This window comes from Sodalis praecaptivus (assembly GCF_000517425.1).
Lineage (GTDB): Bacteria > Pseudomonadota > Gammaproteobacteria > Enterobacterales > Enterobacteriaceae > Sodalis_A > Sodalis_A praecaptivus.
Map to the genome: position 1 here is coordinate 2645579 of NZ_CP006569.1, position 57671 is coordinate 2703249.

At 59.1% G+C, this 57671-nt stretch carries 47 protein-coding genes, 1 tRNA gene and 1 pseudogene (2 of these 49 running past the window's edge); 20 read left to right on the forward strand and 29 right to left on the reverse strand.

The features are described from left to right. Positions 1-203: the 5' end (the start) of an aliphatic sulfonates ABC transporter ATP-binding protein gene (ssuB, locus tag SANT_RS11655; RefSeq protein ID WP_025422473.1), read on the reverse strand. 574 nt of this gene lie to the left of the window's left edge; 203 of the gene's 777 nt are visible here — the first part of the coding sequence; it begins with the start codon at positions 201-203; its stop codon lies beyond the left edge, outside the window. Then, positions 200-1039, reverse strand: a complete 840-nt coding sequence (gene ssuC, locus SANT_RS11660; protein ID WP_025422474.1) for an aliphatic sulfonate ABC transporter permease SsuC — start codon at positions 1037-1039, stop codon at positions 200-202. The genes ssuB and ssuC overlap by 4 nt, the downstream gene beginning before the upstream one ends. Positions 1040-1555: 516 nt before the next feature. On the opposite strand from ssuC, the gene SANT_RS11670 reads away from it, so the two are divergent. Next, a complete protein-coding gene (locus SANT_RS11670) occupies positions 1556-2458 on the forward strand; it encodes a siderophore-interacting protein (RefSeq protein ID WP_025422476.1) in 903 nt (300 codons plus the stop codon). Here SANT_RS11670 and SANT_RS11675 read toward each other — a convergent pair. The 7 genes from SANT_RS11675 to hemB all read right to left on the reverse strand — a co-directional run bounded on the left by SANT_RS11675 (position 2446) and on the right by hemB (position 10746). Next, on the reverse strand, positions 2446-3693 hold the full coding sequence (locus SANT_RS11675; protein WP_025422477.1) for an acyltransferase family protein: 1248 nt from the start codon (positions 3691-3693) through the stop codon (positions 2446-2448). The two genes, SANT_RS11670 and SANT_RS11675, sit on opposite strands and share 13 nt — an antisense overlap. Before the next feature lie 212 nt (positions 3694-3905). Continuing rightward, on the reverse strand, positions 3906-4889 hold the full coding sequence (locus tag SANT_RS11680; protein ID WP_025422478.1) for a spore coat U domain-containing protein: 984 nt from the start codon (positions 4887-4889) through the stop codon (positions 3906-3908). Next, positions 4882-7275 carry a fimbria/pilus outer membrane usher protein gene (locus SANT_RS11685; protein WP_025422479.1) on the reverse strand — a complete coding sequence of 798 codons (2394 nt, stop codon included), beginning with the start codon at positions 7273-7275 and terminating at the stop codon, positions 4882-4884. The genes SANT_RS11680 and SANT_RS11685 overlap by 8 nt, the downstream gene beginning before the upstream one ends. A 167-nt stretch (positions 7276-7442) precedes the next feature. Next, on the reverse strand, positions 7443-8189 hold the full coding sequence (locus SANT_RS11695) for a molecular chaperone (RefSeq protein ID WP_051440164.1): 747 nt from the start codon (positions 8187-8189) through the stop codon (positions 7443-7445). Positions 8190-8267: 78 nt separating this feature from the next. Continuing rightward, the gene (locus SANT_RS11700; protein WP_237234614.1) at positions 8268-8729 is read right to left on the reverse strand and encodes a spore coat U domain-containing protein; all 462 of its coding nucleotides are present in this window, start codon (positions 8727-8729) and stop codon (positions 8268-8270) included. A gap of 84 nt (positions 8730-8813) precedes the next feature. Next, positions 8814-9389: a spore coat U domain-containing protein gene (locus SANT_RS11705; protein ID WP_025422482.1), complete on the reverse strand. Its 576-nt coding sequence runs from the start codon at positions 9387-9389 to the stop codon at positions 8814-8816. Between the two features lie 382 nt (positions 9390-9771). Further along, on the reverse strand, positions 9772-10746 hold the full coding sequence (gene hemB, locus SANT_RS11710) for a porphobilinogen synthase (protein WP_025422483.1): 975 nt from the start codon (positions 10744-10746) through the stop codon (positions 9772-9774). An 885-nt stretch (positions 10747-11631) separates the two neighbouring features. Here hemB and SANT_RS11715 point away from each other — a divergent pair. The 3 genes from SANT_RS11715 (at position 11632) to SANT_RS11725 (ending at position 15613) form a co-directional block, all read left to right on the forward strand. Next, entirely contained in the window at positions 11632-12417 is a 786-nt protein-coding gene (locus tag SANT_RS11715; protein WP_025422484.1) for an ABC transporter ATP-binding protein, read from the forward strand. Beyond that, complete coding sequence (locus SANT_RS11720) at positions 12401-13204, forward strand: ABC transporter permease (protein ID WP_025422485.1); 804 nt, start codon at positions 12401-12403, stop codon at positions 13202-13204. Before SANT_RS11715 ends, SANT_RS11720 begins: the two co-directional genes overlap by 17 nt. Positions 13205-13348: 144 nt before the next feature. After that, positions 13349-15613 (forward strand): putative bifunctional diguanylate cyclase/phosphodiesterase, encoded by a 2265-nt coding sequence (locus SANT_RS11725; protein WP_025422486.1) that lies wholly within the window; start codon positions 13349-13351, stop codon positions 15611-15613. Positions 15614-15635: 22 nt separating this feature from the next. On the opposite strand, the gene SANT_RS11730 is transcribed toward SANT_RS11725, so the two are convergent. The 7 genes from SANT_RS11730 to SANT_RS11760 form a co-directional block, all read right to left on the reverse strand. Next, on the reverse strand, positions 15636-17432 hold the full coding sequence (locus SANT_RS11730; RefSeq protein ID WP_025422487.1) for an EAL domain-containing protein: 1797 nt from the start codon (positions 17430-17432) through the stop codon (positions 15636-15638). A gap of 207 nt (positions 17433-17639) precedes the next feature. After that, positions 17640-18941, reverse strand: a complete 1302-nt coding sequence (gene gatZ / locus SANT_RS11735) for a tagatose-bisphosphate aldolase subunit GatZ (protein WP_025422488.1) — start codon at positions 18939-18941, stop codon at positions 17640-17642. Next, a complete protein-coding gene (locus SANT_RS11740) occupies positions 18938-19912 on the reverse strand; it encodes a sugar kinase (protein ID WP_025422489.1) in 975 nt (324 codons plus the stop codon). Before SANT_RS11740 ends, gatZ begins: the two co-directional genes overlap by 4 nt. A 38-nt stretch (positions 19913-19950) precedes the next feature. Beyond that, positions 19951-20940 (reverse strand): ABC transporter permease, encoded by a 990-nt coding sequence (locus SANT_RS24125; protein WP_025422490.1) that lies wholly within the window; start codon positions 20938-20940, stop codon positions 19951-19953. Further along, complete coding sequence (locus SANT_RS24130) at positions 20941-22431, reverse strand: sugar ABC transporter ATP-binding protein (RefSeq protein WP_025422491.1); 1491 nt, start codon at positions 22429-22431, stop codon at positions 20941-20943. A gap of 207 nt (positions 22432-22638) precedes the next feature. Next, positions 22639-23529, reverse strand: coding sequence for a substrate-binding domain-containing protein (locus SANT_RS11755; RefSeq protein WP_025422492.1), 891 nt, complete (start codon positions 23527-23529; stop codon positions 22639-22641). Positions 23530-24149: 620 nt separating this feature from the next. Beyond that, positions 24150-25004, reverse strand: a complete 855-nt coding sequence (locus SANT_RS11760) for a tagatose bisphosphate family class II aldolase (protein WP_025422493.1) — start codon at positions 25002-25004, stop codon at positions 24150-24152. A 544-nt stretch (positions 25005-25548) separates the two neighbouring features. Between SANT_RS11760 and SANT_RS11765 the strand changes: the two genes are divergently transcribed. The 9 genes from SANT_RS11765 (at position 25549) to SANT_RS11810 (ending at position 35282) form a co-directional block, all read left to right on the forward strand. After that, entirely contained in the window at positions 25549-26376 is an 828-nt protein-coding gene (locus tag SANT_RS11765) for a DeoR/GlpR family DNA-binding transcription regulator (RefSeq protein ID WP_025422494.1), read from the forward strand. Between the two features lie 10 nt (positions 26377-26386). Further along, the gene (locus SANT_RS11770; RefSeq protein WP_025422495.1) at positions 26387-27340 is read left to right on the forward strand and encodes a sugar kinase; all 954 of its coding nucleotides are present in this window, start codon (positions 26387-26389) and stop codon (positions 27338-27340) included. Between the two features lie 168 nt (positions 27341-27508). Further along, positions 27509-28744: a sugar transporter gene (locus SANT_RS11775; RefSeq protein WP_025422496.1), complete on the forward strand. Its 1236-nt coding sequence runs from the start codon at positions 27509-27511 to the stop codon at positions 28742-28744. A 321-nt stretch (positions 28745-29065) separates the two neighbouring features. Next, positions 29066-29782: an alpha/beta fold hydrolase gene (locus tag SANT_RS11780; protein ID WP_398460020.1), complete on the forward strand. Its 717-nt coding sequence runs from the start codon at positions 29066-29068 to the stop codon at positions 29780-29782. 42 nt (positions 29783-29824) lie between these two features. Continuing rightward, complete coding sequence (locus SANT_RS11785) at positions 29825-30505, forward strand: heavy metal response regulator transcription factor (RefSeq protein ID WP_025422498.1); 681 nt, start codon at positions 29825-29827, stop codon at positions 30503-30505. After that, positions 30502-31899 (forward strand): heavy metal sensor histidine kinase, encoded by a 1398-nt coding sequence (locus SANT_RS11790; RefSeq protein ID WP_025422499.1) that lies wholly within the window; start codon positions 30502-30504, stop codon positions 31897-31899. Before SANT_RS11785 ends, SANT_RS11790 begins: the two co-directional genes overlap by 4 nt. Positions 31900-32714: 815 nt before the next feature. Continuing rightward, the gene (locus SANT_RS11800; RefSeq protein WP_038669655.1) at positions 32715-33503 is read left to right on the forward strand and encodes a heme/hemin ABC transporter substrate-binding protein; all 789 of its coding nucleotides are present in this window, start codon (positions 32715-32717) and stop codon (positions 33501-33503) included. A 5-nt stretch (positions 33504-33508) separates the two neighbouring features. Beyond that, positions 33509-34507, forward strand: a complete 999-nt coding sequence (locus tag SANT_RS11805) for a FecCD family ABC transporter permease (RefSeq protein ID WP_025422502.1) — start codon at positions 33509-33511, stop codon at positions 34505-34507. Then, the gene (locus SANT_RS11810; protein WP_025422503.1) at positions 34500-35282 is read left to right on the forward strand and encodes a heme ABC transporter ATP-binding protein; all 783 of its coding nucleotides are present in this window, start codon (positions 34500-34502) and stop codon (positions 35280-35282) included. The genes SANT_RS11805 and SANT_RS11810 overlap by 8 nt, the downstream gene beginning before the upstream one ends. Positions 35283-35380: 98 nt before the next feature. On the opposite strand, the gene SANT_RS11815 is transcribed toward SANT_RS11810, so the two are convergent. The 3 genes from SANT_RS11815 to SANT_RS24135 all read right to left on the reverse strand — a co-directional run bounded on the left by SANT_RS11815 (position 35381) and on the right by SANT_RS24135 (position 39880). Next, positions 35381-36226: an oxidoreductase gene (locus SANT_RS11815; protein WP_025422504.1), complete on the reverse strand. Its 846-nt coding sequence runs from the start codon at positions 36224-36226 to the stop codon at positions 35381-35383. A gap of 647 nt (positions 36227-36873) precedes the next feature. Then, positions 36874-39057: a TonB-dependent copper receptor gene (locus SANT_RS11820; RefSeq protein WP_025422505.1), complete on the reverse strand. Its 2184-nt coding sequence runs from the start codon at positions 39055-39057 to the stop codon at positions 36874-36876. 607 nt (positions 39058-39664) lie between these two features. Next, the gene (locus SANT_RS24135) at positions 39665-39880 is read right to left on the reverse strand and encodes a hypothetical protein (protein ID WP_148296279.1); all 216 of its coding nucleotides are present in this window, start codon (positions 39878-39880) and stop codon (positions 39665-39667) included. A gap of 739 nt (positions 39881-40619) precedes the next feature. Between SANT_RS24135 and SANT_RS11825 the strand changes: the two genes are divergently transcribed. From SANT_RS11825 to SANT_RS11835, 3 genes are all read left to right on the forward strand, one after another. Further along, positions 40620-41432, forward strand: coding sequence for a winged helix-turn-helix domain-containing protein (locus SANT_RS11825; RefSeq protein ID WP_025422506.1), 813 nt, complete (start codon positions 40620-40622; stop codon positions 41430-41432). Then, positions 41429-41896 (forward strand): FidL-like protein, encoded by a 468-nt coding sequence (locus tag SANT_RS11830; protein WP_025422507.1) that lies wholly within the window; start codon positions 41429-41431, stop codon positions 41894-41896. The genes SANT_RS11825 and SANT_RS11830 overlap by 4 nt, the downstream gene beginning before the upstream one ends. A 166-nt stretch (positions 41897-42062) precedes the next feature. Then, positions 42063-43637, forward strand: a complete 1575-nt coding sequence (locus SANT_RS11835) for a sensor domain-containing diguanylate cyclase (RefSeq protein ID WP_158500158.1) — start codon at positions 42063-42065, stop codon at positions 43635-43637. 21 nt (positions 43638-43658) lie between these two features. Here SANT_RS11835 and SANT_RS11840 read toward each other — a convergent pair whose 3' ends face one another. The 6 genes from SANT_RS11840 to SANT_RS11865 form a co-directional block, all read right to left on the reverse strand. Then, the gene (locus SANT_RS11840) at positions 43659-44792 is read right to left on the reverse strand and encodes a glutathione-independent formaldehyde dehydrogenase (protein ID WP_025422509.1); all 1134 of its coding nucleotides are present in this window, start codon (positions 44790-44792) and stop codon (positions 43659-43661) included. A 601-nt stretch (positions 44793-45393) separates the two neighbouring features. Further along, positions 45394-46377, reverse strand: a complete 984-nt coding sequence (locus SANT_RS11845) for an MDR family oxidoreductase (protein WP_025422510.1) — start codon at positions 46375-46377, stop codon at positions 45394-45396. A 49-nt stretch (positions 46378-46426) separates the two neighbouring features. Continuing rightward, positions 46427-47014 carry a TetR/AcrR family transcriptional regulator gene (locus SANT_RS11850; protein WP_237234615.1) on the reverse strand — a complete coding sequence of 196 codons (588 nt, stop codon included), beginning with the start codon at positions 47012-47014 and terminating at the stop codon, positions 46427-46429. Positions 47015-47276: 262 nt separating this feature from the next. Beyond that, on the reverse strand, positions 47277-48884 hold the full coding sequence (locus tag SANT_RS11855) for a DHA2 family efflux MFS transporter permease subunit (RefSeq protein ID WP_025422512.1): 1608 nt from the start codon (positions 48882-48884) through the stop codon (positions 47277-47279). Continuing rightward, positions 48871-49995, reverse strand: a complete 1125-nt coding sequence (locus tag SANT_RS11860; RefSeq protein WP_025422513.1) for an HlyD family secretion protein — start codon at positions 49993-49995, stop codon at positions 48871-48873. Before SANT_RS11860 ends, SANT_RS11855 begins: the two co-directional genes overlap by 14 nt. Further along, positions 49992-50447: a MarR family winged helix-turn-helix transcriptional regulator gene (locus SANT_RS11865; RefSeq protein ID WP_025422514.1), complete on the reverse strand. Its 456-nt coding sequence runs from the start codon at positions 50445-50447 to the stop codon at positions 49992-49994. The genes SANT_RS11860 and SANT_RS11865 overlap by 4 nt, the downstream gene beginning before the upstream one ends. Before the next feature lie 186 nt (positions 50448-50633). Between SANT_RS11865 and SANT_RS11870 the strand changes: the two genes are divergently transcribed. From SANT_RS11870 to SANT_RS24885, 4 genes and pseudogenes are all read left to right on the forward strand, one after another. Continuing rightward, the gene (locus SANT_RS11870; protein ID WP_025422515.1) at positions 50634-52352 is read left to right on the forward strand and encodes an ABC transporter ATP-binding protein; all 1719 of its coding nucleotides are present in this window, start codon (positions 50634-50636) and stop codon (positions 52350-52352) included. A gap of 701 nt (positions 52353-53053) precedes the next feature. Further along, positions 53054-54388 (forward strand): anaerobic C4-dicarboxylate transporter, encoded by a 1335-nt coding sequence (locus tag SANT_RS11875; protein ID WP_025422516.1) that lies wholly within the window; start codon positions 53054-53056, stop codon positions 54386-54388. A gap of 140 nt (positions 54389-54528) precedes the next feature. Next, positions 54529-54604: transfer RNA gene (locus tag SANT_RS11880), tRNA-Asn, on the forward strand. Positions 54605-54783: 179 nt separating this feature from the next. Further along, positions 54784-54987, forward strand: a pseudogene (locus SANT_RS24885) (5'-nucleotidase); the annotation flags it as partial. Between the two features lie 44 nt (positions 54988-55031). On the opposite strand, the gene SANT_RS11890 reads toward SANT_RS24885, so the two are convergent. The 4 genes from SANT_RS11890 to SANT_RS11905 form a co-directional block, all read right to left on the reverse strand. Continuing rightward, complete coding sequence (locus SANT_RS11890; protein WP_025422518.1) at positions 55032-55571, reverse strand: DUF2058 domain-containing protein; 540 nt, start codon at positions 55569-55571, stop codon at positions 55032-55034. A 382-nt stretch (positions 55572-55953) separates the two neighbouring features. Beyond that, positions 55954-56367, reverse strand: a complete 414-nt coding sequence (locus tag SANT_RS11895; RefSeq protein ID WP_025422519.1) for an RbsD/FucU family protein — start codon at positions 56365-56367, stop codon at positions 55954-55956. Positions 56368-56430: 63 nt separating this feature from the next. Beyond that, positions 56431-57195 carry an SDR family NAD(P)-dependent oxidoreductase gene (locus tag SANT_RS11900; RefSeq protein WP_025422520.1) on the reverse strand — a complete coding sequence of 255 codons (765 nt, stop codon included), beginning with the start codon at positions 57193-57195 and terminating at the stop codon, positions 56431-56433. Positions 57196-57343: 148 nt separating this feature from the next. Beyond that, positions 57344-57671 carry the 3' end of a LacI family DNA-binding transcriptional regulator gene (locus SANT_RS11905; protein WP_025422521.1) on the reverse strand. The gene runs 731 nt beyond the window's last position, so the window shows 328 of its 1059 coding nt (coding positions 732-1059); its start codon lies beyond the right edge, outside the window; it ends in the stop codon at positions 57344-57346.

Sequence of the window (57671 nt, forward strand, 5' to 3'; positions counted from 1 at the left end):
GCGCCGCCATCGGGTTTTTCCAGCCCGGCCAGCAGGCGCAGCAACGTGCTTTTACCGCAGCCGCTGCGGCCCACTACCGCCACAAATTGGCCGGCCGGGATGGCGAGATCGATCTGATTAAGCACCTGGCGCGGGCCGTAATGCTTTTCCAGCCGGCTGATGTGCAGCGGCGTACCGCCGGTAATTCTTGCCGCGGAGGTCATACTGTCGTCTCCTTATGCTGATAGGCCGGATGCCAGCGCAGCCAAACGCGCTCCAGTAACAGGGTGCAGACGTCGGCCAGCTTGCCCAGCAGGGCATAGAGGATGATCGCGACCACCACCACATCGGTTTGCAGGAATTCACGGGCGTTCATCGCCAGGTAGCCGATACCCGAGCTGGCGGAAATGGTTTCCGCCACGATAAGCGTCAGCCACATCAGGCCAAGGGAAAAGCGCATCCCGACCATAATCGACGGCAGCGCCCCGGGTAAGATGACTTGGCGAAACAGGGAAAAACCCGACAGCCCATAACTGCGCGCCATCTCCAGCAGACCGCGGTCAATATTGCGAATACCGTGATAGGTATTCAGGTACATCGGAAACAGCGTACCGAGCGCCACCAGGAATATCTTGGCGGTTTCATCAATACCGAACCACAGGATGACCAGCGGAATCAGCGCCAGGTGGGGAACATTGCGCAGCATTTGCACCGACGTATCCAGCAGCCGCTCGCCGAGGCGGGACAGACCGGTAATGAACCCCAGAATCAGCCCGATCCCGCCGCCTATCGCAAAACCGATAAAGGCACGGGCGCTGCTGATGGCCAGGTTGGCCGCCAGCTCGCCGCTCTCGGTCAGACGCCAAAAGGTTTGGGCGATAGCCACCGGCGCCGGCAGGATGCGGCTGGATAACCATCCGGCCTGGGCCGCCCCTTGCCAGATAAGGATCAATACAATGGGCAGCGCCCAGGGCGCCAGCGCATGGGCGAGACGCCGTGGCGAGACGTGCCGCGGCCGGACGGCGTGCTTTTTTGCTGGATCGAGCGGGATAATCGCCATAGTGCTCCTTATTAAACTGGATTCCGTGGCGCGGCCTGGCGGGCAAAGCATGCCGCCACTGCGCACCGTTGCCGATATCGCCGACGAAGACCGTCATGGCAAACGCCATCACCGCACCCGGAATACGACCGCGTTAGGCTGCGGTCGATGCGCCGCTCGCGCGGGCTCGCAGCACCTCGAGATTACGGGGGCCAAACCGCCCGCTGAACTGGATAGCGATGCCGTTTGACCCCGGCAGGGACGACCTGCCGGCATTGATTCACTGGTACCATAGTCCGGGCGTTAAGGGGTGTGAAATTAATTTTTTCGCTAACGTAAGCTAAAAATAGGCTTAGCGTCAGCGGCGCCGGTGACCCGGTCGCAGCCCGCCCTTGCAGGCCGCGCCGGTGTCGGCGAGGATACGGGCTGACGTTAACATTGAATGAAATCGAGAATTATTTCTATTAGCTTTAAGAGATGGTAAAGTTGCGCGCTATCGGCAGTAATCCGTGCGACAGGCGATGTAAGGAGCGACAGGTGTCATCAGGGCCATCCAGTTATAAGATTTTTGATGTAACGCTGAAAGAACGATATGCGATTACCCCGTCATTGCAGCGCTGTGTATTTTACGGCGAAGACGTGACGGCAATGGCCCGCCATGCGCCGGATCAACGCATTAAGGTGGTGCTGCCGCTGGCCAGCGGCGAGCCCCCCGCCCTGGAGGATAACGGGGAATGGTACCCCTCCTGGCTAGCGCTGCCCGCCGAGCGGCGTCCGCCGCTGCGCACCTATACCTTGCGTAATGTCCGGCCTGAGCAGGGCGAGGTGGATATCGAATTTGTCATGCACGGCGATAACGGCCCGGCGTCGCGCTGGGTTAGCCAGGCCCGCGCCGGCGACCGCCTACAGCTTATCGCGCCCAATGCCGCATTCAATGGCCATAGCGGCGGGTTTGAATGGCTTCCCCCTGACGCGGTGCGCCAGGTGCTGCTGGTCGCCGATGAAACCGCGCTGCCTGCGGCGCTGGGGATACTGGAATCCTTGGCTCAACTGCCAACGCCACCGCAGGTGCAGGCGTTTTTTGAAGTACCGCTTAGCGCCGATTTCCACAACCTGGACCATTATGCCTTCGCCACCGTCCATTGGCTGGCGCGCGAGCACTCCCATCAGCCTTATGGTCAGGCGCTGCTGGCGGCGCTGCAAACTCGGCTGGTGATCCCCGCGGATGCGCCTCGTACCCAGGATGAGGCGGCGCAGGCTATCCTGCGGCCGGAGCTGGAGCAGATGTGGGAAAGCGCCGCGCCGGCCCATTCGGCGTTTTACGGCTGGATCGCCTGCGAATCGTCGGGGGTGAAAGCCATTCGCCGCTATTTGATTCATACCTGCGGCCTGCAGCGGGAGACCCTTAGCCTGATGGCCTATTGGTGTCACGGCCGCTGATCCCCGCTCACGGCGCTGAGCTCAATGGCATCCCTCTGGCGACCGGCGCGCGGGCGCGGCCCGCCGTGCGCCAGCTGCATAAACGGCGCCTCGACATTGATAAACGTCAGCGCGCTGAGGATAAACACCGCCACAAAGGCGATAGACAAGGCGATAAACGGCCCCCAGTGCGGATAAATCCAATGGAAACTGAGGGTCAACACCAGACCGTGCAGTAAATAGCTGCTGTAGCTTATGATCCCACCAAAGCGCAGCGACCGGCAGCGCAATGCACCAAACAGGTCATTGCCGCTGGCGGTGATAAGGAAAAAAACCGCAATCAGCAGCGCCGACAGCCCAGTGTAGGCAAAGTCAAACAGGAAGAAACTCAGGCCGACGCTGCCCAGCGCCACTGCCGCCAGCGCGTATTTCCACCCCGGCCTGCTCAGCAGCGCCGCCGTCTCGGCCTTGAACCCCGGGCTGGTGTGCAAGGTGGCGGTCAGCATGCCGCAAACGAAGGCAAACAAAATGCTGTATTGCAGCGCCGAGATCGCCTGCGCCCAGTGTAACCCCAGCAGCACCAGGACCACCGCACTTAGCACCACCAGCCCGCGCAGGCGTTGCCGAGCGAATAGCGCCAGCAACGGAAACAGCAGATAAAACTTCACCTCTACGGCTAACGTCCAGAACACGCCGCAGAGTATTAGCCAGCCGGGTTTACCGTCGGTGAGCGACATGCCGTTGATGAAGCCGAACGATAGCCAGGAGGCCAGCGAACGCAGCAGATAGCCGCCGTTCATGTTCGCGGTAAAACCGATAGCGCTGGACAGTAAATAGACCCCCGCCACCGCGACGAGGTACATTGGCAACAGACGGTAGACTCGCCGCCGATAAAAGGTGGCCGTCTCCCCGACGCCGTGCGTGAGCGCCTTGGTCCAAAAAAGATAACCGGTAATCATAAAAAAAATCGTCACGCCGAACGACCCCAACTGGGTGAGGATCCGCGGCACCAGCGCGTTAAAATCGGCAATATAGCCGGCGTTGATGCGCCAATCGGCATGCATGAACAGATTGGTCATCAAAATTCCGTGATGAATAATCACGCTGACCGCCGCCAGGCCGCGGAGACCATCGATGATGACAAATTTGCCGTTATCGTCCATCTGGGCGGCGAACGGCTTACGCATCAGCGGAGACAGCAGCAGGCAGGTGACAAACGGAATAACGCACAGGGAGAGGTAGAGTAAAGCAGGCATAAAAAACCCATCTGGAGCAAAAGCTATTCAGCTTAGAACATGCCCGGCGGCGCCGGCAAGGCGTTCAGCCCCCGATGCCCGTGCGAGCGGCATGGTCAAAGCCGTTCGCACGGGCATTATCGGCCTGCAAACGCCTGTATTGCGACAGAAAAAAAAGTTTTTTCAACTTCTGTAAACCCTTGGTTTCCAGATATTTCCACCCTTCCGCCACCTCAAAAAGACAAATCGATCACCACGCTATCGGTATAAACGCCCGCCGGCGGGGTATTTTGGGTTTTCACCACCCGGGCCACGTAGTTGAACATCCGGGTCAGTCCATCGCTGGTCACGCTAATGGCGGCGGCGCTGGCCACGCGCTCAACGCCGCTGCTGCCCCAGCGCGTACTGCCGTTGGCCTGGTAAATCTCATAACTGAGCAATTGGCTGCCGCTGGCCATGTTGCGTACCGTGCCCACCGCGTGCGCGCCATTGCTAAAACCCACCGTGTAACTGCTGCCCTTAGTACAGGTCACGCTAATGCTTTGCGCGACGTCATTAAAATTCGCCACCAGCGGCGCGCTGCCGAAGTTAAGGTTTGGCGCGGTTATGGCAATACAATCGTTGGTGACCATCAGCGTGACGCTCAGCGGAACCACCACCGTGCCGGACTGCATACCCGCGGGCAAGCAGGTACCGGCAACGCCGATACTGGTACAGATGTTATACTGCGTCAGCACGTTCAACGTGCCGCTGTAGGTGTCCGCCTTCAGGGAATAGCCGGGCAGCGTGCGCAGGTACAGCGGTAGGGTGAAATTGAGGTTGCCCATAATGCCCACCAAATTGATCAATTCTTGCGACCCGTAGGTGACGCTGCCGCCGCCGACGCTGAGCTCGGTGGCGCAATTGCTGGCGGTGCACAGCTGAACCGGAACGCTGTCGCTGCCGCTGCTATTTTTCAGTACCGCGCGCGTGCCGACCACCTGACTCGCGCCGCTCAGCTGCAGGCGAATGAAGTTGGAAGACAGTAATGAGGCAAGGCTGCCGGCGCCGCAGTTGACGTGAATTTCGCCGGTGGCGGTACTGGGCTGTGCGTTGAGGACAAACGACGTCACGCTGCCGAGACTGGCGCTGCTGGCGGGCAGCGAACAGGCGGCGCGGGCCGCGCCCCAGGCGAATAACGCCAGCAGCAGCCAAGGCTGCGAACGGGGTTTATTCATTCGACGCTCCTAATGCAGGTTCATTCAGCGGGCACCGCACGGGCCCGTAGGTTCTCAACGCGTACACCTCGCCGCCGGGCAGCGTGAGCCGCGCTTGACAACGTCGGCCGTCGGGCGTCTGCGCCGTGATGAAATTCTCTTCGCTAAGATTATCCAGCCACGCCTGGCCGTCCCAGCCGACAAACTCCGTCGGTTGCCCCGCGCGGGTCAGTTGTGTCGCGACAGGCAGCGGCTGGCCCTGTCCGTCGTGTAAAATCACCAAGGCGGCGCGGAGTTTCTTTACGCCGAAATTGACGGTATAGCCGCTCTGCCGGCGAATGGTCAGCCGCTGTTCCACCTGGGTAGCGGTGATGTCCGGCGGCAAATCGAGGGTGTTGATGGCGTATTTCCCCGGATAATAGGCGCTAACGCCCGGCACCAGCAGATAGCCTTTGGCGTTGGTCACCCCCGCCGGCTGATTTTCATAGCTGACTTCCACATTCGGATACCCGGTTTTCACCAGTGCGAAGCTGTTATTTAACCCATTGGCGGCCAGCACCTGTCCGTCCATGAGCACCAGCGCGCCGCTGAGATCGTTCCAGACGGTGTTTTCAGCGCCGTAGCCGTAAATGCCACCGTCAATCTCCATCAACGGATTACGCCAGCCTAACATGCCCTGGCGATAATCCTGGGCGCGCCGTTGGCGGGCGTAGGCCACATCCCAGCTAAGGCCGCCGTCGGACGGCATGGCGCTGGAGAGAGTGAGCCGCTGCGCCATGCCGCCGTTGGGCGATCGCTCCACGCCAACGCTGGCGTTGGAGAGCGCGCCGAAGGGTACGACAAGGGCCAGCGCCCCGCTCCACCCGGCCTGTAGCGGCGTATAGCTGCCGGCGACAAACAGACTGGCATCGCCCCACAACGATTTACTCCACGACAGATTCCACAGTTGCGTCCGCTCCCCTTGAGCGCTGCGGATGGCGACGTAGGCCGCGCCCAGGCTACCGTAGCGCGCCAGCGACAGGGTGAGATTATATTGTTCGCTGCGGCGGCTCAGGCTCCAGCGAGTATCGCGCAGCAGAGGATTATCGCCGTTATCGTAAATGGCCAGATTGCCAAAGCGGGCGTTGCGCAGAATATGCTGCGTACCCACGCTGAAAAAACGATTATTGTAACGGTAGCCGAAACCGTATTGATCCCCCTGTTGCCCCTGCCACAAACTGTGGCTCCAAGAGTGATTGACCACCCCCAGCGCACCGAGGCGCAGCTGGCTGCCGACGCCGCCCAGCGCGAGGCTGTCCGCCCCCTCGGCCTGTGTTTCAAGCGTAAGCCAGTCGGTTATCCCCCGACGATAACTGCCGCTGGCGACCACCTCGCCATAATCGGCGCTGCGCGTGCCGTAGCCTTTACGCAACGCACCGGCGGAGACAGAGAAGTCCGCCAGCCCCGGTTCGAGCATCGTACTGGAGACGTAAAACGGTAACGTCGTCACGACCTGCCGCCCGAGGGCGTCGGTGGTGACGATCACCGCATCGCCGGCGCCGTTGACGAACGGCAGATTATTCAGCGACCACGGACCGGGCTGCACCGATTCGCTGTTGGTTTTGAAACCGTTGACGAACATATCGACGGTGGTCGGCACCACCGCCGATCCGCTAAACGACGGCAGCGGATAGGTCACCCGATACGGTTGCAGGGCAAAATCCCGCGCGATCTGCACGCCGCCCAGCCGAACGCTGCTGCTCCAGGACACCGCGCCGGTAATCAAATCCCCCACGGTCCAACTTAGTGCATCATCTTCGTTCTGATTGGACCAGGCGGTGTCATAGCGAATATAGCCGTTACGGGTACTCGTCGTCCCGCTCAGACTGCGCTGCAGCACGCCGTCATGGCTGAAAAAGCCGTCATCGCCGAAAAGGCGCCATTCATTCCAGGCGGAGGTGCGCAGCGTGCCGTTGTAAAAACGGGCGGTATACACATCGTAATTGAGCACCATGCCGGTGCTGGTTTTGGCGGGATAGCGCGGCGCGTGACGCTTGTGGGAAAACGCCTGCGCCGGCAGCCAGGCCGGCGGCACGCTGAGTTGCAGCTGCTGGCGCTGGGCGTCGAAATGCACCTGGACTTCAGGCATCGCCGAGACGTCAACCCAATCGGCCGTTAACTTCTCCGCCGGCAGGCCCGCTTGGCGCAGATCCTGAGCGCGCAACATAAAATGCCCCTGGGCAAGGGTGACAGGTACAATCAGTCCGTTGTCGGCCTGATTGACGATAAGCCCCAGCGGGTATTGCTGTCGCCGGTTGGCTTCGGCCGCGCTGGGCGGCGGCGGCAGGACGTCAAGAAGCGGCGCGTCGGCACCGATAGCCGGCGGCAGGATAAACAGCGGGAGAAGACCGGGCCGACAGGCGCCCATTTTAGATCGAGGTAAGAGACCGAACCGGCAACAACGCTTTATCAGCCGCCGCGATAACACACCGAACCGGCAACAACGCCTTATCAGCCGCCGCGACAACAGATCGAACCGACAGCAGCGCTTTATCAGCCGTCGCGACAACAGACCGAACCGGCAGCAGCGCGTCATCACCGCGCTTGCTGCTGGCCACTGCGCCAGGGGCGATCGCGGTTATCCAACCGAAATTCTAATTGCTGGCCACGACCCACGTTTCCCTTGAGCGGCCAACGGTAGCTGGCGTGCGCCAGGACATAGCCGAAGAGTCCATCGCTCAGACGCTGTCGGTCTAAATGCGCTTGACTAAGCCGGGCATGCACCGGCCCCTGATTACTCACCTCTAGAAACGTCTGGCCGCCTTCTTCGACAACGCGCCAGCTCAGCAGAGGATCGCCGGCGTCGGCCGCGGCCCGCTCGCCGTAAACAAACAGCGGTAACGAATAGCGCATCTGAAAATTGACGCTGTGGTTTTTATCCGCGGGATCCAGATGCGGCGTGGGGATTTCATCCAATAATATTCGGAAGGCCTGCTCCTCGCCGGCCCTCGGCGGCTGGTGCTTAAGCAGACGCACCATCTGTTTTTGTCCCGGCTCCAGACGCAGCATCGGCGGACTGGCGATAACGCGCTGCTGGGCTTGATAGCTATCGCTGCCGTTGCGCTGTTGCCAACCGAACACCCTGACCTGGATGAGCGTGGTGCTGGCGCCGCGGTTTTCCACCCACAATTTCCCGGCTTTCTGCGCGGCGTTAATAACCGGATCCACCGGCCAGATAAGGACCGCATTTCCCGCCTGCGCCATTCCGCCTAACTGTAGGCCAAGAACCGTCAGCCACACCCTCAAGCGCCCCAGGGCGCGACCTCTACCTGCTCCTGTCATATCCACTGCCTCTTAACACTGCCGCCGGCTCCCTCGCCGGCAGTCACTCGCCTTCGCCCCGTCGGCGCGCGGCGCACGCTACCATGACATCGTGACCGTCAGGGTATCGGTATAGGTCCCCGCCGGTGACATACCCGATAAGTGCAGCGCACCATAAACCGGCAGAACAATATGATTGGCATCGCTATAGGTCAGCGGCACGTTTTGCCCCACCGGGATAGCGCCGGCGGACGTGAGACCCGCATCGCGATAAAGCTGATAGCCGATAAGGGTGGTGCCGCCGACGCGCTGTAAATTCCGCTGGTTGGTGTAATGGCTACCGCCATCAATGCGCAGGGTCAGGGTAGTGCCCGGCGTGCAGGCCAGCGTAAACGCCGTATTCTGCACCATGGCGGCGGTAAAACGCTGTCTGTCGCTGCCGGCGCGGCTACCGAAATCCAGCTTGCCGATGGCGGGGCCGCCGGTTATCAAACAGCCGTCGACCACGGTCGCCGTCACCTGAAAGCTTTGGTTGGGCAGCGCCGCTGCCTGAAAAGTCACCACACCGGCAAAAAGCAGCCCCAGGCCGCCGCGCTCCGTCGCCCCCTTAGTTACTCGCTCTCGCCCCGCTCCCTGGCGCAAAATTTAGTAGGTGACCTGGACGTTTATCACATCCGCATAGGTCCCGGCGGGAATATTGGTGCTGTTCCCGCCGCCGGTAATGCGGCCATAAATCGGATAAATTTCCCCGTTGACCGGATCCGAGGTCGCAGCGGCGGTCAAGTTGGTCCCGTTGGCGATAGCGGAGGTAAAGCCGGCGTCGTTATACAGGGTATACGCCACCGCCTGCGTCGGATCGGTCGTCAACGTCATGTAATGCGCGTTGGCGGTCACGGTGCCATAGGGGGTATTGGACGGCGCGGGATTGCTGCTGCCGGTGATTTGTACGATATAGGACGAGGGGCCATCGGAGCAGCGCACGCGGATACCGTCGCCGATGGCGCCGCTCATCGTCGCTTCCAGGGTATCGAACGTCGCGGCATGGGTACCAAAATCCAGGTTGCCGAAGTTGGCGTTGGTCGTGGCGGGATCGCCGTTGATCAAGCAGCCATTGGTCAGGGTAAGCGTCGCGTTAATCGTACCCGTGGCTTCCGCGGCCCGCGCGGAATAACAGCAGAAAACGCCGGCCAGACAGCCGACAGCCAAAAGCGTCTTAGTCATAATCATCCTCGGAAATGATGAACTGAACGATGCTTTTCGCCTGGTGGGAAATAAAGAAGACGCTCAACGCGCCGTTACGCGCAAAAAAACGGACGCAACCGTTTTAGGATAGTAATAATCAGTAGGTCATTGTCAAAGACACTGCTTTATTTAAGCAGAGTTTGTCCATTGAGCAAGATATGGGGCGTATTTTTTCATTTTGGCTAGCGCCGGCGCCGGACTTCCCTGCTGATGTCGCCGCCATCGGCCCTCCCCCTACGCCACCTGTTTTCGCCGTCATTGTTCGCGCCAGAGACGCCATGACGTTTATGGCACCGCATACCACCAACGTCTCCGTCGCGGTGCCTCCCCGTTAGCGCACGGCCGCGCCGGGCGACGTCAATCAAAAACCCTGTTCGGCAATATCCATGGCGAAATAACTGAGGATAATATCTGCCCCCGCGCGCTTAATGGCGCCTAGGGTTTCACGCACGATTTGCCGTTCGTCAATGGCGCCGGCAGCGGCGGCGAATTTTATCATCGCGTATTCGCCGCTCACCTGATATGCCGCAAGCGGCAAATGGGTTGCCTCGCGGATATCGCGGATAGTGTCCAAAAACGCGCCGGCCGGCTTCACCATCAGCGCATCGGCTCCCTCCTGCTCGTCCAGCAGCGACTCGCGAATCGCTTCACGGCGGTTCATCGGGTTCATTTGATAGCTTTTGCGGTTGCCCTTCAGGGCGGTACCGCCGGCTTCGCGGAACGGGCCATAAAATGCCGAGGCAAATTTGGTGGAATACGCCATGATCGCCGTGTCGGTGAAGCCGGCGCCGTCCAGGGCGGCGCGTATCGCCTGGACCTGTCCGTCCATCGCCGCCGAGGGGGCGATAAAATCCGCGCCGGCGCGCGCCGCCGCCACCGCCTGACGCCCCAAATTCACAAGCGTAGCGTCGTTGTCGACCCCGTTATCGTGCACGACGCCGCAATGACCGTGGGTGGTGTATTCGCAAAAGCAGGTGTCGGACATCACGATCATCTCCGGCACCGTCTCTTTACAAATGCGCGCCATCCGCGCGACCAACCCGTTTTCATGCCAGGTATCGCTGCCGGCCTCATCCAGATGATGGGAGATGCCGAAGGTCATCACGGATTGAATGCCGGCTTTGGCATAGCGCTCGATTTCAAAGGCCAAACGCGCTTCCGGTATTCTGACCACGCCCGGCATGGCGGACACCGGTACATAGTCGCTGACCTCCTCCTCGACGAATATCGGCAGCACCAGAGAGCTTAACTGCACCTCGGTTTCCTGGAACAACGAACGCAAAGCAGGGGTGCGGCGCAAACGGCGCGGGCGTGAAACGGGATAGACACTGGACATTTTTTCTCCTGCTGGTGGTAAAGCATTGATCGCGACGAAAGGGCCGGACAAGGGAGCCTGCGCGCGACAGTAAGCTCCGCTAGGACACAACCTGGCAATCGCATCAAAGGTAACGAAAAGTGAGGGCGTCGCTGTTGCCGATGATAATGCGCGGGCGCCGGGACGGCACCTCGCTTTACACGACACCTTCTGAGGGTTAACGTCCAGCGACGCGCCAATTTCTGATAGAATGTCAACCCAGCGACAAAAGCGGTAAACGCTAACGGTTCGTAGGCGCCTGCCGCGACAAAGGAAACGCCGTGCGACATTATAAGGCAACGCGGCGCAAGTGCAATCGCCACCCCGGGTAATGTGCGCCGCCGCGGCCGCTGAGACGCGACGTCCGGCTGAGCGCAAAGGCAATGAACCCTGCCCGGGGCCGCGCCGTGGACGTCTCTATGAGGTGGTTAGGTTGCAAAAACTGTCTGACCCCACGAAGGCTGAGCAGCGGGACGCCGTCCCGGGAGGCGCTATGAGGTCAATAGCCGGCGCGAACACCCTGCTTACCGTCCAGCGGCGCGCCGGCGGCGATTCCGTGTACTTTTCGGGCGGCTACGCCGTGCCATTTAATGCGCTAACCCCCGATCGCACTTTGCATTTTGGCGCGCTATTAACAAAAATGAAATGAGAGCGTATACCCCCAGCGCGCCAACCGGTTGACCAAGAGCGTGCAGGGACGTGCCAAACTGCTTCGGCGCTGAATGTCATGACCGGCCCTTAGCAGACTTTCGGCGCCGGACGGATTGCCGGCGCTAAGCATATCATTGGCGCCGGACGGATTGCCGGCGCCCAACGGACCTTCGGCGCGGGATCTTTTGGCCGGGGCTTAACATAAAGAGGCTGCTGATGTCCGCCGTGAAATTAGCGTTACGCCAGGTTTGCCGCAGTTTCGGCGCACTCACCGCGCTGGCGCCGACCGAACTGGACGTGCGGCAAGGGGAATTTATTTGCCTGGTCGGTCCCTCCGGCTGCGGCAAGAGTACATTGTTCAATGTCATTTCGGGCGTATTGGCCCCCGATAGCGGCCAAATCCTGATCGACGGCCGCGACGTGACCGGCAGCAGCGGCCACGTGGGCTATATGCTGCAAAAAGATTTGCTGTTGCCGTGGAAGACGGTCATCGACAATATTGTGCTGGGCGCGGTAATCAACGGCGGCGCCAGCCGGGCACAGCGGGCGCAGGGCGTGGCGCTGGCCAGACGCTACGGCCTGGGGGAGTTTATCAATCACTATCCCGCCGCGCTGTCCGGCGGCATGCGCCAGCGGGTAGCGCTGATGCGCACCCTGGCGATGGAGCACGATATTATGTTGCTCGATGAGCCGTTCGGCGCGTTGGATTCGCAAACCCGCCTCGCCATGCAGCAATGGCTGTTGCAAGTGTGGTCGGAACAGCGCCGGACGGTGGTGTTTATCACCCATGACATCGACGAAGCCATCATGCTTGCGGATAGGGTCGTGGTGATGACGCCGCGCCCGGGGCGCATCCGCGCCATCTTGCCGGTCCCGGTTCCCCGTCCGCGCACGCTCGCCACGCTGACCGACCCGCGCTTTATCGCGCTGAAAGGGCAGATCCTCTCTTTGATTTATCACGACGCGGCCACGGAGTCTAAAGCGCATGAGAACTCTGCCTAAAGGGCTGTTGGCGGTAGGCGGACCGCTCCTCGCCCTACTGCTGGTCATCGTCATCTGGGCCGCGGCGGTCCAGCTGTGGGCGATCCCGCCGTATGTACTGCCCTCCCCGGCGCTGACCTGGGCCCATATTCTGGCTGATTTGCCGGTGCTGCTGGCCGGTTTCCGGCAAACCTTTCTCACTTTTTTGCTGGGCTTCGTATTAGGCGCCGGTGCCGGCTTTGCCTTCGCGGTGATAATGGATGCCCTGCCCTGGGTAAGGAGCGTATTGTATCCGATTCTGATCGCCAGCCAGGCGGTACCGGTTATCGCCATTTCGGCGGCCCTGACTATCTGGCTGGGGTTCGGCCTGGCGCCCAAGTTGGTCATCGTCGCGCTGGTCGTCTTTTTCCCGGTGGTGGTCAATGTGCTCGACGGGCTACATTCCGTCGATCGGGATATGCTGAATTTGGTGCGGTCCATGGGCGGCAGCCGGCTCGGCATTTTCCGCCATGTCAAACTGCCGGCCACCTATACCCCGCTATTTTCCGCCCTGAAGCTCTCTGCGACTTTCAGCGTGACCGGCGCGGTGATAGGCGAATGGACTGCCTCCACCAGCGGCGGGCTGGGCGCCTATCTGTTGCAGGCCAACTCCCGACTAAACACGGCCGGCACTTTTGCCGCCATCGCCTTTCTGGCGCTGCTGGGCGTGGTCAGCTTCCTGATGGTACTGGCGCTGGAGCATCTGATGACGCCCTGGCGCCATAGCCCCCACGCGCGGTCCTGGTCGCGACGCTACTGGCGCGATTAACGGCCGGGTAACCCTGCGCCAGCTCAGGCCCGCGGCAGCCGCTGCGGGCGGACAAAACTTGCTTAAACGACCACCTTTTTCTAGCCTATTGAATGACACTACCACGACCGGCGCCCGCGGCGGCGCGACAGGAAACATTGACTGTTGAATAATCGTATGGCTTTACCCGAGGGATTCCGCCGCACTTTTTTCAAAAATGTTTCGTTCCCCTTACTGCTGGTGTTACTTCTGACGCTTTGCGCCGCGGCGGCCAGCCTGTGGCTTACCTCCCGGCAAATCAACGCAAATGTCGTGCGGCGTGAACAGGAAACGGTGCGCGCGTCCGTCGCCCAGCGCCTGCACGAACTGGCGGTCCAGCAGTACAGCATCACGGCCTGGCCGCCGCTGTACGCGCAACTCATCCGGCCCACATTGGACAGGCAATGGCTGGACGAAAATGTTGGCGGCTGGCTGTATACGGTATTTCACCATCAGCAGGTTTACCTGCTCAACGCCCGCCGACAGGGGATTTACGCCGCGATAGAGGGTTTGTCGGTCTCGCCCCAGGCGCCAGTGCCGTTGCTGGCGCAGGCGGCAAGGCTTATTGATGCCGCCTCCCGTCTGCCGGCGAATACTCCGCTGGCGGCGCGCGATAATCACGTCAGTCTGACGCCGACCCGTAAGCTTGAGCCCCGCGGCTTTGCCGCCTTTGCCCGTATTGCCGGCCAGCCCGTAGTGATAGCCGTAAGCCCGGTGCGACCGCCGGCAAGCGCTACCGGCCCGGTAAGTTATCTGCTCAGCGTGGTACCGCTGGACGCGGCTTTTATTAACGATTTGAGCAATCACCATCTGCTTAACCCTCTCAGCTTCAGCGACAATCCTCCGGGCCGGCGCGAGACCGCTCTGACGTTAGTGGACCCGCAGGGACAAACGGTCAGCTTCCTCCGCTGGCGGCCGCAACATCCTGGCGCCGAGGTGCTGCGCGCTATCTGGCCCGTGATTCCCCCGCTGGCAATCTTGCTGTTCGGCGTGATCGCCTGGATGATGCGCGCCATTTGGCGTTCGGCGCTGCGCCTGCGCCAAACCCTGATAGCGCTACAAGCGAGCGAGGCGCAAGCGCTCCATGTTGCCTATCACGATGTGCTGACCGGCTTGCCCAACCGGGCAATGCTTGACGACCGGCTGGCGCAAGCGCTGGCCTACACTTCCCGCCAGTCGGACTGCGTCGCGCTGCTGGCGCTGGATCTGGATCGGTTCAAGCAGGTCAACGACAGTCTGGGCCATCACGGCGGGGATGCGCTGATCAAAGCCGTGGCAACGCGGCTGTGCGGTTTGGTGCGCGAAGGCGATGTGGTGGCGCGCACCGGGGGCGATGAATTCCTGATTTTGCTACGCGACGTCAAAGGTCGCGAGGCGGTGCGGGCGCTCGGTCTGCGTATCATCGATGCCGTCAAACAGCCTTTCGCGCTCGGCGGACGCGATATCTTTATCGGGGTCAGCATTGGTGTTGCGCTGGCCCCGGCGGATGCGATTGAGAAAGAGGACTTGAAACGCAAGGCCGATATCGCCCTTTATGCCGCCAAGGCCCGCGGTCGCGACGGGTTCCAGTGGTTCCAGCAGTCGCTGGACGAGTCACTGCGCGCACGGGAAGCGCTGGCGGACGATCTTCGTGCCGCGCTCCAACACAAAGAGACCTTGACCCTCCATTTCCTGCCGCAGGTGGACATCACGGGCGAACAGATTGTCGGCTTTGAGGCACAATTGCGCTGGCAGCACCCCCAGCACCGTTATCTGACGTCGTCGCAACTCCTGAGGGTCGCCGAGGAGAGCGGACTCAGCATTGCCTTGGGGGAGTGGATGCTGACGCAGTCCTGCCGGGTGGCGCAACAATGGCCGGATCGGTTTATCGCGGTGAGCATCACGCCGGTGCAATTTTACAGCCCCGACTTCGTCGAGCGCGCCACGGCGATCCTTCAAGCACAGCAGTGCGATCCGTCACGCATCGAACTCGGCATCAACGAAAGTGTGTTGTTTAATCAAGATGCTTACTCTCTCGGCATCCTTCTGGCGCTGCGGGCCAGCGGGTTTACCATTACCGTGGAAAATTTTGGCGTCCGCTACGCCAGCATCCGGCACCTTAATCATTTCCCGGTGGACAAAATCAAAATCGACCCGTCGTTCATCCAACATATGGGACAAGACGACAATGCGGCGGCCATCGTGGAATCGGTGATACGCCTGGGCCACGCCATGGGCGTGTCGGTCACCGCCCGTGGCGTGGACAGTGAGGAAAAGCGCGCCGCGCTGGAGCAGGTGGGCTGCAATGAACTGCAAGGACCGTTGTTCTCCAAAGCGCTATCGGAAGCGAGCGTCGCGACGCTGCTGTCCGCCGCGGACAGCGCATCGTCACCGGTCGATGGCGGGAGATGACGCACGCTACCCGCCCGGGCGCTTAGATCGGGGCCGTCGCGTGAGGCTCGGCGCGCCACGGCTGCCCTACCGTCGCCATAAACTGACTGAACGCCGCCAGGGGCAGCGGCCGTGAGATATAAAACCCCTGCGCGCCATCAAACCCCAGTGCGGCCACTTCGTCATACGTCGCCTGGTCCTCGACGCCCTCGGCGATCACCTGATAGTGCAAATCATGCAGCATTTTGATCAGATAGGTCAGAATCACCCGGTTACGCGCATCCTCCGCCATATTACTTATCAGCGAACGGTCGATCTTAATAACGTCCGCGGGCATCGTAATCAGATAGCCGAGATTGCTATAACCGGCGCCGAAATCGTCAATGGCAATGCGATAACCTTCGCGTTTGAGCGCGTCAAGGTGGGTTAACGCCCGTTGATTATGCAAGATTTCCTGCGTTTCCAGGCATTCCAGCTCCAATAGGGCCGCCGACGCCGGGTACGCTTTTTTCAGCTCGCGCATCAGCCGCAGAAAACGCTCGCTAGAGAGATCCTGCACCGATACATTGACCGATACCGATAGCGACCGCCCCTCCTCGCGCCACAGCGCCATATGTTTCAGCACTTCACGCAGCACCCAGCGGGTGATGGCGGAGATCGACCCGGACTTCTCCGCCACAGGGATGAACTCCGCCGGCGAGATATCGCCAAACAGCGGGTGCCGCCAGCGGATCAGCGCCTCGGCGCTTTCAATCATCCCGGTACGCAAATTCAATTTCGGTTGGTAATAAACGGCAAATCCCGCGGCGGGGGAAATCCGCTTGGTCAAGTCCTGCACCAGGGTGGTTAAGCGCTGCTGCGAGAGATCATTATCCGGATGATAGCGCATCACCCCCTGCTTACTGCCTACCGCGTCGTGCAGCGCGCTCATGCATTCGCGCAGAATTTGCTGCGGCTGGCGTCGGGGTGAAGCGCTAAAGCTGGTCAAGCCGGTGTTCAGTTCAAAAGGCAGGGTAGAGAAACGCGCATGGCCCGTGTTGAGCGTTTTACGCAGACGGCGGATGGTGTCCAGCAGATCGGCGGTGTCCGCCTCGTCATACAACACCGCAAATCGGCCAAACGCTACGCTGTAAAGATGATAGCGCGACCCCAGCGCCGTACGCATTTGCTGGGCCATGGCCAGGATACGCGCCTCGACCGTCGCGATACCGAACGCTTTGGCGGTATCATTAAGGCGTACAATATCGGTGGCTTCAATCAGCGCCAGACCGTAATGCGGCTCGCGCGCCTCAAGCTCCGCCAGCTCATCAAACAGCCGCTGCCGATTGGGCAATAGGGTTACCGGGTCGATAAGCCCCAGCCGGTGGGTTTCCTGCATAAAAGCGGTGACCATCGCGCCGAGGGCTTCCAGCCGCTGGCGTTCTGGCAGGCTGAGGGCGCGCGGCTGATAATCGATAATACACAGGCTGCCGATGGCAATGTTATTTTTGGTCAGAAGCGGCGTGCCGGCGTAAAAGCGAATGTAAGGAAAGCCCTGTACCAGCGGATTTTGGCTGAAACGCGCATCCTGACGAGCATCGTCAACCACCTGCGTTTGTTGCGCGTCGACCACGAAACGGCAAAAGGAATCTTCGCGCGGGGTTTCATCCAGCGGGAAATTGTGTTTGGCATAGATGACCTGCTTCTCTTCCCCGACAAAGGTTATCAAACAGGTCGGGGCCGCCAGGATTTTACAGGTCAAGGCGGTAATCAACTTGAATATACCGGCTTGCTCGCCGCGCGCCAGCGCGTCAATCATTTTACGCCGCTCGCTCTCCTTGCCGCCCAAATGATCCAGCATCCCGCCTCCCGAGAAAGATAAATACGTTTTGACGCTGCGTTATTTCAGCTTAGCGTATTGAGTATATCTCGTCAGCGGTGATGCGCGTAATGTTGGCGCGCAGGCCCCTCTCCTTTATAAGTTTGCCCGGCGCCCGCTCATAAGGCCCGCGCCGGCCGGGGGGAAACGCTACTCCCCCGGCGGCGAGACGCGCTTTGGCGTCGAGCCTTAGCGCGACAGCGCATAGGTCTGCGGCGCCGCCACCGTCCGTGGCCGGCAGCCATAGGCGTAATCCCGCAGCACATCCTGGATCTTGTCCATAATCAGACTGTGCGGATCCGCACGGCACTCCCCCGCCAATACCCGCCGGTACTGTAGCGGAAAATATTGACTTAGCATGCCAAGCGGCAGACGGCAGGCGGTCAGTTGGCTTATTAGCTGGCGCAGCGCCGCTGCGATGCGGTCCTGCGGCCAATAATAGCGAATGCGATCGGACAGGCTGTAATGCAAATCCACCATCGCCTGGGAGTGGCGGGGATGGTAATACTGTTCCCAATACTTCGGCTCATCCAGCATCACGCTATCGATGACCTCCAGAATACGGCTTTGCCGCTCCGCCGGCACCAGCGCTTTTTCCATCAGCGCCAAACTGAAAATCGCCTCGCGCAGGGCGAACGTCAGCGCCGGCCCGACTTTCAGGATGGCGAAGTGATCCTGCACCAGTTGTGCTAACGCCTGCGGGGTCTGATAATCGGTGGAGTGAGCCTCGAACACCCAAGGCGTGCTGGCGATAAAGCGCGACAGCGCCTGGGCGGCCGCCGGGCGATAATGGATAATATTGCTGTGATCAAATTCCACGCCCGGCTGAACCACCAGGGCGATGATACGGTTCAGGGCCTGCTGCTGCCCTAGGCGACGAAAAGCGTCTTCATGCAGGGTCAGCGTTTCCAGCGCGCGGTCAGGCGTTGTCACATGCACTCTCCCGATAGTGTCGGTCTCGCCGCCGGGAACCGGGACTTCCGTACCAATCACATAGCATAGCGCTTGCCGTTGAGCGTCGCTGGCGCTGGCCTCCGCCGCGGCGCACAGCTGTGCCGACCGCAGCGCTACCGTTTCCGGCGGCAGCGGCACCGGATCGTCTAGACAGGGCATCGACGCATCCAAATGAATTTTACTGAATCCTGCCCGCACATAGTCAGCGACCAGTTGTGCAGCTTTCGCCATTGCGACCTCTGCCGTTTCATCGCGCCAGCAGTTAGGACCGAGATGATCCCCCCCCAGGATCAGGCGGGAAAGCGGAAAGCCTACCCGGCTGGCAATGGCCTGGACGAAATCGCGAAAGCCCGCCGGCGTCATGCCGGTATAACCGCCGAACTGATTGACCTGATTGGACGTGGCTTCAATCAAGACCTGGCGCTCGCCGTGTAGGTCAAAACGCAGCGCCGCCTCTACCACCAGCGGGTGGGCGGAACAAACGGCACAGATCCCTAGGTGTTCACCCTGTTTGTGTCGAGCAATTATGGTTTTCATTGACGTTCCTGAATACTGTGATTATCGGAAACCGGCGTTTGCCGCTGCAAAAACGCCTCGATTTGCGCCAGAGTAGAGGTCCCCTCCATGGGACCTTGGCGCGTCACCGCCAGCGCGCCGCAGACGTTGGCATAGCGCAGCGCCTGGCTGATGCTGAATCCGCGCTGGCGACAAGCAATAAAGGCGCCGCCAAAGCAATCGCCGGCGCCGGTGGGGTCCACCTCAATGACCGGGTAGCCGGGCACATGGAGCGTTTGTTCGGCGCTAAAATAGCTTGCGCCCTCGCGGCCCCGCTTTACGACCACTTCCCGGATGCCGTTTTGCAAAAACCAGTCGATGGCCCCCTGCGCGTCGCTGGCGGGCGACAACAGCACCACTTCGCTGGCGCTGGGGAGATAGCAATCGGTCAACTCCAGCATGAAATGCAGCGCATCGCGCATTTCGGGGATGTCCAGCATTTCTTTGCGGATATTGGGATCGAAAGAGAGCGTGCCACCGGCGGCTTTCACCTGCTCAGCCGCCTTTTTAACCGCATCCACCATCTGGAAGGAGAAGAGCGACGAGCCCATGATATGCAGATGTCGACAGGTCGCCGGCAGCATTTCCGCCACTTGCTCGGGGGAAATATGGCCGCAGGCGGAATGCTTGATGTTAAAGATGAAATCCCGTTCGCCGCCGGATTGATAAGCGACAAAAGCGCTGCCGGTGTTCTCCTGGGTCAGCATACGGATACCGCGGGTGTCGACACCGTCACGCGCCAGCCTGTCGACATTCAACCGGCCAAAGCCATCATCGCCGACGCAGCTGATAATGCCGCCGCGGACGCCGAGCTTACTGACCTGATCGATAAATATTGCCGGCGCGCCGCTGGGATAGGGACCGTGCCAAACGCCCGGATGGGTAAACCCCTGGCCGATATTCGCCGCCATCATTTCCACCAGGACTTCACCAATGGTATAGATACTGTTCATCACCCTGTTTCCTTTTGTGTGCTGTAAGCCCGCCCCGGTTAACCGCGTTTCTTTTTATTTCTGACGTCGACATAAACCGCCACCAGGATCACCATCCCCTTCACCACCATCTGGTAAAAATAGGGCACGTTCATCAAATTCATCCCGTTGTTGATGACCCCGATAATCAACGCGCCGATCATGGTGCCTACAACCGTGCCGTAGCCGCCGGTAAGACTGGTCCCACCCAGTACCGCCGCGGCGATGGCGTCCAACTCATAGCTGAGCGCCGCGTTGGGTTGGCCGGAGTACAGCCGCGACGCCAGAATCAGCCCGCTAATGCCCGCCATCAGTGCGGTTATCATGAACACTTTGATGCGCAATGCCGTCACATTGATACCGGAGTACAGCGCCGCTTCCCGGTTGCCGCCGGTGAGATAAATTTTGCGCCCGAACGTGGTACGGCCGAGCACGGCGTGGTTGACCAGCAGCAGCAACGCCAGGATCCAGATGGGCAGCGGGATCAGTAGCCATTCGCCGTTACCCAGCGCCAGGAAGCCGGGATCGCTTATCATGACCGGCATACCGTCGGTAACGATGTAGGCTACGCCGCGGAAGATGCCCATGGTGGCGACGGTAACGATAAAGGAGGGAATGCCCGCCACGGCGGTCAACGCGCCGTTGATGAGGCCCAACAGCAGCGCCGCGATAATCGCCATGGGCAATACCAGCAACAAGGGGACGCCAAACGATAGCCCCAGCGCGGCGAACGTACCCACCAGCGCGATGGTGGCGCCCACCGACAAGTCAATGTCCCCCAACAGCAGCACATAGGTCATGCCGTAAGCGGTAATGGCGATAATCGACACTTGCAGCACAATGTTGGTCAGATTATTGGCGGTAAAAAAACTGTCGCTCAACAGGCTGAACAACAGGACCAGGGCCACCAGGCCGCCCACAATGCCGCCATACTGTTTCGCGGCGCGGATAAAACCGGCGCCGGCGCCATCGCGCTGGTGACCGGGGGAAAGGAGAGCTTTGTCACTCATTTAGGCGACTCCTGTAGCGGCGGAAATGACCTGGGCCGGGGTTAAGTTCGCGGTGGGATAAATGTCCACGATGCGTTTGGCGCGCATGACCGCCAGGCGATCGCTGAGCGCCATGACCTCCGGCAGTTCGGAGGAGATAAACACGATAGCGGTGCCGTTGGCCGCCAATTGACGCACGGTCTGATAGATCTCGTATTTCGCGCCCACATCGACGCCCCGCGTCGGCTCATCGAGAATCAATACCCGTGGGGTTTTTTGCAACCATTTCGCCAGCACGATTTTTTGCTGATTGCCCCCGCTCAGCGTGCCGGTGCGCTGATAAGGGGAACTGACGCGGATCCTCATGCGCCTTATCGCCTCCCGGGTGGTCTGCCGCTCCCGGCGGCGGTTAATCAGCGGGCCGGCATGCTGAAAAGCGATATGCTGCAAATTAAGATTGACGTCATGGCTCAGTACCAGCCCCTCTTCTTTGCGATTTTCGGTGACGAACGCGATACCCTGCGCAATAGCCTGGCCGGGTGAGCGAATAGCCACCGGTTTACCCGCCATCACGATGTCGCCATCGCAGCGGGTCACGCCGAAAATCCCTTTCATCACATCGCTGCGACCGCTGCCCACCAGGCCGAAGAACCCCAGCACTTCCCCCGCCCGGACACTAAAGCTGATATCGGAAAATTGTCCCGGATGGCTAAGATGTCGCACGTCAAGCAGCGGCACGGCGCCGGGATCCGGCCCGGCGCCCAGCCGGGGTGGGAAGACGTTTTTCATTTCCCGGCCGACCATTTGCGCAATCAATTGTGCAATTGTCGTTTGGGCACGCTGATGGGTCGCAATAAAGGCGCCGTCGCGTAATACCGTAATATCATCCGACACACGCATGATTTCATCCATGCGGTGGGAGATATACACCACCGCGCAGCCTCGCGCCTTTAAGCGGTCGATGATGCCGAATAAAATGCCGGCTTCGCCGTCGCTTAACGAGGACGTCGGCTCATCCATAATCACCACCGAAGCCGGAAAGCTGAGCGCTTTGGCAATTTCCACCAACTGCCGTTGCGCCAGCGATAGCGCCCCCACCTGCTGATAAGGGTCGGTATCGATGCCTAGTGTCGTCAGCAACCGCCGGCAGTCGGCCACCATTTGGCCATCGCGGATAAAACCGCAGCGTGCTGGCTCATGGTTGGCATAGATGTTCTCCGCCACCGTCATATTGTTGCTGAGGCTCAGTTCCTGAAACACGGTGGCGATGCCCAGCGCGCGAGCGTGCGCGGGGTTGCGTATCGTTACGGGACGACCGTCAAAGAGAAGCGTCCCGCGGTCCGGGGCATAAAGACCGGCGAGGATTTTCATCAGCGTCGATTTTCCGGCGCCGTTTTCCCCGAGCAGCGTATGAACTCTGCCGCGGCGTAGCGTCATGCTGACGCTGTCCAGCGCCGCCACGGCGCCGAAACGTTTCGCGATATCACGCACTTCCAGCTGAATATCCGACATCTTGCTCTCCGGTTGCTGAACTCGCCCCAGGCGCCAAGCAAAGCGGCGGCCCGTCATGCCGAGGCGATCAAAAAGACGTTGCCCGCACCGCATCATCATTCAGCCGATGCGCGGCTCGCGCCAAAACCGCGGCCCGTCACCCAAAACGCCGCGAAAGACGTTGGCCGAACCGCGTAAGCCCCGGCCGACGCCGGACGCTTGTTGCCGTCAGTGTTTCTGATAAATCCCGGGGGCTACGGCAATGGTTTTCGGCACCGTTTTGCCGTTGAGATAATCGACCGTCGCCGCGACGGCTTTACTGCCCATTTGATCCGGATACTGCTGGATGACGGCGACAAAAGTGGGCTCGTTGTCCACCGCCTTGCGCGCTTCCGGCATGCCGTCGAAGCCGATGATTTTGATGCGATCATTACGCGCCGATTTCGCGGCGATCACCGCCGCCAGCGCCGCGTCGTCGCCAAAACCGAACAGCCCGTCCAGATTGGGATGACCCTGAAGAATATTTTGCGCGGTAGTCAACGCTTCCGCGCGGGTGATGCCCGGCTGCACGGCAACTATCTTTATCGCCGGCGTGTCGGCCAACCCTTTTCTGAAGCCTTCAACCCGCGCGACCACCGACTGCAACGCCGGGTAATCAATAATGGCCACGTTGCCTTTGCCGTTCAGCAATTTCCCCATCAGCCGGCCGGCCGCCACGCCGCCCGCGTAATTGTCGGTCGCGACATGGGTAATGACCGGTACCCCCTCGGCGGCGACATCGACGCTAATTACCGGAATACCGGCTTTTTCCGCTTTGATAATGGCCGCCTGAACGCCGCGCGAATCCACCGGCGAAATAATAATCGCGTCAACTTTTTTGGTGATGAAATCCTCAACGTCCGATAATTGTTTATTGAGATCTTGATTGGCAATTGAAATATTAAGTGTTACATCCTCTCGCTGCGCTTCCGCTTTCATGGCGTTCGCCAATTCAATATAAAACGGGTGTTGCTGCGTTAGCAGCGAGGCGCCGAGTTGATAGTGTTTTGCCTGCGCGGAATGCGATAATAGCGATAAAGACGCCGCCAGCAGAGCGCCGATAAGTGTAGCTTGCTTCATGTTTTTAGACCTCAATGTCGTTAGCGCCGCAGGGTACGCGACGATTCAGCCACAGCATGACGCCGTGACTCCAGGAGATAGGCCCGGCCAGCGGGCCGGCCGTCTTGAGACTAAACCTTACTCGGCACACCCCATCATCCGGCAAACCGCCGCGCTGGCCGGCCGCCCTAGGCGCGTGACGCACGCGCAGGAATGAAAAACGTCAGCCCCCGATTAACGGCTGTCGCTGTTTGCTTACCGGTAGCCAATTATCAATTGCTGTAGCTAATCGCCAATAGCCAATAGCCAATAGCCAATAGCCAATAGCCAATAGCCAATAGCCAATAGCCAATAGCCAATAGCCAAAATTATTTTATTTTTATTATTGGTTTTATCATTTTATTTTATATGTAAGCGAATTCATTCGTTACTCAAATAATAATGCGACCGACGCTCGCCGCGAAAACCCCGTTGGCACATTGCCCGTTATCCCACCATTGGCTAAGCCCAGCGCAGTCCCTTCCATTATTAGTACCGGGAAAAGGAATGTCATATCCCCGCTATTTCCGCTGTCAGCGTATTGAAGGCGCTACAGGAGTGGGAATTCCCGACCTGACGCCATGACGTTCACGGCTCGAAGGTTAACTTTTGCCTTCACTGCCGCAAAGTGTAATCACCTTGTCGACAATGCCTTTCATCGCCCGTTTCGCCGGTGGCATATAATGGCGCGGATCGGTGGCGTCGGGATGCGCAAGCAGATACGCTTTCAGAGCGCCGGCAAAAGCCATTTTCAGCTCGGTAGCCACATTGACCTTGCAGATCCCCAGACCGATGGCACGGCGAATATCCTCGTCCGCCAGACCGGACGCACCGTGCAGCACCAGCGGCACGCTCACCCGTTGGCGTATCTGCTCCAGCCGGGCGAAATCCAGCTGCGGCGCAGCTTTATACAGCCCGTGGGCGGTGCCGATCGCCACGGCGAGAGAATCGATACCGGTACGGTCGACGAATTCCGCCGCCGCTTGCGGCGACGTAAACAGTTCATCGCGCGCCGCCACCATCACATCGTCTTCCTGACCGCCGAGCCGTCCCAATTCAGCCTCGACGCTGGCATCAAAACGATGACTGAATGCCACCACCGACTGCACCAGCGCGATATTGCGCTCAAACGACAGCGCCGAGCCGTCGATCATCACCGAGCGAATACCGGCATGCACTTTCGCACTGATATCCGCCAGCGTTTCATGATGATCCAGATGCATCACCAGCGGCAGTTGATATTCCGCGGCGAGCGCGCGGGCGATCATGACCAGATTCGCGGTGCCGCCATAGGTGAACGTGCCGGGCGTTCCGGCTAGAATGACCGGAGAACGCCGCGCCGCCACGGTTTCCACGATCACCTGCAACGTTTCAAGATTGTGTATATTAAACGCCGGTACCGCATACCCTTCACGTTGCGCTTTCAGCAGCAAGTATTTGCTGGAGATAACAGGCATATCGCTTTCTCCTTAACCAAGGGCGGCGTGAGCGGTTAGCGCAAAAGCCCTACTTTCCCGTTCTTCACCGCCATCCGTTTCTTATAAGCTGCAAGGGAATTATAATAACCTTCAAATTATAACCTAATATAGAGGTTAGGTCGTAAAAATGGCGTGACAGCGATCAAATTTAAGCACAATACTTACAAAACGTAAATAATAGTTATTGTAAAACGAAAGTGTTAGTCGCTATTCGGTCTATTTGCCTTTTCCCCGTCCGGTCTCTCACTCTGCGCGTTAAAAAGGCTGTTGTCCCGCCAAGGGCAATGGTACAATTATTTAAGGTTAACATAATGATTATTAAGGTTTATTATTAATTTCACTTTTAATTTACCTTGCCCGCCGCGCGCCATGCGCCGCGCGGGAAGCCATCGTCGACGACGGCGCGTGCCGGTCGGGCCGTTTACCGCGCCCGTGCGGGCGCCGGTCTGGGTTGCCTGAAACTTTCAATTGAAAAGTTTGCGGACTATAGTGAGGCTATTTACCGCTTATCCAGGATGGCAACGTGCCGAGAAAATCATCCAACTTACTGAAGCGGCGACTGAAAATCGCTGAGATTGTACGAAAGCAGGGAGAAATCCGGGTCGAGAGTCTTTGTGAGCAGTTGGGCGTGTCCGGCGTCACTATCCGCGGCGATTTGGCTTACCTGGAGCAGCAGGGATATTTAAAACGTTCGTTCGGCGGGGCCATTTCCACCGCCGCCGCCACCGCGTCGCAGGCTGTCGCGCCGCCGGTCGGCGCAGTACCCAACCGTGCCGCTGAGCTGGAGATGGCGCTGCATTGCGCGCGCCTGGTGGCCGATCGGGATACCCTGTTTCTAGGGCACGGCGCCATTACCCGCAAGGTCATCCCCTTGCTGAGCGGTCGGAAAAAGCTGCGGCTCATTGTAAACGACCTGCAGCATGCCCTATTGGCGGATGAGTTTATCGATGGCGAAGTGATCCTGGCAGGCAGCGAAATGATCCGTAATCGTCACGTTTTGGCCGGCAAAACGCTGGACAGCGTCGTGCAACATTACACGCTCTCCCATTGTATTTTGCAGGCCACTTCACTGGACGCCACCGGCGCGCTCAGCGGCGATTTGCCGCAGTTGGCCCCGCATTATCAGCGGGTGCTCGATATGGCGCAGATGAAAACCCTGCTGGTCACCGGTTATCCGCCGCCCGAGGGCAATCACGCGCCGGCCGGCCAATTGACCCAGTTGGACAATCTGGTGACCTGCGGCGCGGTGAATGGATTTTATCAACAGCAGTTGTTCGAGTCGGATTTCATTATCCGCTACAGCAATAATGAGTGTTTTACCTGGACTAATCGGGATTCTACTGGGGATTAAAGGGGACGCTATGTCTGTGAGCATCTGCACCATGGGTGAGTTACTGGTGGAATTTTTATGTAAAAACTACAACCAGGGCTTTACCCGGCCCGGGGAGTTCCTCGGCCCCTATCCCAGCGGCGCGCCCGCCATTTTCGCCGCGCAGGTCGCCCGGCTGGGTTTCAGTTCGCTGCTGTTCGGCTGCGTCGGCAACGACGATTTCGGCGAGCTTAATATTGAGCGGCTGCGCCAGGAAGGCGTGGCTACCGAGGGGATAACCCGGGTGGACAAAGCCCCCACCGGCACCGCCTTCGTCAGCTATCGTACCCCTCTCGAGCGGGATTTCATTTTTAATATTCCCAGCAGCGCCTGCGGCTTTCTTTCCCCGGATCATATTCAACCCGCCCTGCTTGAACGCTGCCAGCACTTTCATATCATGGGGTCGTCGCTGTTTTCGTTTCGTATTATTGACGCCATGCGCAAAGTGATCCAGATAGTGAAGGCCAATCAAGGAACCGTCTCCTTCGATCCCAATATTCGCAAGGAGATGATGAATATCCCCGAAATGCGTCAGGCGTTCGACTATATCCTGGAATATACCGACATCTTTTTGCCCAGCGAAGGGGAGATGCCCTACTTCGCCCACGGCCGCAATCAATCGGAAGCGGCCATCGTGGCCGACCTACTGGCGGGAGGGGTGCAGCATGTCGCCATCAAACGCGGCGGTAACGGCGCCAGCCATTACCAGCGGCTGCGGGGCGAGCTGCGCGAGCTGCATGTGGCGGGCTACCAGACGCCGCTGGTGGACCCCACCGGCGCGGGCGATTGTTTCGGCGCGACGTTTGTCAGTCTGCTATTGGCCGGCTATCCGGTAAGCGAGGCGCTGACCTATGCTAACGCCAGCGGCGCGCTGGCGGTATCGCGTAAGGGTCCGATGGAGGGTATTTCCACTTTACAGGAAATCAAACGGTTGGTGCTGGCCTAAACGGCGGGCGGGGATCAGCGAAAACCGGCTAAAAAAAGCGGCACAGATCACAGATCCAGAGTAAACTGTCATCACGCAGCCGGGCGTTGTCGGCCCCCGCTGCCCACGACGGCACCTCAGGGCGCCCGGTGCTTTCCGCTCATTTCTACTTTGTTGGCTGTCATCGCAATGCAAACGACCCATTCCTCCCGCCGTTCCAGGGCCCGCCCGCCGTTTACGCCACGCACCAGCCGCTCAAGAGCCTGGCTACGGGTGCTATGCATGGCGCTGGCGGCCTTTATCTTCAATACCACCGAGTTTGTACCGGTGGGACTTCTCAGCGCTATCGCCGACAGCTTCGCCATGACGCCGGCCCAGGTGGGGTTAATCATCACCGTCTACGCCTGGGGGGTCGCGCTGATGTCGCTCCCGCTAATGCTGCTGACCAATAAGATGGAGCGGCGTGCGTTACTGATGGGCACCTTCGCGCTGTTTATCGCAAGCCATGTCCTCACCGCCTTCGCCTGGAATTTCTGGGTGCTGATGTGCTCGCGCATCGGCGTGGCGCTCGCGCATGCGGTGTTCTGGTCGATTACCGCCTCGCTGGCGATTCGAGTCGGTCCGAAAGGGAAATCGGCGCAAACGCTCAGCCTGCTGACCACCGGGACCGCGCTGGCGATGGTACTCGGGCTCCCGTTGGGAAGGCTTATCGGCCAATATTTGGGCTGGCGTATTACCTTTGGCATTATTGGCATCACCGCGCTGGCGATCATGCTGTTGCTATGGCGCCTGCTGCCGCGTTTGCCGAGCAACCATTCCGGTTCTTTGAGCAGCGTGCCGGAATTGTTTCGCCGCCCCGCGCTGGTCAGCATTTACGGGATTACCGTGGTGGTGGTCACCGCCCATTATACCGCCTATAGCTATATTGAACCCTTCATGCAGCGCGTGGCGGCCGCCGGCGAAAACTTTACCACCATGCTGCTGCTGCTGTTCGGCGCCGCCGGTATCCTCGGCAGCCTGCTATTTTCCCTGTTGGGCAACCGCCATCCCACCGCGTTGCTGGTGGGCGTCATTGCCTGCCTGATGGTGTGCCTGCTCCTGCTGTTGCCGCTGGCGCCGCACAATGTCGGCATTGTGCTGTTGTGCGTGCTCTGGGGAATGGCCATGACCGCCCTCGCCCTCAGTTTGCAGGTGAAAGTGCTCGGTATGGCACAGGACGCCACCGATGTAGCGATGGCGCTGTTTTCCGGCATTTTTAACCTAGGTATCGGCGCCGGCGCGCTGCTGGGTAATCAGGTCAGCCTGTTTCTCTCGATGGACGACATCGGTCTGGTGGGCGCCCTGATTGCCTTGCTGGGCCTGGGGCTGTGTATTTGGGCATTTCGTCGTTACCGCGCCACGTTCCGCCTCATTAATTTGGGCTAAGACGGCCGACGGCGCGGCCCTGTCGCAACCCGGCGCACACGCTTGGCCCACATTACGCGTCGCCGTCCGGCGCAGGTGCGTTGACGCCGGCGGCACAGCGCACCTGCCGCCGGTGAGTCTCGGGTTTGCTCCGGGCCGCTCTGCACTATCGGCCGCCGGCGACGTCATACTTTTGTCATAACTCGCTCATGCCGCGGTCAGTTTCACCCGCCTACACTCCTCTATGCAATGAACACCTATACTTACTCACGAGAGGAACACGCCATGAAACTGACCCTCGGTCAATCCATCAAGATCATCGCCCTTTCCACCGTCTGTCTGATGGCGGGCGTCAGCACCGCAGCGCAGGCCGAAAACGTAAAAAACATCGTCCTGGTGCACGGCGCCTTTGTCGGTGGAGCCGGCTGGCGCCCGGTCTATGACATTCTTACCCAAGATGGCTATAAGGTGACGCTGGTGCAGGAGCCCCTGACTTCGTTCAAGGAAGACGTCGCCGCCACCCAACGCGTCCTGGACCAGCAGGACGGCCCCGTCATCCTGGTGGGCCACAGCTACGGCGGTACGATCATCAGCGAAGCGGGCAATGATTCGCACGTGGCGGGCCTGGTGTATATCGCAGCCCATGCGCTGGACGTCGGCGAGTCGAGCGGCGGTAACGGCAAAAAATACCCCAATAGCGCGCATCCGTATGTGAAAACGCCGGATGGTTTTATGATGCTGGCGCCGGCCAATTATCCCGGTGACTTCGCGGCGGATCTGCCCGCCAAACAGGCTAAATTTGAAGCGCAGGCGCAGATGCCCACCGCCGCCGGTATTTTCTCCACGACCATCGACAACCCGGCCTGGAAAACCAAACCCAGCTGGTACATGGTCGCCAAAGCGGACAAAATCATCAATCCGGATTTAGAACGGATGTATGCTCAACGCGCCAAAAGCCATACGGTAGAAGTTGCCGGCGCCAGCCATTCGGTGTATGAATCCCATCCTAAAGAGGTGGCGGCATTGATCGAGCAGGCCGCCGCGCAGGCGGTGAAATGATCCCCCGCTGCGCACTATTCCCTTGCTGCGACGGAGTGAACGATGAAAATACTGGTCATTGATGATGAGCCCAAAGCACGGGAATATATGCGCAGCGGTTTGACCGAATCCGGTTATGTCGTTGATGTCGCGAGCGACGGCCGCGAAGGGCTGTTTATGGCCCAGGAGTACCATTACGACTTGATACTGCTCGACGTGATGATGCCGGAGGTTAACGGGTGGGAAGTCATGAAAACGCTGGATTCTCTGCTGGATACACCGGTGATTTTTCTTACCGCCAAAAGCACCGTCGACGACCGCATCAAAGGGCTGGAGCTGGGGGCGGACGATTACCTCATCAAGCCTTTCTCCTTTGCCGAACTGCTCGCCCGCATCCGTACCGCGCTGCGGCGCGGCATGCAGGTGAAACGTGAAGAGCTTCTCGCGGTGGCCGACCTGCGGCTGGATATCGCCAAACGGCGCGTGGAGCGGGCCGGCCGGCGAATCGATCTGACCAATAAAGAGTTCAACCTGCTGCAATTGCTAATGTCCAATCCCGGACAGGTGATGAGCCGTACCTTGATAGCCTCGCGGGTCTGGGATATGAATTTCGATAGCGATACCAATGTGGTAGATGTGGCCGTGCGCCGTCTGCGGCAAAAAGTCGACGAACCTTTCCCTCACCCCCTGATCCATACCGTGCACGGCGTGGGCTACCGCTGCGAGGGCGACGATACGCCATGAAAAGCCTGTCGCTGACCGCGCGCCTGTCGCTGTTGATTTCCACTACCGTGCTGCTGGTCATGATCCTGACGGGGATGGCGCTGTATCAATCGCTGGCGCAACAAATCAGCGTGCGTGACGATGCGGCCCTGCTGAACCGGATGGATCAGATCCGCACCCTGTTGCTCAACGAGGATGTGCTGGAGCTCATTCGTACCAAGCCGCGGCTGTTTGCCAATATGCTCGGCAATACCGAGTCGCTGCTGGTGCTGCGCTTTCCCGGTCAACCGCCGCTTATTGAGGTCAATCCCGGCAAGGCAACCATACCGGACATCCCCGCGGTGCCCGCCCAGCAGCCGCTGGCGCTGAAAAATGTGCGTCACGAGCTTGCGCGCGACGGCACGCCGTTTATCTCCGCCTCCGCCCTGGCGAAAACGCGCAACGGCCCGGGTGAAGTGGAAATTATTACCGGCAGGCTCATGACGGAGCGTACCAGCACGCTGGCGGGTTACCGCCACCAAATGCTGTTGCTGATCATCGTCGCCACCGCCATTGCCGCGCTCAGCGTCGCGTTTCTGACCCGACGCGGGCTGCGCCCCCTGCATCGCCTGGCGCAGGAAACCGCCGCCATCGACGTGCGCCATTTGGCCTGGCGCATCCGGCCACATCACGTACCGCGGGAGCTACTGGCGCTGGTGGCGGCCTTCAATCAAATGCTCGACCGGTTGGAAACCAGCTTTCAGCAGCTCAGCCAGGTGTCGGCCGATATGGCCCACGATCTGCGCACGCCGATTGCCAACCTGCTCGGGCAAACGGAGGTGGCGCTGACGCAGGCGCGCAGCCTCAAATACTATGAAACGCTGCTGGGATCCAACTTTGAAGAGCTGTTGAGATTATCGCGCATGATTGACAGCATGCTGTTTCTGGCGCAGGCGCAGGACGCCAGCCAAGCGATCCATTGCGAACAGGTAAATCTGGCGACGGTGTTGCCGCCGCTGGCGGACTATTTTGAGGGGCCGGCCGAGGAGCGTCAGCTGACAATGGTCTATCCCACGGAGGGCACCCTCTGGGCCGATGGCGACCTGTTGCGGCGCGCGCTCGCCAATTTGCTGGCCAATGCGATCCGCTTCGCACAAAGCGGCAGTACCATCCGGGTAAGTGTCCAAACGCAGCGCGAGGGCGTGACGCTGTCGGTGGAGAACCACGGCGACACCATCGCCGCGGCGCAGCAGGCGCGAATCTTTGACCGTTTCTATCGGGTGGATGCGTCCCGCCACGATTCTGCCACCGGCAGCGGTCTGGGGCTTTCTATCGTGCGCAGCATTATGCAGCTGCATCACGGCCACTGCGCGGTGGTAAGCCAGGATCGCCTAACGCGCTTTACGCTGTTTTTCCCGTCGCGAGAGACGCCATAGCGGGTTCAACGCGATAGGCGAGCTCCCGTATAACCCTCTATTTTACATGCCTTTTAAGCAAAAAAATCACAGTTCGATATTGATAACGATAATAGTTCGTATTATTGTTCCTGCTAAAGGGATTGCGGTCCCCTTTCGCGGCGGCAGACGGCCAAGAGCCGGGACCGACGCCTTGCTATCGTCCCGCCCAATTAGAGACCGTTAACGCCTATCATGAGTCACGCCGTTTACGCCAGAGCGTTATCCTGCCGCCGCCGGTCTACCGACCTGCGCGCACAACCGCTGTGCCTGCGCCCGAGAGGCCGCACGTGGCGTTTATCCTGGCGGCAGCGGAAAGCCCGCGTCGGGCGTTTTTTCTGGCGGCAGCGGAAAGCCCGCGTCGGGCGTTTTTTCTGGCGGCAGCGGAAAGCCCGCGTCGGGCGATTTTTCTGGCGGCAGTGGAAAACCCGCGTCAGGCGTTATCATTCTTTCAACTCGGATGTCGTGACGCAATCCTCACTTGACCGTTTACGGCGGCTTGCCGCCCGGCAGCGCCAGGTGCCACACTTGATGCCCACGGTGACGGATAATCTCACCGGCATCGGCGCGGCGGCGCCACGCGCTCGCCCTTTTTACACGGAGATCATCCTATGAACAAGAACAGGGTAATAACGGTGCTGACCGCGCGCGCAATACCCGCGCCGCGCCCTCAACCGCACAGCGGCGTGGTGCCGCGCCGCCCACGCCTTTCGGCCGTTCATCGGCTGCGGGTGAGGTTCCGGCGCGCGGTGCCGAACCTCGCCGCGCGAGGTTGTTTGGCGCTGGCGCTTCTCACCATGCCCTTTACGCTGCTGGCCGAACAGCGGGTGGTTACCATCGGGGGCGATGTGACCGAAATCGCGTTTGCCCTGGGTGGCGGTGCGGAGGTGGTGGCGCGCGACAGTACCAGTCTTCAGCCCGCGGATCAGGTGCGCCGCTTACCGGATGTCGGCTACCTGCGGCAATTGAACGCGGAGGGCATTCTGGCTCTGCGCCCGACCCTAGTGCTGGCAAGCGAGCTGGCCAAACCGTCGCTGGCCCTCAAGCAGGTGGCCGATAGCGGGGTACGGGTGGTCAGCGTGCCGGGCGAGAGTTCCCTAAGCGCCATCGACCGCAAAATTCAAACCGTCGCCGGCGCGCTGGACCGCACGCCGCAGGGCGAAAAACTGATTGCCCAATTGCATGAGCAGTTGAACACCATTCCCGCCGGCACGCTGCCGGTCAAAGTACTCTTCATTCTTAGCCATAGCGGCATGTCGGCGATGGCCGCCGGTAAAGATACCGCCGCAGATGCGGCTATTCGCGCCGCCGGGCTGGAAAACGCCATGCAGAGCTTCAGCCGTTATCAGCCGCTATCCGCGGAGGGCATCATCGCCAGCGCGCCGGATATGGTGCTGCTGACCGCTGACGGGGTAAAAACTCTCGGCGGCGAGCAGAAAGTCTGGCAATTACCGGGACTGGCGATGACGCCGGCGGGGAAACATCACCGGCTGCTGGTGCTGGACGATATGGCGCTGCTGGGTTTCGGTCTGGATACGCCAGCGGCGATAGTCAAGCTGCGCACGGCCGCGGCCAGGCAGCCCTGAGCCCTATGCGCGCGACTAAACCTCTGCTCATTTTGGGAATGATGTTGGCGCTGATGCTGGCATTAGCCGTGGCCGCGGCGGGATTCGGCGCTATGCGGCTCACGCTTTCCGATGTCTGGCACAGCCCCGGCGACGGCATGCTCTGGCAAATCTGGTTCAGTATACGGCTGCCCCGGGTGGCGCTGGCGCTGCTGGTGGGCGCCGCGCTGGCGCTCTCCGGCGCGGTGATGCAGGGGCTGTTTCGCAATCCGCTGGCCGATCCTGGGCTGCTCGGCATTAGCAGCGGCGCGGCGCTGGCGGTCGGGATGTCGGTAGTATTGCCCGTTACGCTGACGCCGATTTTCGCGCTCTACTCATCGATGGCGGCGGCCTTTATCGGCAGCCTCGCCGTGACCGTGGTGATTTTCTCTTTGAGCAGTTTCAGCGCCGGTCTGGCGCGTCTGTTGCTCGCCGGCATCGCCATCAATGCCTTATGCGGCGCGGCGACCGGCGTGCTCTCCTGGTTAAGCAACGACCAGCAGTTGCGCCAACTGTCATTATGGGGCATGGGCAGTCTCGGTCAGGCCCAATGGCCGACGGTGGCCGCCGCCGCATCGCTGATATTGCCCGCGGCGCTGCTGGTGCAACGGTTGTCCACCGCGCTCAACGTGCTCCAACTGGGTGAGGAAGAGGCGCATTACCTTGGCGTGGACGTCAAACGAACCCAGCGCCGTCTGCTGTTGTCGAGCGCACTGCTGGTAGCGGCGGCGGTGGCGGTCAGCGGCGTGATCGGCTTCGTTGGCCTGGTGGTGCCACACCTGATTCGCATGACGCTCGGGGCCGATCACCGCTGGCTGTTGCCCGGCGCGACCCTTGCCGGCGCCATATTGCTGCTGCTGGCGGATACGGTAGCGCGCACCGCCGTGGCCCCGGCGGAGATGCCGGTAGGGCTGCTGACCAGCCTGTTGGGCGGTCCGTGGTTTTTGTGGTTGATCCTGCGCAGACGGGAGGCGGCCGGTGTCTGAGTCGTTATTCCGCGCCGACAATCTTCATTACCGCGTTGGCGGGCGCCTGCTGATCGAGGCCGTCTCGCTGACATTGGCGCCGGGTGAGATGGTGGCCCTGATTGGCCCCAACGGCGCCGGTAAATCGACCCTTTTACGGATGTTGAGCGGCTATCTCGACCCACTCCAGGGACAGTGTCGATTGCAGGGTCGCGCGCTGGCCGCCTGGCCGGCCGCCCAGCTTTCGCGCCGGCGGGCGGTGATGGCGCAGCACGGTGGCGTGGCGTTCCCCTTCAAGGTGAATGAGGTGCTGGCGATGGCGCGCGCGCCCTGGCCCGGCACGCCCAGCGCGCCCTTGCTCGAAGAGGTAATGACGCTGACCGGCTGCGAGATGTTGGCGCAGCGGGAGTTCCGCCGGTTGTCCGGCGGTGAGCAGCAGCGGGTGCGCCTGGCGATGGCGCTGGCGCAATTGTGGCGGCAGGACGGACCGGCGGGATGGCTGTTTCTCGATGAACCCACCTCGGCGCTGGATCTCTATCACCAACAGGCATTGCTGCGCCTGTTGTATCAACTCACCCGCGCGGGCGAGCTGGCCGTTTGCTGCGTACTGCATGATGTCAATCTGGCGGCGCTGTGGGCCGATCGGATACTGTTGCTGCGGCAAGGGCGACTTATCGCCAACGGTACGCCGGCGGAGGTCTTGACGGAAGCGCAATTGCGCGCCTGCTATCACGCCGATCTTCGCGTACAAACCCAAGAAGATGATGGCGTGCCGCAGGTTTACCTGCGGCGTTAACGCGGCCATGGCGTATCGCCCAGGGCAGTTATCTCGCGCCGAAACGGACGGCCGCCGCCGATCGCCAGGCGCGTTGCGCCTGCCGCAGTGCAGCGTGCCTATTGCGGGTAATCGGCGCCGAGGCTGACGTCGCGCCAGGCCGCCATTTCATCTAACCGCTCGCGTAATTTGCCGGTCACCGTCTCGAATCCCCAGGCGCCAAGCACCAGATGGCGCGGTGGCCGCCCGTGCAGGATCAGATCCAGCATTGCGTCGGCGGCGCGCACCGGATCGCCGGCCTGTTTGCCGCTGTTGGCGGCGGTGGTTTTCATCCGAGCCGCGGCGGTATCGGCATAATCCGCCAGCATACTCGGCGTTTGGCGCAGAGAGCGCCCGGCCCAATCGGTGCGGAACGGACCCGGTTCGACGCAGGTCACTTTGATGCCCAGCGGCGCGCACTCCGCCTGTAACGCATCTGACCAGCCTTCGACGGCGTGTTTGCTTGCCGCGTAATAACCGGAACTGGGGAAACCCACCAGCCCCGCCACCGAGGTGATATTGATGACATACCCTTGGCGCTGCGCGCGCATCAACGGCAGCACCGCGCGGGTTAAGGCAAACAGGCCGAATACATTGGTGTCGAATTGCGCGCGGATTTCCTGCTCGACACCTTCCTCAACGGCGCTTTGATACCCGTAACCCGCATTATTTACCAGGACATCAATAGCGCCGAATTTGTCGACCGCCGCCTTGACCGCGCTGGCGATCGCCGCGTCATCGGTCACATCCAGCGCCAGCGCCAGTGCGCGATCGGGCGCGTCCTGCGCGAGTGTCGCGACCTGCTGCACATCGCGGGCGGTGATCACCGCCCGCCAGCCGCGTGACAATACGCGTTTCGCCAACTCCCGGCCAAACCCTGTAGAGCAGCCGGTGATAAACCATACGGGGATTTTTTCTGCGGACATAATGCTCTCCTATTGATGAGCCCTAAACGCTGGCGGACCGTCTCACCGGTCCGCGTCAAGTCATATAGCCTGCGCGCGTCTAGCCTGTGCGCGTCGTGCGCGCTGCTTACCCATCGCAGCGCCGATACGATCGGTACGATCAATTCCTCAGTCACGCCGGGCGGCGCCAGCCGGAGTGTTTCTTGCTCAACGTTGACCTTCGGCACCAGCCGAAATCTTTCTCGCTCAACGTTGGCTTTCGGCGGCGCCGACACGTTTTCGCTCGACGGTAGCATACGGCGCCGGCCGCGCGGGACGTATTGGCGGGCGTAGTGATACCCACGGTGGCAACGTTATCAGCAACACCGCGGCGGCGCTAAATGGCAACGGCCGCACAACGCCGGTCCATCGCCGACGGCTGCCCATGGCGCCGGAATGCCGTTTATGCCGAGCGGCAGCTGATGGATTTATGGGAACAGGCTAAAGGCGTCAGGGCTGGCATGCGCCAGCCTTCCAACCCGCCGTTACCGCCATTGCCTTAAGCAGGGGCGCAACTTCACAGTGTAGCACCTGCTGAATTGACGGTTAAAAAGTTATTCTAGACTCCCCGGCGATAGATCCCCCGGCGGCCAAAGTGCCAGCGCGACGCGACGCATATCGCCCTGGCGTTAGAACGTTACACCGGCCCTGGCCCAGATCGTGCGGCCCGGCTCCAGCAGCGGCGCATCCGCGGAGTAGCCAAAACCGCGGTTGCCCGCCAGGTTAAGGTGTTCGCTATAGCGTCTGTTGAGCAAATTATCCACCCCGGCGCTGATTTTGATATTGGCGGCGGCCTGCCAAGCCATATTGGCCGACATAACGCCAAAGCCAGCGCTGCGGTCAAAATCCTTACCGACCACATTGCCTTCGTTAGGCGCGATTCGGCGTTGCGCCGCCACTAGCCGCCACAGCGCGGTGGCGCTCCAGTCTCCCGCGTCCCAGGTCAACGCCAGCCGCCCCTCGAGCGGCGGGATCTGCGGCAGCGGCCGGCGCGTATCCCGATTTTCCCCATACGCCCAGGCCAGGCTGCTTTCGAGCCGCCAGCGTTCATTGAAGCGGTAACCCAACCCGGACTCGCCGCCGTAAATGCGGGCATCGATATTGTCTGCCCGGCTGGCGTTCGGGCGCGGAACGCCATAGCGGAATAAGATAAAATCCTGCACCTGGCCGATATAGCCCGATGCCCAGGCGTCCAGCGGCGCCAGTTGCCAATGCGCGCCGAAATCGAGCTGCGCGGTTTTCTCGCGCTTGAGCCGGTGGAATGCATCCTGCCCGGCGCCCCGACCGGCTCTGAGCGTAATGAGTTCCCAATAGTCAGGGAACCGCTCGGTTAACCCCACGCCGACATAGGTCATCAACGGCAGCGTCTCGGGCTGGTGCTCCAGGCGAACAAAAGCGGCGGGATACACCTCGCTGCGCCGCTCCGAGCCGCGCGCGCCATGGTACTGCGCCGCGGTATGCTCAAGGCGCATGCCGCTTATCAACGTCTGCGTCGGCCTGAACCGCCAACTGACTTCTGCAAACAGGCCACTGTCCTGAAATTCCGCGTCCTCCTGCCAGCGGCCACCAACCTTTCTCCGGTGCCGGTTGACCTGCAAGTCCGCCCCGCCCTGCAATTGTACATCTTGCCATTGCCAAGTGCCGATGCCGCGGCCCCCGAGCGTCAAACGGTCAACGTTGCTGCGCAGAGGGACCCAATTGCCGGATGCTGCGCCGCCTTGACGCGACAGGCGCTGCGCGCTGCGCCGGGCAGAGTTATCCATAACGTGATCGGTGTAATGGTACCAGCCCCGCATTTCGACGCTGTCCAGCACCTCGCCTAGCGCATGCTGCTCGAAGCGCAGGCCGATGCTTTCCCGCGCAAAGCGAGTACCGTCCATACCGCGCGCGGCGTAACGGGCATTGCCGTCCCCGCGGCCCACCGTCAGCTCCATCAAGGTATCGGGTGTCGGGGTAAAGCCGGCCGCCACATCGCTGTTCCATTTACGCCAGCCGGAATAGACCCGCTGACCCGCGCCATCTTGATAATCGCCGGCGCGGGAGACATTGCCCATTAAGCGCAGATAGCCTGACGCGTTGCCGAAAGCGCCATCAATATTCTCGTCTAACCGCCCGCTTGAGCCGGCGAGCGCGCTGGCGTGCACCGTCATCCCCGGCGCGTCAAAGCGCGGCGGCAGCCTTTCAAAGCGTAAGGTGCCGGCGGAGGCGCCCGGTCCCCACAGGACGGTCTGGGGACCTTTAGTTAACGACACGATGTCAAAACTTTCCGGGGAAATATAGGCGCTAGGGGAATCCATGCGTGAAGAGCAGGCGCCGAGCATTTCTCCCCCGTCCACCAGCATGCGCAGCCGGGAACCGAACATCCCGCGAAACACCGGATCGCCATTGGTGCCGCCATTGCGGATTAGCGCAAAACCGGGAATGGTTTTCAGGTAATCGGCGCCGTCGCTGGCGGGCACGGGCTGTCGCGGTATTTTGGGCGCCAAAGACACCGAGAGTGGGGACCCCTTGGGGGCGGTCACGGTAATGACGTCCTGCTCGGGGGAATCGGCGGGGGTATCGCGCTCCTTTGGTACTAATGGTGCCTGTGCCGAACGGACGCCGGGTTCGGCGGCGGGCGTCAGCGCCGGTATCGGGTCGACGTCGCGTGCGGCCGTGGGCGAAACCGCTTGCGCCAAACGGACGCCACGTTCGGCGGCAAGGATTTCCCCGGCGCGCGCGCCGGGGGCAACACCGCAGGCAAATAACGCCAGCAGCGACATCGCGCGCGGCGCCAAGGCTGGGCACGAACGCCCCTGTAGGTCAACGTACATATCACTTCCTTTTGCAAAAATAACCGGCTTCCTGGCCATGACCATCTGGCGCGCGATGCAGTGCGCGCCAGCGATTCTCCGACGTCAACCGGGTCAGTGCGCATTAACGCGGACGGAGAGAGCGAACGGATTTTTCACGGCAACCACTGATCGCCGTACCCGCCCAAATTGTAACTGAATGCGACAGCAGCGGCGGGCATTTTTCATATGACTTGCCCATTGCCGCTGTTCTATTTAGCGCTGGTATAAGAAATAGCGGTAAAACTATTTATTTTGCATTTATTATAATATTTGAATATGCGCCAACGCGTATTTGGCTTATTAGCGCCGACACCAAGTTCAATAACTTATTGCCGCCAATGTTTCAACGCCTGTTTCACTCCGCAGGATCGCGCCAGCGCTCGGACACGGCGACTTGGCGTAATGTCATTAACCCGTCAGAAACGAAAATGATCTTTCGGCAGGCAAAAAAAGCCCCATGACGGCGTCAAGCCAATTGGCTTATTGCGTCGTGACGAGGGATAAACGCCAGCGCCGCGCTTGCCCTACTAAAAGCCAGCTCGCAGGACGATTGACTACGCTAACCACCTATCTCCAGTGGATCCCCTCAGCCATGCTGCGGCAAGGCGAGCGAATGCGGCTCGCTGCGTTCGCCGCTTACACCCGCACCGCGCAGGCAGACGCTGTTACCCTCCCCTGGAGACGATCCGCTAACCAGCCCAGGTCCTATCCCGCATAGCGTCAGACCCAGGCCGCTGCACGACAACATCCCGCTGGGCCGCGGTGCGGCGGCGCCCTGTTCCCCCGGCTTACAACGGCGCATGGACGGCGTGTCCTGAACGGTGCAAAGCGGCCAGGGCGGCAGGCGCCGGCGCGGGGGCAACAGCGGCTTACGCGCGAAGCGACGCTGCCTGCCGGTGGGAAGGGTTACACGCTTATGCCATCGCTATCGGCGGCACGCTTTAGCCCGCCATAAATTTTCCACGCCAACGCCTATGTCCTCGCCGCCCCTATTTCCCATTGGCTGTTTTAGAAAACGAAGCGAATTAACCATAGACGACAGAAGATCATCCGGCGTTTGCTTGATAACGCTTACACCGTACGCTGAATGCGGCATCCGTTATTTACCTGATTGAGTAACCTTATAGCACCTGAAATAATGTGGCTATGCAATTTTTGGTACAGCGTCAATTTGTCTATGTAGTGCTAAAATTAGGGTTAAATCGCCTCATTATTTCGCAGCCTGAAGGATTACTCTCTATTTTTGTCGCTTATGAGGGGCGGTCGCAGACTAGTTAAGGTTTTTTGTGCTGGTTTTGTTAGTTTTTTTAGATTTTAAAACTTTTTTGATATTTTTAAAACAAAAAATCTCTTTTTAAGAGTTAACAAGGATATAATCCTGAAAATATGATAATTATCCAATTCGCGGCCTTCATAACGTTAGAATTCTCTTCACGATATTATGCGCAGAAAAGGCAGGGTCTTCTCTTTAACAGGTACATCTATAAACAAAAACGTCTGGTATGAATATTGACCAGAGGCTGGTCAATATGGAGTAGCCCATGAAGTATATTATCAATTCAACCGTGGCGTTTGATACCACCGAATACCTTCTCACGCTGGTGGATGATGCCGATACATCAGTAAAACTGTCCAATTCCGCCGGCCGGGTATTGGAGGAGCTTATTCAGTATCGCGGGACCGGCGAACCGGTGACCCGAGAGCATCTCTTTGCCAGCGTCTGGAGCGCCCACGGTCTACAGCCGTCTAATGGCAATTTAAATCAACAGGTTAGTTTAATACGTAAGGGGTTAACCTCATTAGGGCTGGATGCCTCAGCGATAGTCACAATTCCTAAGCGCGGGTTGAAATTAAATGATCAGCTGGTGATAAGCACGCTGGACGACGATATCACCCAGGCGACATGCATTCCCGCGGTGAATGAATTCCCGGTGGAAATAGCGCATCCCGTCATGCTTACCGGCGGGCGAAAAAATATCAATGGTGCGCTGACCTTTTTAATGGTGATTGTCACGCTGCTGACTGTTGTCATGGCGTATATTTATTATGAAGATGATGATAATCAGAAACTATACTTCTTCAGCCAGATCAATACCTGCAAAGTTTATACTTTCCACCCCATTCCCGGCCTGGAAAAAGAGGACTACCGTTTGCGGATCGCCGAAGCTATGAAAGGGAATGTGGAAAAATGCAAAAACAATTACATCATCATTTTTTCTAAAACGCTCATCCCCGATCCTCTTATCCAGGATAATATCAATGTCCGTACTTTCATGGCCAAGTGTCGTAAAGATGAGGATGGCCAGATTTCCAATTGTTTAAATTTCTTCTTTTACAATTGGAGCGAGACATGAAAAGGCTCATCGTGATTGTGGTGATGTGCTTCATCGCGGGCTTTCTTTTTTATCTGCACCAGCATAAGCAATCGCTATCAGGCTTCAACTGCTCAGGGTTGATGGTGATGAAAGCCAATACTTTTCCCGGCACCTACAGCTATGTGGTGGATGTTCGCATGTATTTTACCAACGCCGCGGAAGGTTTTTACATTCTTAATGGGACTTTTAGCGCCAACGATAAAACTTATGAACTGCAGCGCATCAAACATTTCAGCTATCAGCTCAAAAATGACAAAGATCTCTATGAGATTATCATCACCAAGGAAAATATTTCCACATTCGACAACACGCCGAAAAGGCTTGCTGACCAGATCCTGATGCCCCTCGGTTCATCATTTTTACCGCAGATGAAAAGGATCGATAAGAACGCATTGCTGCTGAACATGCTGTATTCACCGTATTTTATCTGCACCGCCACCTGAGGGCGTCACCCGCGCAACGCAGACAAGCGCCTGCTTCCCCTGCGCGCGTTTGTCATCGCCTATGAATATCAACAGCGATAATTTTGACGAACGGCGAAATGCCATAAATACTTGCATGAGGGAGGGAAAGTATTTCAAATTCGCCGGGGAGCTGCGCGCGGGTCATATGTTAAAACTTACACATTTTTTTGGCCGCGGGCGTCGCAACGACGATACCGATTCGCTGGATGGGCCGCCTCGTTTTTCGCTGATTCTTCAGGTAGCCGCCTCCGCGCTGTTTTTGGCCGTGGTGCTCGTCTCGCTGACCGGCTGGCATCTTTACCATACCTATCAGCTTGCGCTGTCGCGTTCCCAAACCAATATTCTCAATTTGACTCAGGCGCTTTCTCAGCATGCCAATGATACTTTCATGCAGGCCGAGATCCTGTTAACCGATTTGGCCCAACGTATCGCTCAGGACGGTTTGGCTGCGGCGCAGCAGGGGCAATTACACCCGCTTTTCACCGCCAAAATGCGCGCCCTGCCGCAGGTACACGGCATTTTTCTCTATGACGCCGCGGGGCATATGGTTGCCACCTCAGACAACGTTTTGCCGGCCAATACGGATTTCGCCGATCGCGATTATTACCGCTACCACCGCGATCACAATGACGCTAATTTGCATATCGGCAAAGTGATTCGCAGCCGGCTTACCGGCGAGCTCATTTTACCGGTCTCGCTACGCATTAATCGCCCCGACGGTAGTTTCGCCGGCGTACTGTTAGAAAGCGTCGTCATTGACTATTTCCGCCATTTCTACGCCCGTTTCGTGATAGACGATGATTCCACCTTGATGATGATGCTCAACAACGGCACCCTACTCTATCGTCATCCTTACAACGAGCGGGCGATCGGCAGCTCGATTTCCGCAACGCCGCTTTATCAAAAGCATATTGGCCAGCAGGCTTCAGGGGTCATGACGGGCGCCCTCAATGGCCAGGATGCGCAAAAAATCTACAGCTTCACTCATTTGCAGCAGTTTCCCGTCGCGATCACCACCGGTATGTCGCTGGATCAGGCGCTGGTGGACTGGCGTCAAGATGCAATAAGTCATTTGATTCTGGTGGTGATTTTTCTGGCGCTGCTCAGCCTGTTGGCGATTTCGTTTATTCGTCAAATTCGCCGCCGCATGCGGGTGGAAGAAGAATTGCGCCACGCTCAGCGCGAGCTGCGTAAGCTCAACCGGTCTCTGGAGCATTTGGCGCGTCGCGACGGACTCACCGGCCTGTATAATCGTCGCCATTTCGATCTGGCCCTCACCGACGAGTTCAATCGTGCGGTGCTAAGCCACGATGCGCTAGGCATTATTTTGCTGGATATCGACTTTTTCAAACAATTTAACGACCTCTACGGACACGTCGCCGGCGATAATTGCCTAAAACGGATCGGCGAGGCGCTGAAAGCGCTTTCACTGCGGCACCGAGATCGGGTAGCGCGCTACGGCGGCGAGGAATTCATTATCCTGCTGCCGCAAACCGACGAGGCGGGCGCGCGGGAGGTCGCACAGCGGGTGTATGAGGCGATAACCGGGCTGGCGATTGCGCACCAGGCCAGCCCCACCGGTAGCCTCACCCCGAGCATCGGCGTTTATGTGGGACAGCCGGCGAGCGGCGATGAATCCCCTTCCAGAATGGTGAGTCGGGCTGATACCGCGCTTTATCAGGCCAAACGCGAGGGACGCAACCGTATTTGCCTCGCCTGACGGTAGCGCGGTACCTCGGCGTCAGGGCTTAAGAATGACTTTGGTCCAGCCGGCAGCGCGCTCGTCAAAATGGCCGTAAGCCGCCGGCGCCTCCGCCAATTTCAGCCTATGGGAGATAATCGCCGCGGGATTGGCTTTGCCTTGATGGATGAGCCGCGCCAATTGGCGGTTATAGGCCTTCACGTTGGCCTGGCCGGTGCGGATCTGCTGGCCTTTAAACCACAAACTACCGAAATCGAACGGCATCTTGCCGGCCTGCGCCAGCTCGCTGGCGGCGCCGGGATCCTGCGGCACAAAAACGCCGACCACGCCAATACCGCCGGTGGCACGCGTAGAGGCCACCAAGCTGTTCATCGTTGCGGCATTATCTTCATGCCCATGTTTGTTGCAGCATTGATAGCCGACGCATTCACAGCCGCAGTCGGTACCTCGGCCGTCGGTCAGATCGAGGATCTTTTGCACCGCGGCATCCCCCACCGCGTTGACGGCCGTGGCGCCAAGTTTTTCGGCCAGCGCCAGCCTGTCGGGATGGGTATCCACCACCAGCACCTGTGATGCGCCTTTGATGACCGCCGCGTGTGCCGCCATCAGCCCAACCGGGCCGGCGCCGTAAATAGCGACGCTATCGCCGGGTCGCAAACCCGCCAGCTCGGTGGCGTGCCAACCGGTCGGGAAAATGTCGGATAGCATGACATAGTCATCCTCTTTCTCGGCGGCATCCTCCGGCAGAATGAGGCAGTTGAAATCGGCATAGGGAACGCGGAGCAATTCCGCCTGGCCGCCCTCCCAGGGCCCCATCTCGGCAAAGCCATAGGCCGCGCCGGCGGCGCCGGGATTTGCGGTGAGACAAAAACCCGTCAGGCCCCGCTCGCAATTCTCGCAAAAACCACAGCCAATGTTAAACGGCAAACAGACCCGATCCCCCACCTTCACCCGCTCCACCGCGTTGCCAATCTCGATGACCTGCCCCAGATTTTCGTGGCCGAAAATCCGGCCTGGCTCAAAGCCGGTCCGCCCTTCGTACATATGTAAATCTGAGCCGCAAATATTTGTGGTGGTAATCTTAACCAGCACGTCGGTCGGTTTCACAATCCGCGCATCCGGTACCGTTTTCACCGCCACATCACGCGGCCCGTTGTAAACGACTGCTTTCATTACTGCTCCTCCGTTATCGTAGACGCTGTCGCGTCCCGGTTGCCGAGTTGAGTCGAGTTATAAGGTGTAGTGTAAAATCCCGATTTTTTCCCCATCATTAACATTTATTAATGCTTTACGGGGTATAACCGCCGCTTCATGTTTGCGACATTGTTTATGTGACAACGTCACAAAAGTAACAACTAACAGAGATCATTTCGGCCGTTTTCTCGCCAAAATTCACATGGATGACGTTATTGAAGTACCCTGTTTAATGGCGTAGTCGAAGGGTTCGCTTGGATGGCGTTGTTGAAGTACTCTGTTTGATAGCGTAGTCGTAGGGTTCACATTGATGACGTTGTAGAAACGTTCTCTTTGATGGCGTAGTCAAAAGGTTAACTTTGAGGACGTTGTAGAAACGTACTCTTTGATGGCGTAGTCATAAGGTTGACCTTGAGGACGTTGTAGAAACGATCTCTTTGATGGCGTAGTCGAAGGGTTCACTTTGCCGGCCGGGATATCACAATGGCGAGAGCAACCGGCTCAATCGTTAACTCAACGTGGCTCACCCGACTGAGCGATAGCGTCGGTCGGGTGTCTATTTCGCGCCGCGCAGGCCCGTTTAGCGCTGGGTGTTGACCACGATGCGGCCACGAACCTTACCCGCCATTAGCGCCTGGGCGGTGTCTATGACCTCCGACAGCCCAATTTCCCGGGTTATCTGATCCAATAACGGCGTATCGACAACTTCGGCGATGCGTTGCCACGCCTCACGGCGGTCAGCCTCAGGGCGCATGACGCTGTCGATACCTACCAGGGTAATGCCGCGCAGAATAAAGGGCGCCACGCTGGCGGGAAAATCCATACCTTGCGCCAGACCGCAGGCCGTCACGACGCCCTGATAGCGTAATCCGGCACAAACATTGGCCAGCGTATGGCTCCCGACGCTGTCAACGGCCGCGGCCCACTGCTCATGAGCCAGCGGACGACCCGGAACGCTGAGCGGCGCGCGGTCGATGACTTCCGCTGCGCCCAGGCGACGCAGATGTTCCGCCTCGTTTAACCGGCCGGTGGCGGCGACGACCTGGTATCCCTGCCGGGCAAGAAAGGCGATGGCGAAGCTGCCGACACCGCCGTTGGCGCCCGTGACCAGCACCTTACCGCTGTCCGGCGTGATACCGTGGCGCTGTAGCGCCAATACCGACAACATGGCGGTATAGCCCGCCGTGCCGACCGCCATGGCCGCCCGGGCATCTAGCCCTTCCGGCAGCGGGATCAGCCAGTCGCCGTTCACGCGGGCTTTTTGCGCCAGTCCGCCCCAGTGCTTTTCGCCGACGCCCCAGCCGTTCAGCAATACCCGATCGCCGACGCGAAACTCCGCATGGCGACTGTGCTCCACCGTACCGGCCAAATCGATGCCGGGCACCATCGGGAATTGGCGCACCACCGGCCCTTGTCCGGTAATGGCCAGGCCGTCTTTATAATTCAGGGTGGAGTAATCCACCCGCACCAGCACATCCCCCGACGGTAATTGCGCGTCCTCAAGGGGGGTCAATCCGGCGCGGTAGCCCGCGTCGTCTTTTTCAATCACGATGGCGTTAAACATGGAGGCTCCTTGAACATGGGCGACGTCGCTTGACGCAACGCCTTGAAATTTAGCGCGGCAAACCGGCCAGAAACCCTTGGGCGAAACGATCGAGAGGCTGGCGATTGCCCGCCAGCCGGGCGCGCATGACCGCCCCTTCCCAGCCGATCCAGAAAAATTCCGCCAGTGCCGCGCAATCCGCCTGAAAATGAATCTCCCCCGCCGCCTGCGCCAACCGCAGGCAATCGGCAACCTGCCGCTGCCAACCGTGCAAGATGGCGCTTAATTGCTGACGGTAACCGGCCGGCAGGACCGCGATTTCCTGCCCGAGGTTGCCCACCAGACAACCGCGCCGGAAATCATATTTCGCCATGCCTGCGGCCGATTGCTCGATAAAAACCTGCAACCGGGCCAGCGGCGTCAAATCTGATTGCGTGAGACAGCGTGCCAACCGGGCGGCGAAATAGTCGCCGTATCCGGCGACGATCGCCTGGCCGAACGCCGCTTTGCTGGGGAAATAATAGTAAAAGGAGCCTTTGGGTACGCCAGCCGCCTTGAGAATGCCGTCAATGCCCGAGGCGGTGAACCCCTGCTCAGTCAGCATAGCGATGCCGGCGCGAATCAGCGCCTGACGGGTATCTGGGTCGGCTGCCGCCACTTTACGTGGCCGGCCGCGTCGCGCGGAAGGTGGGGTCGGTTGCATCGCTTGAATATAGACTGATCGTCTAGTTAAATCAAGCGCGCATCACCTGAGTAGGTCAGATGAGCGACCGACGCGCCCTAACGGTGTGATAGGCGCCTGACGCCGCGAGGCCAGATAAGCCGGCGAGGCTCCGCTCGCCTTTTGCGCCATCGCGGTCGTTGGCGAGGTAGTGGCGGTAGCGGTCCGTTTTTTGCGCGTCACCGCGGCAGACCGGAAGTTATTGCGCCGGCGGTAGCGGGTTTGTCTTACGCGCCGTTGCCGGTCGCGGCCGCCTGATGCGCATCAGCCAAGCAGGCGCGAGCGCAGCGAAGAAGAACAGTGCGACGAGATAAAACCCATCCTGATAAGCCATCATCTGCGCCTTGGGCACCAGCATGCTTTCCAGCCAGGCCAGCGCGCCGGGATGAATACCGGCCCGCAGCGGGTAACCAAACGGATTGCCCCAATGGGACATTAGCAGCCCCAGCCGGCTGATGGCTTCCATGCCGGCGGCATTGGCGGCGGTCAGCGCCTGGGCCAGCGCATCGCCGTGGAACGTAGTGCGCCTGTCGACCACCACCGACAACACGTTGACGCCCACCGCCCCCCCGAGCTGCCGCACGAAATTTAAACTCCCCGACCCCTGCGCCAGTTTGTCCGGCGGCAGCGCCCGCAGCGCGCCGGCGTTCAGCGCCGGCAGCATGACGCCAAGACCGACGCGGCCCAGCATGACCCACCAGGCCATGGTCCAGAAAGGCGTGTCCACGTCCGCCCCGCCGGAAAGCCAACACGACAGGCCGAACAGCGCCAGTCCGCTCATTACGGGGATGTGCGGCGGCAATTTATCGCTCAGTTGGCCGGCGATAGGAAACACCAGGCCCAGCACCAGGCCCGCCGGCATCAGCAATAACCCGGAACGGGTAGGCGTGAAGCCCTGCACCGTTTGCACAAACAGCGGAATAATATAGGTCGACCCATAAATGCCGGCGCCGAGAGCGAACGCCACCACGCAGCCTGCGGAAAAGCCGAGATTGCTGAACACCCGCAGGCTCAGCAGCGGATGCGGCGTCACCAGCTCCCAGAGAATAAAACCGGCCGCCGACAACAGCGCCAGCGTGAACAGCGCCAGGATAAAAAAGGCATTCCACCCTTCGCGTTGGCCGTTTGATAACCCCGTCAGCCATGTCGTCAACGCGCAAACCAGCAATAAAAACCCCGTGACGTCAAAACGGCGCGGCACCGCCTGACTGTCCTCGTCCCGCGTCGGCATGATGAACAGCGCCGCCGCCATGCCGGCCAGGCAAAATGGCACCACCACCAGGAAAACATCGCGCCAATCGTACTGATCGACCAGCAAACCGCCGACCGTCGGGCCCAGCGCCGGCGCCAGCACAATACCGACGCCATAAATGCCCATCGCCCTGCCGCGCTGGGACGGGGGAAAGACCTGCGACATTACCACCATCGCCAGCGGCTGGACGATGCCCGACGCGCTCCCCTGTAAAACCCGTGCCAAAATCACCTCGGCGCCGCTGCCGCTGGCAAACCCCAACAGACTGCCGACGATAAATACACCCATGGCACAGACAAAGGTACGGCGATAGCCGAATCGCTCAAGCGCCCAGGCGGTCATCAGCATGGTGGCGGTCATGGCGGCCAGAAACGCCGTCGAAAGCCACTGCACCTGGTCTTGCCCCAACCCGAACGCGCCCATGATATCGCGCATCGCTACATTGACGATGGTGGCAGTGGCGGTGGTGGCAATGGTGCCCAGCATGACGGTGCCGGTGGCCAGCCAGCGGTAGGCCGGGCCAAAGCGTTCGGCCTGGCGCTCAATGGGCGACATTAATCGCGACCTCCACCATGAGCCCTGGACGCAGGCGCGGGTCGTTGTTATCCAGCGCGATGCGCACCGGCACCCGCTGGGTAATTTTGGTAAAATTACCGGAGGGGTTAGGGCTGGGCAACAGCGCGAATTGGTTGGTGGCGGCATCGCCCACCCGCAGGACATGCCCATGCCAATCGTGGCCGGGATAGGCATCAACGCCGATCGTTACCGGCTGACCCACGGCGACCTCGCCGAGCGCGGTTTCTTTCACGTTGGCCTCAACCCAGACATTGTGCGGATCGTGTACCATCATCACCCACTGGCCCGCCTGGATATAATCGCCCACATCCCCCAGCGTCCGGTCGACGACCCCGTCCACCGGCGAGCGCAGCGTGCGATCGGCGATTTCCTGCTTCAGTTGATCGGCCTGCGCCTGCAGCGCCTTGACCTGCTGACGCTGCATATCGGCCTGACGATCCAGCACCTGGAGTTGACCGCGCTGCGCCAAGGTATTGGCATAAGCGGCCTGACTGGCGACCTGTTGCGCCTGGGCCTCGCGCTGTTCGTCCTGACGCTGCAGCAAAAGCGTGCGCGATTCATCCCAGGTCTTTCGCGACGTCCCGCCGCCTTTTACCAGGCTGTCGTCGCGCTGAAAGTTGGTTTGCGCCAGCGCCAGTTGATGGCCGGCGGACGCCAGCGCGCTTTGTGCCGCGCCGAGCTGCGCCTGCGCCTGTTGCATTTGTGCCTGGGTAGTTTTGTCGGCGGTATCCCGCTGTGCCGCAATGTAGCTCACTTGAGCCCGGGCGGCGGCCAGACTCCCCTCCACGGCCGCCAGCCGCAGCCGCGCGTCGCGGTCGTCGATACGGGCCAGGATCTGGCCTTTGACGATCCTATCGCCGTCCATGACCGGGCGCGCGACCAGCCACCCGTCCACCCGGCTGGCGAGGGTTATCACTTCGCCTTTGATTTGGGCGTCATTCTCCGCTACATGGCCAAAACGCCAGCTTAAGTAGTGGATGAGCCATGCCACCAGCAGGATAACCACCACCAGCACCGCCAGCATTAGCCACTGCCGCCGGCGGTCCAACCGTTGGAAGCCGCCGAAACGCCTTCCGCGCAGCAGATTCATAAGGTGTCCTTGCTTAAAGTATCCAGTGCCGCCAGGACCTGTTCCAAGACGTGGTTGACCCGCTCAATGTCCTCTTCAGGCAAGGTGACCAGCACACTGTCCCGCACCTGGCGGGAGATCCCCTCCACCTGATCGACACGCTCCAGACCGCGCGCCGTCAAATGGATCTCCTTGGCCCGCCGATCGCTGCCCTCGCGCCTTTCGATAAACCCCTGCGCCTGCAGGTTATCCAGCAGGCGCACCACCGATGACGCATCCAGCGCGATAGATTCCGCCAGCTCTTTCTGGCGCATCGGCGCAGCGGCGCGCGAGATATGCAGCAGCGGCACCCAGGTTGCTTCGGTGAGGCCGTAGGGTTGCAATTGACGGTCAATCAGGCGGCGCCAGTGTCGCGCGGTCTGCGCGATGAGACCGGCAAAGCGCCGGCGCGAGTGGGAGGTGGAAGAGGTCATGGCATCTCAATTCATATCCAATTATTGGTATGCCATTAATAAACCAAAAAAACTACTTTTGTCAAATACTGTAAATTTTACGGGTATTCTGCGCGCCGCAAGTGAGATTAATAGGCATTTCCGTTTGCTAAAACGACGATTACTCAGCATGCTATCAATCCATTACGTCATCATGAGATTGTAGCAATGCTTCGCCGCTTTTTTAGCTATTACGCCCCGTATAAAAAACTGTTTTACCTGGATTTCGGCTGCGCCATTTTAGGCGGCCTGCTGGAGCTGGGGTTTCCCATGGCGGTTAAGACATTTATTGATAAACTGCTTCCGGCCCAGAATTGGACATTGATTATCGCGGCGGCCGTTGGCCTGCTGCTAATCTATCTCATTAACACGGGACTGATGGCGATAGTGAATTACTGGGGGCATGCGCTGGGCGTCGGTATTGAGACCGATATGCGCCGCGAGGCGTTTAATCACCTGCAAAAGCTGTCCTTTTCCTATTACGACAATACCAAGACCGGACACATTATTACCCACGTCACCAAAGATCTGGAGGAAGTGGGGGAAATCGCCCATCATGGTCCTGAAGATATTTTTATTGCCTTAATGACCTTTATCGGCGCCTTTTTACTGATGGCCACCGTGCATATGCCGTTGGCGCTGTTGACGATTATCATCGTGCCGTCGATGACCTGGCTGGTCAGCCGCCACGGCGCGCAAATGACCGAAACCTGGCGGCGGTTATTTGGGCAAGTTGGCAATTTCAACGCGCGCATTGAAGAGAGCATCGGCGGGATTCGGGTGGTGAAGGCGTTCGCCAACGAACGTCAGGAAGAAAGGCTGTTCGCCCAGGATAACGCGAATTACCGCACCACCAAACTGCACGCTTACCGTATCATGACCGCCAACCTGACCTTAAGCTATCTCAGCACCCGGCTGGTGCAGCTTATCGTCATGGTCGCCGGCACCTGGTATGTGGTCGACGGCGAGCTGAGCTACGGCGGTTTCGTTGGCTTTTTGTTGTTGGTTGAAGTCTTTTTCCGGCCGGTGGCGAAGATTTCCTCGGTGCTGGAGAGTTACCCGAAAGGCATTGCCGGCTTCAAACGATTCACCGAGTTGATGGACACGGCGCCGGCCATTAATGACAAGCCCGGCGCGCTAGCGGTAAGCCAACTGCGCGGCGACATTAACTATCAAGATGTCCATTTCAGCTACAGCGCCGACAAACCGCTGCTTAAAGGGCTCAATCTTAAGATCCGCGCCGGCGAAACCGTAGCGTTCGTCGGCCCGTCCGGCGCCGGCAAAACCACGCTGTGCTCACTGCTGCCTCGTTTCTATGAACCGACCGCCGGCGTGATTACCATCGACGGTATCGATATCAGCGAGATGACCCAGGCCTCGCTGCGCGGCAACATCGGTATTGTGCAGCAGGATGTGTTCCTGTTCGGCGGATCGATACGCGAGAACATCGCTTACGGCCGCCTTGACGCCAGCGATGAGGAGATTTGGCAAGCGGCGCGGCGCGCCAAGCTGGACACGCTTATTGAGACGCTGCCGGCGGGAATGGACACGGTGGTGGGCGAGCGCGGGGTGAAACTCTCCGGCGGCCAGAAGCAGCGGCTGTCCATCGCGCGGATTTTCCTGAAAAACCCGTCAATTCTTATCCTCGATGAAGCCACGTCGGCGCTGGACACCGCCACCGAGCAGGCGATCCAGCAGGCATTGACCGCGCTTTCCGCGGGCAGAACCACGCTTGTAATCGCCCACCGGCTGGCCACCATCCGCAACGCCGACCGCATCATCGTCGTCGACAATGACGGTATTCAGGAGCAAGGCAGTCATCACGAATTGTTGCAGCGCCAGGGCACGTATGCCCGACTGCACCAGGCGCAATTCGGCACCGCCTGACGGCTAAGGGCGGACGGGCGCCGTGACCCGCGGTGGCCCGTCCCTGCTTGCGCCGGCGCAATGCCCCCCTCCGGCGTCACCCGTTCCCCGTCTGACACGGACGTGTACCGCCTGGCCCTTCTAGCCCTTACTCGGGCCGCCCCTTTTTCCTCCTTGCCGCTACTTGCGCTGCCGCCTGTCCCGTCATGTCTTTACTCGTGCCGCGACGCATGCCCCATGTTCATTCCGTGCCGCCGCTTATTCCTCCTTGCCGCTACTTACGCTGCCGCCTTTCCCGTCATGTCTTTACTCGTGCCGCGACGCATGCCCCATGTTCATTCCGTGCCGCCGCTTGTTCCCCTTTGCCGTTAAGTGTGCCACCGCCCGTCTCCACCGCCACCGGCGTTTGTCCGCAGGCTGTTATTTATAGGGTGTGGGTTAGCCATACTATTTTTACTTAATTTAACGCCGTGCGTTATTTTCGGTTGACTACTGCTGCGTCGTTAAAGGGCGAGATTTATTTTTGCCGGACGCAACGCAATTCGCTAAAATCCCCCGCGGCTACGCGGGAATGAATTAATGTAACCCCTTCAATAAAATAATAAAAATTCCCATTCCGCGCCCCAAAAGTCGATCCTAAGCAACGATTTTTTTACTTTAAACCGCCATGTTAACGACAGAAATCTGCGTCATTGATTATTAAAATATAAAACGAGGGAACCATGGAATTTATTATTCAACTCACCGTTGTTGTCGTTTGCCTATTATTTGGCGCGCGCAAAGGTGGTATCGGTCTGGGACTTGCCGGCGGTTGCGGTATGCTGACGCTCGTCTGGATATTTGACCTGCAACCGGGTCAGCCGCCGGTGGATGTGTTGTTGGTTATCATCGCGGTCGTGGCCGCTTCGGCCACTCTGCAGGCCTCCGGCGGACTGGATGTCCTGCTACAACTGGCGGAAAAGCTGCTGCGCCGCAATCCCAAATATATCTCGCTGGTCGCGCCGCTGGTTACCTGTCTGCTGACCATGCTCTGCGGCACCGGCCACGTGGTCTATACCCTGTTGCCCATCATCTACGACGTGGCGATAAAAAATAATATCCGCCCGGAACGTCCGCTGGCCGCCAGCTCCATCGGCTCGCAAATGGGCATCATTGCCAGCCCGGTCTCGGTCGCCACCGTTTCACTGGCGGCAATGCTGGCCTTGCCCGGCAGCGCGGCGATTAATTTCATCACGCTGCTTTCGCTCACCATTCCCGCCACGCTGTGCGGCATCCTGGCTATCGCGCTATTTAGCGGCTTTCGCGGCAAGGATTTGCGGGATGACGACGCCTTTCTCGCCTTTATCAATACCAAAGACAATCACGACTACGTCTACGGCACCGCACCGACGCTCCTGAACAGCACTCTGCCGCGCAAAAGCTGGCTGGCGATGGGCATTTTTATCGCCACCATCCTGGTGATAGCGCTGCTGGGGGCATTTCCCGCCCTGCGCCCGCACGCCAACGGCGCGCCGCTCTCGATGGTGCTGATGATACAGATGTGCATGCTGTGCGGCGGGGCATTCATCGTGCTGTTTACCGGCACCGCCCCCGCCGCCATTGCCAAAAATGATGTCTTCCGTTCCGGCATGGTGGCCATCGTCGCCGTGTATGGCGTCGCCTGGATGGCGGATACGCTATTCAGCCATCATTTGTTGCAGATCGAAGCCGCGCTGGCCGGCGTGGTCTCCGACCATCCCTGGGCCTATGCGCTGGCGCTGCTGCTGTTATCGCAATTCGTCAACTCCCAGGCTGCGGCCCTGGCGGCGGTGGTCCCCATCGCCCTGGCGGTCGGCGTGCCGCCGGCGCTTATCGCCGCCACGGCCCCCGCCTGTTATGGCTATTACATTTTGCCCACCTACCCCAGCGATTTGGCCGCCGTCCAGTTCGACCGCGCCGGCACGACGCGCATCGGCCGTTGGGTGATTAACCACAGCTTTTTGCCCGTCGGACTGATTGGCGTTGGCGTATCCTGCGGCGTCGGCTGGCTGCTGGCCCACGCCTACGGCCTGATGTAGCCGCGGCGCCTGAAAACGGCAGCCGCTGCACGGCCGGTTGTGACCGGAGATGGGCAATCTCTGAGCGATCGGCCAATTTTCGCCATCTCCCCCTTTGACAACGTTCGAGCCCCCCGTTATCATGCCAACCACTTCGCGATTCCTCTGTAGTTCAGTCGGTAGAACGGCGGACTGTTAATCCGTATGTCACTGGTTCGAGTCCAGTCAGAGGAGCCAAATTTAGAGAAGCCCGCTCAGGGAAACCCGAGCGGGCTTTTTGTATTTAAGTTAATATCTATAATATCTTTTTCGAGCAAAATCATTTGAAAAGTTTCGGCCTGATAAATTTTTCCGCCTAGTCGTTAACCTACTGAAAATTCAGTACAATATATGAAAATGTTATTAAGGAAATCTAAATGGCTTACGATCTTGAGCTCCGTCTTGTCATAGGCGTCGCCTCTAGCGCGGTTTTTGATCTGAAAGAATCTGATGAAGTATTCAAAAGCCAGGGAGAGGAAGAGTATAGAAAGTTTCAGGAGGCCCACCTTAATCAAGCTTTACCCACAGGCATCGCTTTCCCCTGCATAGAAAGATTACTTTCCCTTGATGACCTCAGCCCTGACCCTATCAATGACCCACTCGTTGAAGCACCTGAAACCGGAGGTTACCACATCAAATCATCGGGCACTTTGAAATCTGCATACGGATCTTCTTCATCTTGCTCCTCCAGACTAAGCGCGCTATTTAATACAATACTGTTCGCATCTCGCTGTGCAATTTTATCGGCTACGCTCGCGGGGATGATAGCGTATTCACTCTCGCCACCGTTACCAGCCACCAAACGAGCAATGGCAAGACGGCCACTTATCAGCTGAGCTTGAGTAAGCTTATCCACCATAATTTTTTTTATGATATTTTTATCGGTGAAATTAAAACCGATATCACCTCTAGACACATCGATTCTGTTCATTTCAATGAGCTGCTTCACCTGCGCTTTATACTCTTTGGATAAAGCCGCTTGTTTTTGTTGTTCGCTTAGCTGCTTATCACGCTCAAGTTGTGCTTTTTTATTTTCTTCCACGGCCGCTCTTGCCTCACGAGATTGAGCACGCGATTTTTTAGCGGTTCTTTGCACTTTGGCCACTTTTTTGCTGGTCACTAATCCCGCTTTTAACATCTGCTCTTGTAAAGTGAGTTTTGTCATCGTCTCGTCTAAACCTGTCAGCCAATTTGTGGCAGTATACCCTTAATTTTCGGGGCTGTCCGGGTTGCCGGCCCTTATCACCGCGTCGTAAGGTTGAGAGGAAGCGCTTACCGGTCGGTGAGACCGGCTCTGAAGCTGCAACACAACGCTCAACCAACGCTCCCCGCGCCTATCCCGACCCGCTACTAAGTAAGGAGTCAATGTGGCCGCGCCGCCGGCGATGCCCGCGTCGATGTTAACCTTAATCCCACTGCCCGCTTGCGCTTATACGCTGACGGTCACCTCCTCCCGTTGGGGCATGACAGACGTCGCTCGCGCCGCCATCAGGCTCTAATGACCGTGGCCAATCATCTCGCGCAAGCCCCGTCACTCTTCAGCAGGGTTATACCACGCCGACGGTAAGCAAAATATTCGCAAAACGCCGCGTTTCGCCGGACGCAATCACCAATAATGTGTCCGATGATTTTGCCTGACGGTAGAAATCGTCGCGTTGCAACCAGCAGTATTCTGTCTCAAAGGGCAACAGGCGTTGATACTCTTTTTCGATGGTATTTTCAAAATCGTCGGGAGAGGCCATCAATGTTGCCTTTTCCACGTTAATATAGGTCAACAATTTTTCAAGGATGACAGGACTGCCAATCATATCAGGTGCAAAATTCAGATAAACGATAGTGGCGCCTGGCGATGAGTTTGTCACGACTGAATAATTACTGTCGGCAATCAAGATCAGGGTTTTATGGCCGCATTGCGCCAGCGACCCCAGCAACTGCGGATGAAGTATTTCTGATTTGAGCATATGGACTCCCGTAAATCACAACCTAATCGCGCCCTAAAGGTCACAATGTCTCTAGGCAACGCGTCACATACGATAAATGCCGCCATTAATATCGATAGTGGCGCCTGAGATAAAACCGTCATATTCCGACGCCAAGAAGCAAATAACGCGGGCAACGTCTTCCGCGTTGCCCGCCCGGCCCAAGGGTATGGCCCGCACGGTGTCATCCGCCGATGCTTTGGTGGTGTGTACGTTGTGAAAACGCGTGCCCAAAATAAGCCCAGGCGCAACGGCATTGACGCGAATGCCATGCTCGCCAAGCTCTGCGGCCAGCGAACGCGTCCAGGTCAGAATGGCGCCCTTGGTGGTTGAATACACCAGCGAACCGGAATGCCCGCCGGAGCGCCCCGCCAGGGAAGCCAGATTGATAATGCTCGCGCCTTGTGTCGTCTGTTTCAGGTAGGGTAAGGCGCTTTGCGTGACGTTGAACATCGTTGTCATGTTCACGTCAATGACCGTCTGCCAGAATTGCGGATCTATTTCCCCCAGCCATTTCCTGCCAATAAGCCCGCCGGCATTGTTGATCAGAATATCGATGCCCCCCAGGAATTGTGCCGCGGCGACCGTGCATTTTGCGGCCTCTTCGCTATTGGTCAAATCCGCTTGTCCATAGGCAGCTTTTTGCCCCAGCGAGGCGGCCAGCGCAGCGAGTTCTTTCGGACCCTCGTCGTCACTGAAATAGTGCATGTAAATATCGCATCCCGCTTCTATTAGTGATTTCGCCGTCGCTTTACCAATACCCTGCCCCGCCCCCGTAATGAGCGCTTTTTTCCCGGTAAGACTCCCCATGTTAACTCTCCTGAATTTATCGCAAAAATAGTAGCGTTGTTGTTCGTTTTGTACCGAATACCTTGTACGTCAATAGCGCCCTCGCCCTATTCTGGCTACTGGCTATCTTATGTCTTCACCGCGTTATGCCTTCTGTCGGCATACACGGTTATTCACCCGGGGACGGCTCCCCCGCAATGACAGATTGTCGACAGATTAATCGTGGTGTGAAAAGAAACTCCTCGGGCGCCAGAGCGGGGTTTTCAATGCGCGTTAATAATCGATGCATCATGATATTGACCATCTCCCCCAGCGGCGGAATCACCGAGCTCATCGGCGGCTGGACCAAATCCGCCAGCGGAATATTATCGATACCGATCACCGAAATATCCTGCGGTATGCGCACCCCAGCCTGTCGTAGCCCCGCCATCAGACCAATCCCCAACGCATCGTTGATAGCCACGACGCCATCCGGCATCGGCGATGCCTGTAAAATT

Coding starts and splice junctions, on each gene's coding strand:
- ssuC (WP_025422474.1), bottom strand. CDS start 1,039: ATGGCGATTATCCCGCTCGATCCAGCAAAAAAGCACGCCGTCCGGCCG.
- SANT_RS11675 (WP_025422477.1), bottom strand. CDS start 3,693: ATGCCTGCTTTACTCTACCTCTCCCTGTGCGTTATTCCGTTTGTCACC.
- SANT_RS11680 (WP_025422478.1), bottom strand. CDS start 4,889: ATGAATAAACCCCGTTCGCAGCCTTGGCTGCTGCTGGCGTTATTCGCC.
- SANT_RS11685 (WP_025422479.1), bottom strand. CDS start 7,275: ATGGGCGCCTGTCGGCCCGGTCTTCTCCCGCTGTTTATCCTGCCGCCG.
- SANT_RS11695 (WP_051440164.1), bottom strand. CDS start 8,189: ATGACAGGAGCAGGTAGAGGTCGCGCCCTGGGGCGCTTGAGGGTGTGG.
- SANT_RS11705 (WP_025422482.1), bottom strand. CDS start 9,389: ATGACTAAGACGCTTTTGGCTGTCGGCTGTCTGGCCGGCGTTTTCTGC.
- hemB (WP_025422483.1), bottom strand. CDS start 10,746: ATGTCCAGTGTCTATCCCGTTTCACGCCCGCGCCGTTTGCGCCGCACC.
- SANT_RS11715 (WP_025422484.1), top strand. CDS start 11,632: ATGTCCGCCGTGAAATTAGCGTTACGCCAGGTTTGCCGCAGTTTCGGC.
- SANT_RS11720 (WP_025422485.1), top strand. CDS start 12,401: ATGAGAACTCTGCCTAAAGGGCTGTTGGCGGTAGGCGGACCGCTCCTC.
- SANT_RS11730 (WP_025422487.1), bottom strand. CDS start 17,432: ATGCTGGATCATTTGGGCGGCAAGGAGAGCGAGCGGCGTAAAATGATT.
- gatZ (WP_025422488.1), bottom strand. CDS start 18,941: ATGAAAACCATAATTGCTCGACACAAACAGGGTGAACACCTAGGGATC.
- SANT_RS11740 (WP_025422489.1), bottom strand. CDS start 19,912: ATGAACAGTATCTATACCATTGGTGAAGTCCTGGTGGAAATGATGGCG.
- SANT_RS24125 (WP_025422490.1), bottom strand. CDS start 20,940: ATGAGTGACAAAGCTCTCCTTTCCCCCGGTCACCAGCGCGATGGCGCC.
- SANT_RS24130 (WP_025422491.1), bottom strand. CDS start 22,431: ATGTCGGATATTCAGCTGGAAGTGCGTGATATCGCGAAACGTTTCGGC.
- SANT_RS11755 (WP_025422492.1), bottom strand. CDS start 23,529: ATGAAGCAAGCTACACTTATCGGCGCTCTGCTGGCGGCGTCTTTATCG.
- SANT_RS11760 (WP_025422493.1), bottom strand. CDS start 25,004: ATGCCTGTTATCTCCAGCAAATACTTGCTGCTGAAAGCGCAACGTGAA.
- SANT_RS11770 (WP_025422495.1), top strand. CDS start 26,387: ATGTCTGTGAGCATCTGCACCATGGGTGAGTTACTGGTGGAATTTTTA.
- SANT_RS11775 (WP_025422496.1), top strand. CDS start 27,509: ATGCAAACGACCCATTCCTCCCGCCGTTCCAGGGCCCGCCCGCCGTTT.
- SANT_RS11780 (WP_398460020.1), top strand. CDS start 29,066: ATGGCGGGCGTCAGCACCGCAGCGCAGGCCGAAAACGTAAAAAACATC.
- SANT_RS11785 (WP_025422498.1), top strand. CDS start 29,825: ATGAAAATACTGGTCATTGATGATGAGCCCAAAGCACGGGAATATATG.
- SANT_RS11790 (WP_025422499.1), top strand. CDS start 30,502: ATGAAAAGCCTGTCGCTGACCGCGCGCCTGTCGCTGTTGATTTCCACT.
- SANT_RS11800 (WP_038669655.1), top strand. CDS start 32,715: ATGCCCTTTACGCTGCTGGCCGAACAGCGGGTGGTTACCATCGGGGGC.
- SANT_RS11805 (WP_025422502.1), top strand. CDS start 33,509: ATGCGCGCGACTAAACCTCTGCTCATTTTGGGAATGATGTTGGCGCTG.
- SANT_RS11815 (WP_025422504.1), bottom strand. CDS start 36,226: ATGTCCGCAGAAAAAATCCCCGTATGGTTTATCACCGGCTGCTCTACA.
- SANT_RS11820 (WP_025422505.1), bottom strand. CDS start 39,057: ATGTACGTTGACCTACAGGGGCGTTCGTGCCCAGCCTTGGCGCCGCGC.
- SANT_RS24135 (WP_148296279.1), bottom strand. CDS start 39,880: ATGCGCCGTTGTAAGCCGGGGGAACAGGGCGCCGCCGCACCGCGGCCC.
- SANT_RS11825 (WP_025422506.1), top strand. CDS start 40,620: ATGAAGTATATTATCAATTCAACCGTGGCGTTTGATACCACCGAATAC.
- SANT_RS11830 (WP_025422507.1), top strand. CDS start 41,429: ATGAAAAGGCTCATCGTGATTGTGGTGATGTGCTTCATCGCGGGCTTT.
- SANT_RS11835 (WP_158500158.1), top strand. CDS start 42,063: ATGTTAAAACTTACACATTTTTTTGGCCGCGGGCGTCGCAACGACGAT.
- SANT_RS11840 (WP_025422509.1), bottom strand. CDS start 44,792: ATGAAAGCAGTCGTTTACAACGGGCCGCGTGATGTGGCGGTGAAAACG.
- SANT_RS11845 (WP_025422510.1), bottom strand. CDS start 46,377: ATGTTTAACGCCATCGTGATTGAAAAAGACGACGCGGGCTACCGCGCC.
- SANT_RS11855 (WP_025422512.1), bottom strand. CDS start 48,884: ATGTCGCCCATTGAGCGCCAGGCCGAACGCTTTGGCCCGGCCTACCGC.
- SANT_RS11860 (WP_025422513.1), bottom strand. CDS start 49,995: ATGAATCTGCTGCGCGGAAGGCGTTTCGGCGGCTTCCAACGGTTGGAC.
- SANT_RS11865 (WP_025422514.1), bottom strand. CDS start 50,447: ATGACCTCTTCCACCTCCCACTCGCGCCGGCGCTTTGCCGGTCTCATC.
- SANT_RS11870 (WP_025422515.1), top strand. CDS start 50,634: ATGCTTCGCCGCTTTTTTAGCTATTACGCCCCGTATAAAAAACTGTTT.
- SANT_RS11875 (WP_025422516.1), top strand. CDS start 53,054: ATGGAATTTATTATTCAACTCACCGTTGTTGTCGTTTGCCTATTATTT.
- SANT_RS11890 (WP_025422518.1), bottom strand. CDS start 55,571: ATGACAAAACTCACTTTACAAGAGCAGATGTTAAAAGCGGGATTAGTG.
- SANT_RS11895 (WP_025422519.1), bottom strand. CDS start 56,367: ATGCTCAAATCAGAAATACTTCATCCGCAGTTGCTGGGGTCGCTGGCG.
- SANT_RS11900 (WP_025422520.1), bottom strand. CDS start 57,195: ATGGGGAGTCTTACCGGGAAAAAAGCGCTCATTACGGGGGCGGGGCAG.